This is a genomic window from Photobacterium damselae subsp. damselae (assembly GCF_038086725.1).
Classification (GTDB): domain Bacteria; phylum Pseudomonadota; class Gammaproteobacteria; order Enterobacterales; family Vibrionaceae; genus Photobacterium; species Photobacterium damselae.
Window position 1 is genome coordinate 2,998,921 of record NZ_CP146970.1, and the last position, 55,937, is coordinate 3,054,857.

Sequence of the window (55,937 nt, forward strand, 5' to 3'; positions counted from 1 at the left end):
CTCAGGATCAAGAGTACCATTAGTCTCCATATCAATTACTAGCTTGTCTAAGTCAGTACGTTGTTCAACGCGAGCTGCTTCAACAGCGTAAGAGATACGATCAACTGGGCTGAAAGTTGCATCAACTAGCAGACGGCCAATTGGACGCTCATCTTCTTCAGTGTGAATACGAGCAGATGCTGGTACATAGCCACGACCACGCTCTACCTTGATGCGCATGCTTAATTCAGCATTGTCATCAGTAATGTGGCAGATTACGTGTTCTGGGTTCGCAATCTCAACATCACCATCATGGGTGATGTCACCTGCAACAACAGGGCCTGCACCAGACTTGTTCAGAGTTAGAATTACTTCATCTTTACCCTCAACCTTAACAGCTAGGCCCTTAAGGTTTAGTAGGATTTCGAGGATATCTTCCTGAACTCCCTCTTTGGTGCTGTACTCATGTAACACACCGTCGATCTCTACTTCAGTAACAGCACAACCTGGCATTGAAGATAATAGAATGCGACGAAGAGCATTACCTAGAGTGTGGCCAAAACCACGCTCTAATGGCTCTAGAGTTACTTTTGCATGCGTTGAGTTAACTTGTTCGATGTCAACTAAACGTGGCTTAAGAAATTCTGTTACAGAACCCTGCATTGTGTCCTCTCTTAACTATAGCCTTACTTAGAGTAAAGCTCGACGATCAGGTGTTCGTTGATGTCGGCAGACAAATCAGAACGTTCTGGAAGACGCTTAAAAGTACCTTCCATTTTCTTGTTGTCTACTTCGACCCAAGTCGGTAGTTCACGCTGTGTAGCAACTTCTAGAGCTGCTTTGATGCGTGCTTGGTTCTTAGCTTTCTCGCGAATGCTAACAACGTCGTTAGCCGCTACCTTGTAAGAAGGAACGTTCACGACTTGACCGTTAACTAGGATCGCTTTGTGGCTTACCAACTGACGTGCTTCTGCGCGAGTTGCGCCAAAGCCCATGCGGTAAACTACGTTATCTAGACGACCTTCAAGAAGCTGAAGTAGGTTTTCACCAGTGTTGCCTTTTAGGCGAGCAGCTTCTTGGTAGTAGTTACGGAATTGTTTTTCTAGTACGCCGTAGATACGACGAACTTTTTGCTTCTCACGAAGCTGAACGCCGTAGTCAGATAGACGACCGCGACGCGCACCGTGTTGACCAGGTGCATTATCAATTTTACACTTGGTATCAATCGCGCGTACACCTGATTTAAGGAATAAATCAGTGCCTTCGCGACGGCTAAGCTTCAGCTTAGGACCCAAATATCTTGCCATGTTTCTTTCTCCAATATTCCTAGAAACGAAACGTTATACGCGACGTTTCTTAGGTGGACGACAACCGTTATGAGGGATCGGAGTCGCATCAACAATGTTAGTGATACGGTAACCCGCTGCGTTTAGAGCGCGGATAGTAGACTCACGACCTGGACCTGGGCCCTTAACCATAACTTCTAGGTTCTTAACGCCGTATTCTTTAGCCATTTCACCACAACGCTCAGCAGCAACCTGTGCAGCGAACGGAGTAGATTTACGAGAACCACGGAAACCAGAACCACCTGCTGTTGCCCAAGCAAGAGCATTACCTTGACGGTCAGTAATGGTTACGATTGTGTTGTTGAAAGAAGCGTGGATGTGCGCAACGCCATCAGCAACTTGCTTACGTACGCGCTTACGAGCGCGAGTTGGTTGTTTTGCCATTGTACTCTACCTTATCCGATTATTTTTTGATCGGCTTGCGCGGACCCTTACGGGTACGTGCGTTGGTCTTAGTACGCTGTCCACGTAGAGGTAGACTGCGACGGTGACGAAGACCACGGTAACAACCAAGGTCCATTAGACGCTTGATGTTCATGGAAACTTCACGACGTAGATCACCTTCTACAGTGTACTTAGCTACACCATCACGCAGTAGATCGATCTGCTCTTCAGTCAGTTCACTGATCTTAACATCTTCAGCAATACCAGTCTCAGCTAGGATAGCTTGAGAACGAGTTTTACCGATGCCGTAGATCGCAGTTAATGCGATAACAGCGTGTTTCTGATCAGGAATGTTAATGCCTGCAATACGGGCCACTATTCACTCCTAGTACTTTACAAGAATAACCGCTGCAGAGCCCGTTTAGGATACGCAGCGGTGGAACAATTCTTTTGCACACAACAAAAGATGGTTGGCTAATGTAGCCAACCTACCTTCAATTTGCAAGAAATATTTCTGCTAATTAGCCTTGGCGCTGTTTGTGCTTAGGCTCGCTGCAAATTACACGCACAACACCGTTGCGCTTGATAACTTTGCAGTTACGGCAGATTTTCTTAACGGAAGCACGAACTTTCATTGCTAAACTCCGTAAATGGATAACTGTTCTTAACGGCCGTAGCCCTTAAGGTTAGCCTTTTTCAAAACTGACTCATATTGTTGAGACATCAGGTGAGTCTGAACTTGAGCCATGAAGTCCATGATTACAACTACTACAATGAGTAGGGAAGTTCCACCGAAATAAAAGCGGACATTCCATGCAATCATCATGAACTCGGGGATCAGACAGATAAAGGTGATATACAACGCACCCGCAAGGGTTAGTCGAGTCATTACTTTATCAATGTATTTTGCGGTCTGTTCACCCGGGCGAATACCAGGTACGAATGCACCAGACTTCTTCAAGTTATCAGCTGTCTCGCGAGGGTTAAACACCAGCGCGGTATAGAAGAAACAGAAGAAAATAATCGCAGCAGCATAAAGCATTACATATAGTGGCTGTCCAGGGCTTAGTGCAAGTGAAATATCACTTAACCATCCTAGATTTTCACTCTGTCCAAACCACTGTGCAAGTGTACCTGGAAACAGAATAATACTCGATGCAAAAATTGCTGGGATAACACCCGCCATGTTTATTTTAAGCGGAAGGTGGGTGCTTTGCGCAGCAAAAACACGACGGCCTTGCTGACGTTTAGCATAGTTAACGACGATTCGACGTTGACCACGTTCCATAAACACTACGAAGTATATAACAGCAAAAGAGATTACTGCAATTAACAGTAGAAGAAGTACGTGCAATTCACCTTGACGTGCTTGCTCTACAGTCTGTCCAATAGCTGGCGGCAAACCTGCAACGATACCAGTGAAAATAATCAAAGATATACCGTTACCAATGCCACGTTCAGTAATTTGTTCACCTAACCACATTAAGAACATGGTACCGGTAACCAAACTAACTACTGCGACAAAGTAGAATCCTAGCCCTGGATTTACTACCAGTCCTGGAATCATACTTGGTAACCCCGTCGCAATACCAATTGCTTGGAAGGTTGCCAAAACAAGCGTGCCGTAACGAGTATACTGGCTTATCTTACGACGGCCAGCCTCCCCTTCTTTCTTAAGCTCTGCTAACGCTGGATGAACCACCGTTAGCAACTGGACAATAATGGACGCAGAAATATACGGCATTATGCCCAGAGCTAAGATCGAAGCACGCGAAAGTGCACCACCAGAGAACATGTTAAACAGTTCAATGATGGTACCCTTTTGCTGTTCGAACAGATCAGCAAGTACAGCAGCGTCAATACCAGGAATAGGCACAAAAGAGCCTGCACGGAAAATTAAGATCGCGCCTAATACAAAGAATAGACGGGACTTTAGTTCTGCTAGGCCACCTTTGGCACTACGAAAATCTTGTCCTGGTTGTTTAGCCATCTGTACCTCATCCTCGAGTTAATTATTCCTCGATTTTACCGCCGGCAGCTTCGATTGCAGCTTTAGCGCCTTTAGTAACGCGTAGGCCTTTAACTGTAACAGCGCGGTTGATCTCACCAGAAAGTACAACTTTCGCGAACTGGATGTTCGCAGAGATAAGATCTGCAGCTTTTAGAGTTTCTAGACTTACTACGTCACCTTCAACTTTCGCTAGCTCTGCTAGACGAATTTCAGCTGATACTAGGCCTTTACGCGAAGTAAAACCGAATTTTGGTAGACGTTGTTTCAAAGGCATTTGACCGCCTTCGAAGCCTGGACGTACAGAACCACCTGAACGTGATTTCTGACCCTTGTGACCACGGCCACAAGTTTTACCCAGACCAGAACCGATACCACGACCTACGCGCTTAGCAGAAGGCTTAGAACCCGCAGCCGGTGATAGAGTATTCAAACGCATTCTGATTACTCCTCAACTTTAACCATGTAGTAAACTTTGTTGATCATGCCGCGTACGCAAGCAGTATCTTCAAGTTCAACTGTGTGGTTGATACGACGAAGGCCTAGGCCACGCAAAGTAGCTTTATGCTTCGGTAAACGACCGATAGAGCTCTTTGTCTGTGTTACTTTAATAGTCTTAGCCATGTCGATTACTCCAGAATTTCTTTAACAGAAAGACCACGCTTCGCAGCGATCATTTCTGGAGAGTTCATGCCACTCAAACCATCAATAGTCGCGCGAACGATGTTGATTGGGTTTGTAGAGCCGTATGCTTTTGCTAGAACGTTACGAACACCCGCAACTTCTAGAACTGCACGCATCGCACCACCTGCGATGATACCTGTACCTTCTGATGCAGGCTGCATGTACACTTTAGAACCAGTGTGACGGCCTTTAACAGCGTGGTGAAGAGTACCTTCGTTTAGTGCAACATTAGTCATGTTACGGCGTGCTTTTTCCATCGCTTTCTGGATTGCAGCAGGAACTTCACGTGCCTTACCGTAACCGAAACCAACGCGACCGTTACCGTCACCAACTACTGTTAGTGCAGTAAAGCTGAAAATACGACCACCTTTAACCGTCTTAGATACACGGTTAACAGCGATCAGTTTTTCATGCAAATCTGATTGTGTTTTTTCGTTAGCCATCTTCCGCCTACCTTAGAATTTCAGACCAGCTTCACGAGCAGCTTCTGCTAGTGCAGCTACACGGCCGTGGTATTGGAAACCAGAACGATCGAATGCAACGCTAGAAACGCCTTTTTCAATCGCGCGCTCAGCAATAGCTTTACCTACAGCTGTAGCAGCGTCTTTGTTACCGGTATTCTTAACTTGCTCACGGATCGCTTTTTCTAGAGTAGAAGCGGCTGCGATAACCTCAGAGCCGTTTGCTGCGATTACTTGAGCGTACACGTGACGTGGCGTACGGTGTACAACAAGGCGAGTTGCGCCAAGTTCAGCAATCTTACGACGTGCTCGGGTCGCACGACGGATACGAGATGCTTTCTTATCCATAGTGTTACCTTACTTCTTCTTAGCTTCTTTAATACGCACAACTTCGTCTGCGTAACGAACACCCTTACCTTTATAAGGTTCTGGGCTACGGTAAGCACGGATATCCGCAGCTACCTGACCAACAACCTGCTTATCAGTACCAGTTAGTACGATTTCAGTTTGTGTTGGACACTCAGCTTTGATACCGGCTGGAAGTTCGTGCTCAACTGGGTGAGAGAAGCCAAGAGTAAGAGCTACAGCGTTGCCTTTAATAGCAGCACGGTAACCAACACCTTTAAGAGTTAGCTTCTTAGTGAAACCTTCAGTAACACCTACAACCATGTTGTTTACTAGTGCACGAGCAGTACCTGCTTGTGCCCAAGCTTTTTCGAAACCTTCACGAGGACCGAAAGTAATTGTGTTCTCTTCCTGGGAAAGAACAACTGCTTCGTTGATAACGCGAACTAGTTCGCCTTTACCACCTTTAACAGTGATTTCCTGACCGTTAAGTTTAACTTCTACGCCGGCAGGAATTACTACAGGTGCTTTTGCAACACGAGACATTTCCTACTCCTATTATGCTACGTAGCAGATAATCTCACCGCCAAGACCCGCTTTGCGAGCAGCGCGGTCGGTCATTAGACCCTTGGAAGTGGACACAACAGCAATACCTAGACCGCCCATCACTGATGGTAGAGCATCTTTTTTCTTGTAGATGCGTAGACCAGGACGTGATACACGTTGGATTTGCTCAATAACTGGGTTAGCTTCGAAGTACTTAAGAGTAACTTCTAGCTCAGGCTTAACTTCACCATTTACAGTGTAGTCAGCCACGTAACCTTCTTCTTTAAGCAGTGCAGCGATTGCAACTTTAAGCTTAGAAGATGGCATTTTAACAGCAACTTTTTTCGCTGCCTGACCGTTACGAATGCGGGTCAGCATATCCGAAATCGGATCTTGCATGCTCATAAGTCAATACTCCGTGATTCTATATTGGTACTAAATTACCAGCTAGCTTTACGCAGACCCGGAATCTCGCCTTTCATGCAAGCTTCACGAACCTTGATTCGGCTTAGACCGAACTTACGTAGGTAACCGTGTGGACGGCCAGTCTGGTTACAGCGGTTACGCTGACGAGACTTAGCGGAATCACGTGGTAGAGACTGAAGCTTAAGCACTGCATTCCAGCGATCTTCTTCAGAAGCATTCACGTTGCTAATTAGAGCTTTTAGCGCTGCACGCTTCTCAGCGTACTTAGCTACTAGCTTGGCACGTTTAGCTTCGCGTGCCTTCATTGATTCTTTAGCCATTTGTAACCCTTACTTTTACTTACGGAATGGGAAGTTAAAAGCAGATAGCAGAGCACGAGCTTCTTCGTCAGAATTAGCAGAAGTTGTGATAGTGATATCAAGACCACGTACACGATCTACTTTATCGAAATCGATTTCTGGGAAGATAATCTGCTCTCGAACGCCCATGCTGTAGTTACCACGACCGTCGAATGACTTAGGGTTTAAACCGCGGAAGTCACGAACACGTGGAATAGCAATTGAAATTAGACGCTCGAAGAAGTCCCACATACGTTCGCCACGTAGAGTTACTTTACAGCCAATAGGGTAGCCCTCACGGATCTTAAAGCCAGCAACAGACTTACGAGCTACAGTGATTAGCGGCTTCTGACCTGCGATAGCAGTCATGTCAGCAGCTGCGTTTTCAAGAAGCTTCTTGTCGTTGATCGCCTCGCCCACACCCATGTTAAGTGTGATCTTCTCGATCTTTGGGACTTGCATGATACTCTTGTATTCGAACTTTTCAGCAAGCTCTTTTACAACAGTCTCTTTGTAGTAATCATGCAGTTTCGCCATAGTACTACTCCAAAATTACTTAATAGTTTCGCCAGTCGATTTGAAGAAACGAACTTTTTTGCCGTCTTCGAATCGGAAGCCTACACGGTCTGCTTTACCTTCACCGTTAACGATTGCAACGTTAGAAGCATCAATAGCTGCTTCTTTTTCAACGATGCCACCTTGGATGCCCATAGCCGGAACAGGCTTCTGGTGCTTCTTAACAAGGTTGATACCATCAACGATAACTTTACCGGTTGCTAGGACCTTAGATACTTTACCTTTCTTACCTTTGTCTTTACCAGTAAGAACGATAACTTCGTCGTTACGACGGATTTTAGCTGCCATTTGAATTACTCCTTACAGTACTTCTGGCGCTAGTGATACGATCTTCATGAACTTTTCAGTACGTAGTTCACGTGTCACTGGGCCGAAAATACGAGTACCGATTGGTTGCTCTGTATTGTTGTTAAGCAATACGCAAGCATTACGGTCAAAACGAATGACAGAGCCGTCTGGACGACGAACGCCTTTACGAGTGCGCACAACAACCGCTTTTAGTACATCACCTTTCTTAACTTTACCGCGAGGAATTGCTTCCTTAACAGTAACTTTAATGATGTCACCAATCTGTGCATAGCGGCGGTGTGAGCCACCCAGAACCTTAATACACATTACGCTACGTGCGCCGGAGTTATCCGCAGCATCAAGCATACTTTGCATTTGGATCATGTTAGTGCTCCGCTAATTAAATACATCTAGACCCATCGCGGGTCGATTCGCCTTTTATTTCAAAGGCGGCGAATAATAACACTCTTTTCGCCCGATGGGTAGATAAAAAATAAACGGCCCGAAAAAAATTAAGGGCCGCTGACTTAACTAGTTGTTAAAACTTACGAATTAGATTCGAGCTTTTTCAACTAGGCGTACCAGAGTCCAAGACTTAGTCTTAGACATTGGACGGCACTCACGAATCTCAACAGTATCGCCTAGGCCACACTCGTTGTTTTCATCGTGTGCGTGAAGCTTAGTTGTACGCTTGATGAATTTACCGTAGATTGGGTGCTTCACCATACGTTCAATAGCAACAACGATTGTTTTGTCGCCTTTGTCGCTAACTACACGACCAAGCTGAGTACGGATTTGTTCGCTCATTATGCGCTCGCCTTCTCAGTCAGAACGGTTTTAACACGTGCGATGTCACGACGTACATTCTTCAGATTGTGAGTCTGCTGTAGCTGACCAGTTGCAGCTTGCATACGCAAGTTGAACTGCTCACGAAGAAGATTCACAAGCTCTGCATTCAGTTCTTCAACGCTTTTAGCGCGTAGATCTTGTGCATTCATCACATTACCGCCTTAGTTACGAAAGTGGTCTTGATTGGTAGCTTACGTGCAGCAAGATCGAATGCTTCACGAGCTAGAGCTTCAGGAACACCACCCATTTCATATAGAACCTTACCTGGTTGAATCTGTGCAACCCAGTACTCTACGTTACCCTTACCTTTACCTTGACGAACTTCAAGAGGCTTAGATGTGATAGGTTTGTCTGGGAATACACGAATCCAGATTTGGCCCTGACGTTTGATATGACGAGTCATAGCACGACGTGCAGCTTCGATTTGGCGAGCAGTTAGTCGACCACGACCAACAGCTTTAAGACCAAATTCGCCAAAGCTTACATCAGTACCGTTCGCTAGACCGCGGTTACGACCTTTAAAGGCCTTGCGGAATTTAGTGCGTTTTGGTTGCAGCATCAATAAACTCCTTATTTACGGCTTTTGCGCTGCTTCTTAGGCTTGTCAGCCTTTGGCTCTACTGCGTTAGCAGCTGGCATACCGCCTAGAACTTCACCTTTGAAGATCCAAACTTTAATACCAATCACACCATATTGAGTGTGAGCCGAAGAAGTTGCGTAATCAATGTCAGCACGAAGAGTGTGTAGAGGCACACGGCCTTCACGGTACCACTCAGTACGTGCAATTTCAGCGCCGCCTAGACGACCGCTTACTTCAACTTTGATACCTTTAGCGCCAAGACGCATAGCGTTCTGAACTGCACGCTTCATAGCGCGACGGAACATAACACGACGCTCTAGCTGAGATGCGATGCTATCTGCAACTAGTTGACCATCTAGTTCTGGCTTACGTACTTCAGCAATGTTGATCTGAGCTGGAACGCCCGCGATCTTTGCTACTGCTGCACGTAGTTTCTCTACGTCTTCACCTTTCTTACCGATAACAACGCCTGGACGAGCTGTGTGAATAGTCACACGGATGCTCTTTGCAGGACGCTCGATAACGATACGTGAAAGAGATGCTTTTGCTAGTTCCTTAGTAAGGAACTGACGTACCTTGAAGTCGCCGTCTAGGTTGTCAGCGAAATCTTGGCTGTTAGCAAACCAAGTGGTATTCCAAGGCTTAACGATGCCAAGACGAATACCATTAGGATGTACTTTTTGACCCATTGCTTTCTCTCCTAGTCTCTTAGCGGTCTGCTACAACAACAGTGATGTGGCTAGAACGCTTCAAGATGCGATCGGCACGGCCTTTAGCACGAGGCATAATACGCTTCATGGTAGGACCTTCATCAACGAAGATTTTTGCAACATTAAGATCATCAATGTCTGCGCCTTCATTGTGTTCTGCGTTAGCGATAGCTGACTCTAGAACTTTCTTGATTAAATCAGCAGCTTTTTTGTTGCTGAAGTTAAGAATTTCAAGAGCTTGAGCAACTGGCTTACCGCGCAGTTGATCTGCAACCAAACGAGCTTTCTGCGGTGAGATGCGAGCAAAGCGATGTTTAGCGATAGCTTCCATAACCTATACTCCTCTTAACGCTTCTTAGCTTTCTTATCCGCAGCATGGCCACGGTAAGTGCGTGTTGGTGCAAATTCGCCTAGCTTGTGACCGATCATTTCTTCAGAAACGAAAACAGGAACGTGCTGACGACCATTATGGACAGCGATGGTCAAACCGATCATCTGAGGGATGATCATTGAGCGACGGGACCAAGTCTTAACAGGCTTTTTGTCACCGCTTTCCAACGCTTTCTCTACCTTCTTCAGCAAGTGTAGGTCAATAAATGGACCTTTCTTGAGAGAACGTGGCATGGCGTATCCTCTTTATAATTACTTGTTACGACGACGTACGATGTACTTGTCGGTACGTTTGTTCTTACGAGTCTTGTAACCCTTAGTTGGAACACCCCAAGGTGTAACAGGGTGACGACCGCCAGATGTACGACCTTCACCACCACCGTGTGGGTGATCTACTGGGTTCATTACAACACCACGAACTGTTGGACGAACACCGCGCCAACGTGAAGCACCAGCTTTACCTAGTTCACGTAGCATGTGCTCATGGTTACCAACTTCGCCTAGTGTCGCACGACAATCAGCAAGAACTTTACGCATTTCACCAGAACGTAGACGTAGAGTCACATAAGTGCCTGCACGTGCAATGATCTGAGCGTATGCACCAGCTGAACGAGCTAGCTGAGCGCCTTTACCAGGCTTAAGCTCAACACAGTGTACAGTAGAACCTACTGGGATGTTGCGCATTGGTAGAGTGTTACCAACTTTGATTGCAGCATCTTCACCAGACTGGATCATATCACCAGCTTGTAGGCCTTTAGGTGCGATAATGTAGCGGCGCTCACCGTCTTTGTAAAGAACTAGAGCAATGTTTGCGCTACGGTTTGGATCGTATTCTAGACGCTCAACTTTCGCTGGGATGCCATCTTTAGTACGTTTAAAGTCGATTAGACGGTAATGTTGTTTATTACCACCACCGATGTGACGTACTGTGATACGACCGTTATTGTTACGACCACCAGTCTTAGAGTTTTTCTCTAGAAGTGGTGCGTACGGCTTACCCTTATGCAGGTCAGAGTTAACCACTTTAACTACGTGGCGACGACCTGGGGAAGTCGGCTTACATTTTACAATAGCCATTCTTCTTTGCTCCTAGCCTTACTCTGCACTACCAGCGAAGTCGATGTCTTGACCTTCTTTCAAGATAACATACGCTTTTTTCCAGTCGCTACGACGGCCTTGGCGCATACCTTGACGCTTGGTCTTACCCTTAGCAATAAGAGTATTTACAGACTTAACTTCAACCTCGAACAGTTTTTCAACTGCTGCTTTGATCTCTTTCTTAGTTGCTGTCATAGCTACTTTGAATACGATAGTGTTACCGTTTTCAGCAGCCATAGTTGCTTTTTCAGAGATGTGCGGAGCACGTAGAACTTTTAAGATACGCTCTTCAGTGATCATGCTAGCATCTCCTCAACTGCTTTAACTGCGTCTGCAGTCATAACAACTTTTTCGAAAGCGATTAAGCTAACTGGGTCGATTGCCTTAGCATCACGTACGTCTACTTTGTATAGGTTACGTGCAGCTAGGAATAGATTCTCATCTAGTTCGCCAGTTACGATCAGTGCATCAGTTAGCTCAAGCTCGTTTAGCTTAGCTACTAGTGCTTTTGTCTTTGGTGCTTCTACAGAGAAGTTCTCAACAACGATTAGACGCTCTTGACGAACTAGCTCAGAAAGAATGCTCTTCATCGCACCGCGGTACATTTTTTTGTTTACTTTCTGGCTGTGGTCCTGTGGACGAGCAGCGAATGATACGCCACCTTTACGCCAAATTGGACTACGCATAGTACCAGAACGTGCGCGACCTGTGCCCTTCTGGCGCCATGGCTTAGCACCGCCACCAGAAACATCAGAACGAGTTTTCTGAGCACGAGTACCCTGACGAGCACCTGCTGCGTATGCAACAACTACTTGGTGTACAAGCGCTTCATTGAAATCACGCCCAAAAGTAGTTTCGGAGACAGTTAGTGCGTTAGCACCTTTGACTACCAATTCCATTACTAACTCCTCGACGTTACGCTTTAACAGCTGGTTTAACGATCACGTTGCCACCTGTAGCACCTGGTACTGCACCTTTGATAAGAAGCAGATTGCGCTCAGCGTCAACACGTACGATCTCTAGGTTTTGAGTCGTTACACGCTCAGCACCCATGTGACCAGCCATTTTCTTGCCTTTAAATACGCGACCTGGAGTTTGACATTGGCCAATTGAACCAGGAGCACGGTGAGACAAGGAGTTACCGTGTGTCATATCTTGAGTACGGAAGTTCCAACGCTTAACAGCGCCCTGGAAGCCTTTACCCTTAGATGTGCCAGTAACGTCTACTTTTTTAACTTCGTTGAACAGCTCAACAGTTAGCTCAGCGCCAACAGCGAACTCTTCATTGTTCTCTAGACGGAATTCCCAAAGACCGCGACCAGCTTCAACACCAGCTTTTGCAAAGTGACCTGCTTCTGGCTTAGTAACGCGGTTAGCTTTCTTAGAACCAGTAGTGATCTGGATTGCGTTGTAGCCGTCAGTTTCAACAGTTTTAACCTGAGAAACGCGGTTAGCTTCAACTTCAACCACTGTTACTGGAATAGAAACGCCTGCTTCGGTAAAGATGCGGGTCATGCCCACTTTACGACCGATTAGACCAATCATTCTCTTATCTCCCCTTAACCTAGGCTGATCTGTACATCAACGCCAGCAGCTAGGTCTAGACGCATAAGAGCATCAACAGTTTTGTCTGTTGGCTCAACGATGTCGATAAGACGCTTGTGAGTACGGATTTCGTACTGGTCACGTGCTGTCTTATTAACGTGAGGAGAAATAAGAACAGTGAAACGCTCTTTACGAGTAGGTAGTGGGATTGGACCCTTAACCTGCGCGCCTGTACGCTTAGCTGTTTCAACGATTTCCGCAGTAGACTGGTCGATCAAACGGTGATCGAACGCCTTAAGGCGGATACGAATACGTTGGTTCTGCATGAGACAGAGCTCCAATAAAAAAATTACACAAACAATATCGCCACTCACACTCGTTAAGACGAGGGAATGTACGATTGATTTATGTGAACGTAGCATCCTAATTGGATACATTGTCAGCCAATTAAATTGACTGCGAACATAAGTCAGAGTATACATTAAACAGATCGCTTAGCGATCTCTTCCTCAACGCTCATTGGTTCACAACTGCGCTTACGAGGCATATCCTCGGGCAGTGCGGTGCATTATACAGATCACAATATTGAAAGCAAGCCCTGATCGATAAATAATCAGAAACTCTTCCCTACCCTACTTTTTAGTTATAAATAAAAATAGATAACAAGCTGATAGTACTAAAAGATGAAGCTAAAATTTATTAACGAAGATGGGTAAGATTTAGTGCTGCGAGGGGCAATATAGGTAAGTAAATTTGTATGGAATATAAAATTAATCAGCTTTAGATGCAAAAAAGGGAGCCGAAGCTCCCTTTTTCTGTACATGAGTACTAGATGTTATTAAGCAATGATAGTTGCAACAACACCAGCACCAACTGTACGGCCACCTTCACGGATAGCAAAACGTAGACCTTCGTCCATCGCGATAGGAGCGATTAGAGTAACAGTCATAGAGACGTTATCACCAGGCATTACCATTTCAACGCCTTCTGGTAGCTCGATAGTACCAGTTACGTCAGTTGTACGGAAGTAGAACTGTGGACGGTAACCTTTGAAGAATGGAGTGTGACGACCGCCTTCATCTTTAGAAAGAACATAGATTTCTGAAGTGAAAGTAGTGTGTGGAGTGATTGAACCAGGCTTAGCTAGAACTTGACCACGCTCAACTTCGTCACGCTTAGTACCACGTAGAAGAACACCAACGTTCTCACCAGCACGGCCTTCGTCTAGAAGCTTACGGAACATCTCAACGCCGGTACAAGTAGTCTTAGTAGTTGGTTTGATACCAACGATTTCTACTTCGTCACCAACAGTGATGATACCTTGCTCAACACGACCAGTTACAACAGTACCACGGCCTTGGATTGAGAATACGTCTTCGATTGGAAGAATGAACGGCTTATCGATAGCACGCTCTGGCTCTGGGATGTAGTTGTCTAGAGCTTCTGCTAGTTCAACAACTTTTGCTTCCCACTGCTCTTCGCCGTTTAGTGCGCCAAGTGCAGAACCCATGATTACTGGGCAATCATCACCTGGGAAGTCGTACTCAGATAGAAGTTCACGAACTTCCATTTCTACTAGCTCAAGTAGTTCTTCATCATCAACCATGTCACACTTGTTCATGAATACGATGATGTAAGGGATACCAACCTGGCGACCAAGTAGGATGTGCTCACGAGTCTGTGGCATAGGGCCATCAGTTGCAGCAACAACTAGGATACCACCGTCCATCTGAGCAGCACCAGTGATCATGTTTTTAACATAATCGGCGTGTCCAGGACAGTCAACGTGTGCGTAGTGACGAGTTGGAGTATCGTACTCTACGTGAGAAGTAGAGATTGTGATACCGCGCTCACGCTCTTCTGGAGCGTTATCGATTGATGCGAAGTCACGAGCAGCACCGCCGTATACTTTAGAAAGTACAGTACAGATTGCAGCAGTTAGAGTTGTTTTACCGTGGTCAACGTGGCCGATTGTACCAACGTTAACGTGCGGTTTCGTACGTTCAAATTTTTCTTTAGACACAGTCGTGTTCCTTCCTAGTTAAGATACGTCCCCTACTAGGTCGGGGACGCGTCCGAAGTTTGTATTTTATGCGCCAATTTAGCTTGACGCAAGATTCAATTAAGATCGCTCTGCAATAATTTTATCAGAGGCGTTCTTTGGCATTTCAGCGTATTCGCTAAATTCCATTGAATAAGACGCACGGCCTTGAGTTGCCGAACGCAAACTCGTTGCATACCCAAACATGGCAGATAGTGGAACTTTAGCGCGGATAATCTTAACACCCGCTAGGCCTTCGTCCATACCTTCGATCATGCCGCGACGACGGTTTAGATCGCCCACAACATCACCCATCCAATCTTCTGGGGTTGTAACTTCTACTTTCATCATTGGCTCAAGAAGAACAGGATCTGCTTGAAGCGCACCTTGTCTTAGTGCCATTGATGCAGCGATTTTAAATGCGATTTCTGTTGAATCAACATCATGGTATGAGCCATCAAATAGTGTTGCTTTCACATCAACCATTGGATAACCAGCCAGAACACCACTCTTCATTTGCTCTTCAATGCCTGTCGCTACCGCACCAATAAATTCTTTTGGTACGCTACCGTCAGCGATTTCATCAACAAATACAAAACCTTCACCTGGTTCTGATGGTTCTAGGCGTAACCATACATGACCGTATTGGTTGCGTCCGCCAGTTTCACCAGCTTGACGAATGAACTTACCTTCAACTTCTGTGGTACCACGAATGGCTTCACGGTAAGCAACCTGAGGGTTACCTACGTTACAGTCAACGCTAAATTCACGCTTCATACGATCTACGATGATGTCGAGGTGAAGCTCACCCATACCAGAAATTAATGTCTGGCCAGATTCTTCATCATTCTCAACGCGGAAAGATGGATCTTCAACCGCTAGCTTAGCTAATGCGATAGCCATCTTATCCTGATCTGCTGTTGAACGAGGTTCTACAACGATCTGAATTACTGGTTCAGGGAAGTCCATACGCTCTAGAATCACTTTATGATTCTGATCGCAAAGAGTATCACCTGTTGTTGCGAATTTAAGACCAATAGCTGCGGCAATATCGCCAGCTCGTACTTCTTTGATCTCTTCTCGTTTATTCGCGTGCATCTGCACGATACGACCTAAACGCTCGCGTTTTTCTTTAATGGTATTGAAGACAGTATCACCGGAGTTCACAACACCGGAGTAAACGCGCATGAAAGTCAATGTACCAACAAACGGGTCTGTTGCAATTTTAAATGCAAGAGCTGCAAACGGCTCTTTATCGTCTGAATGACGCTCAACAGGGTTTCCGTTTTCATCTTCACCTGTAATTGCTTTTACTTCTGTTGGTGAAGGTAGGAAATCAATAACAGCATCAAGTACAGCTTGTACACCTTTGTTCTTAAATGCAGAACCACAAGTTGCTACTACGATTTCATTGTTTAGAGTACGTTGACGAAGACCTGCCTTAATTTCTTCTTCAGACAGCTCACCTTCTTCAAGGTATTTATCCATTAGTTCGTCGTTAGCTTCTGCTGCCGACTCTACTAAGTTCATACGCCACTCTTCTGCTAACTCTTGCATGTCAGCAGGAATGTCTTCATAGGTAAAACTAGTACCTTGATCAGCTTCTGACCAGTTAATGGCCTTCATTTTGATCAAGTCAATTACACCTTTGAATTCGTCTTCAGAGCCAATATTCAGCTGAATAGGCACTGGGTTTGCGCCAAGACGGGTTTTAATTTGCTCGATGACACGAATAAAATCGGCACCGGTACGGTCCATCTTGTTAACGAAAACCATACGTGGAACTTCATAACGATCAGCTTGACGCCATACAGTCTCAGACTGAGGCTCAACACCTGAAGAACCACAGAACACAACAACAGCACCATCAAGTACGCGAAGTGAACGTTCAACCTCGATTGTGAAGTCTACGTGTCCTGGAGTATCAATGATGTTGATTCGGTGCTCGTCGAATTGACTGTCCATACCACGCCAGAAGGTGGTTGTTGCAGCAGAGGTGATCGTGATACCACGTTCTTGCTCCTGCTCCATCCAGTCCATAGTAGCAGCGCCGTCGTGTACTTCACCGATCTTGTGAGATATGCCTGTATAAAACAGGATACGCTCGGTAGTTGTAGTTTTACCAGCGTCAACGTGAGCACAGATACCAATATTTCGGTAGCGCTCGATAGGCGTTTTACGAGCCACGGTTGTATCCTCTTACTAAGGTGAACCTTAGAGTATGGTTTAGGCACAGCAAGCCAAGCTTGCTGTGCCCAATTTTTATTTACCGAGTAGGTATGATTACCAACGGTAATGTGCGAACGCTTTGTTCGCGTCTGCCATACGGTGAACGTCTTCACGTTTCTTAACAGCAGAACCTTTGTTGTCAGCCGCGTCTAGCATTTCTGCAGCTAGGCGAGCAGCCATAGATTTTTCACCACGCTTACGCGCAGCTTCAACCAACCAACGCATAGCTAGTGCGTTACGACGTACTGGACGTACTTCTACAGGCACCTGGTAAGTTGAACCACCCACACGGCGAGATTTAACTTCTACCGCTGGACGTACATTTTCAAGAGCTTTTTCGAATACAGCTAGGTGTTCTTCACCAGAACGCTCAGCCATAGTGTCTAGTGCAGTGTAAACAATTTTTTCTGCAGTAGATTTCTTACCGTCAACCATTAGGATGTTAACGAATTTTGCCAGCAATTCAGATTTGAATTTTGGATCTGGAAGGATCTTACGCTGACCGATTACGCGACGACGTGGCATGGAAATTCTCCGTTGTCTTCTTCAGGTTTTTTCCAAAACTTTTCAGTTTTTTCAAAAAATTAAAAATAATTTAGTGTTTGGCCTTACTTAACGGAATCCATTAAGACTTAGGACGCTTCACACCGTACTTAGAACGACCTTGTTTACGGTCATTAACGCCAGCACAGTCTAGTGCGCCGCGAACAGTGTGGTAACGCACACCTGGAAGGTCTTTAACACGACCACCACGGATAAGAACAACGCTGTGCTCTTGAAGGTTGTGGCCTTCACCACCGATGTATGAAGTTACTTCGAAACCGTTAGTTAGACGTACACGACATACTTTACGTAGTGCTGAGTTAGGTTTCTTAGGAGTAGTAGTGTATACACGAGTACATACACCACGCTTCTGTGGGCACGCTTCTAGTGCAGGCACGTTGCTTTTTACAACTTGCTTAGCACGTGGCTTACGTACCAACTGGTTAATAGTTGCCATTAAATAGCTCCTGAATATTACTTTCGTAAGGTGAAAAATCTGCCTCCCAACAACAGGAGGACGCGAAATTTTAGGCGTGGCACACTAGGGTGTCAAGATCTAACCAGCGATCAAATAGATGATCATTTCTTAAACAATCGCTGATAAGAGCACAATTAAGCGATATTTCACTTAATTTAATTCCAATGCAATTGACTTTCGTGACGACTGGAAATATCAACAAACCCTTGATAATCAATAACATTAATTAGATTTGATATTTTATTCATTAATCCACGAGCAATAATATCTTCATTTAAAAAATAAATTTTCGCCTGAGAATTTTTTATCTTATCCAGCCAAATATTTTCATCAACTGCTGCAATAACAGCATCCTGATACAGGATAATTTCGTCATCACAATGACTAAAGTTTAGACAATCCAGTAAAGATTGGCTGCTAAATGGTGAACTCGTAACAGTATGAAGCATGTTATTCTCAAAAAGTGAGTAAGCGCTGAACTTGATGGGCTTTTTGCATGATATCGGCTCTTGGGCATACGGTAACATCAATTAAAAGATCCGCTTCTGTTAGCCCTCTTTCTTTCAATGCTTGTTCACACACATAAACCTGCTCAATATCATAAAGGTCAAACATTTTGAAAGTTGCAATATAATCACGACTTAAGATCTGTTGTGGTTGCTGACCTGAAACTAGCTGCAACACGCCATCACCAATAAAAAAGACCTGAATATCTTCGCAATAGGCTGACGCTGCTAATACTGCATCAAGTCCTTCTCGCCCACAGCTGCTACCATGAGGACTACTGCGAAAAATAAAGCCTAATGTTTTCATCTTATCGCCCTTTAAAATTGCATCACGCGATCTGCGGTCAGTAGGGCCTCTGTTAATCCCCCTAACCCAGCTTGTTCAAAACCATCAGCAAGATTATGACCACTTAGCTGATTTTGTTGAGCTTCTTGCTGCCCGACAATACCGCGACGCAAAGCCGCTGCGACACAGGTTTGCAACTCAATTTGATGCGAAGAAGCTAACTCTTGCCAAGCTTTCACAAGGTCAAACTCATCACTGGCAGGTGCTGTGAGAGATGAGCCATTATAGACACCATCTTGATAGAAAAAGATGCGGCTAATATGATGACCTTGCTTTAATAGCGCTTGGGCAAATTGATACGCTGAACGAGCCGATTGAGTACCGTAAGCAGGCCCATTAACAACCAGCGCATAATTTAAACTCATTTTTCGCCATCCTCGGTTTTACGCTGACGAATATACAGATACACCGTATGCTTCGAGATATTAAGGCGATCAGCAACTCGGTTAATCGCATCTTTAATATCAAAAATGCCCTTATCAAACAGCTCCATTACAATCTGACGATTCTTAGCATTATTTGATACGGCTTTATCGGCGTTAATCTCTTCGATAGTACGCTCAACTGTCTGATCAACCAACTCATCCACATCACTGGCAAAATTGACTGACGATGCCGCCTGTTTTGCTTCATCGGTTGGCATAAAGGATTGTAGTATCTGTGAAAAAGGTGCGTCTAAATTAACGTTAATACACAAAAGGCCAACGATATTATTATCACCATTACGGATAGCAATGGTGATCGATTTCATTAAGGCACCGCCTTTTGCACGAGTAAAATAAGCGCGAGAAAAGTTGCGTTCAGAGCCCTCGATATCACGTAGCATACGCAGGGCTAAATCGGTGATAGGAGAACCCACTTTACGCCCGGTGTTCTCACCATTCGCAATTTTTATCGCTGAGGTATTTAAATCTGCTAATGAATGCAAAACGATTTCACAAAACGGACCAATAAGAGCCGCTAAACCATCAACAACCGCTTCATAAGAGCGCAAAATGATATAGTCATGTTCCGTAAAGGTGCGCGTTTCTATAATGTCGCTCTCAACCATTAGTTCTGTATTTAAATTTTCTGTCGACATCACGATTCTTTATCTTCCATGTAAATACCCATTCCATTCACAGCCTAAAACTGTCCACTTTGGTATAAATAGATTATCAATAGAATGGGCAACATTTAAAAACTTGTGAGTAAGTTTATCAGATTATTGATAAGAAAAGACCCAGCAAATGCCGGGTCTGAAAGGTAGTTGAATATTTTTTGCAACAAATGCGAGCTAAGTTACTGAGCTTTAGCTGCACTTTCTGCTTGAGATGCCGCTTTTGTTACTTCTTTAGCAGCTTCTGTTGCAGGTTTTTCAGTTTTACCTTTAATGCCAACAAGCTCTACTTGGAATACCAAGGTTGAGTTAGCTGGAATGCTTGGGTTAGCTTGTGAGCCGTAAGCCAATTGTGGTGGAATCACAAATTCAAACTTAGAACCCACAGGCATTAGCTGAACACCCTCAGTCCAACCAGGAATAACTTGGTTTAGAGGGAAAGTTGCTGTTTGATTACGCTTATAAGAGCTATCGAATTCAGTGCCATCAATTAGCGTACCTTTGTAATGGACTTCAACAGTATCGGTTGCAACTGGTTTTGGACCTGTACCTTCTTTTTCAATCTTGTACATTAGGCCAGATTTAGTAGTTACAACGCCCTGCTCTTTTGCAAATTTCTCACGGAACTCAGTACCCGCTTTTAAGTTTTGCTCAGATTCTTGTTTTGCTTTTTGTTGAACAATTTCAGATACACGCTTATCAAGCTCTTGTAGTGCCTGTTGAGTTTGCTCTGGAGTTAGACGGCTCTTGTCTGCAAATACATCTTCAACACCAGCAAGAACATCTTTACGATCTAGCTTAATACCAAGCTCTTGTTGTTGATCTAGATTAGCTGCCAAGTATTGAGCCAAAGAGGCACCAATCGCATATGCTGCTTTTTGGTCTTCTGTTTTAAACTCAACCGCAGTCGCTTTTTCAGCAGGTGCTGCCGCTGATACAGTTTGCTCCGCTTTTACAGGCTCAGCAGGTTTTGTATCTGCTTTATTTTCGTCCTGACAGCCTACAGCTAAAAAAATCGTTGCAGCAAGCACAGACATCTTTAGAACAGGTTTCATGTATTTCTCCATTTATGGCAGAGGAATGCCTCATTTTTTTATTAAACTTTTCGATTACAATATGAAAAGCAATTGTTACCAATATACTACTACCAGTTCATTAAGTAACTGTTTGATGACCATTATTTCAGTTAGTTAATCACTCTAGTGGTATTTCCATATAACAAAGTAAAGCGGAACCTCAGCTGAATGCGCCAAGTAACAGTTTTACTCTTCCTTATTGTGGCATGCTTTTCTCTAACAGGCTGTCTTTTTAATGAAAAAGCCGTACAAGGTTGGGATATTGATCCACAAGGGGCGACAACGCTAAGCCTTAATCCTCAAGGTCAAATCGCACTTGTTGCATCTAGCACGCAAGGATTAAGCTTGTGGGATTTACATCAATCAAAAAAGCTTGCCACACTTGGTTGGCAAGATCCTGACCACAATCTTATTTTACACTCGGCTTTTTCTAACAACTCCCGCTTCGCCATCACCGCAACAACTCAAACATTTACCGTTTGGGATCTTGGGTGGGGCAAAGCTCTTGGCTTATGGTCCATTGATGACGCAATCATTGAAGACGTCGCTATTGCCAATAATGGAGAGAAAATTGCACTCGCCCTTTCAAACAACAAGGTGTTATATCTCAACTTAGGCACAGGTCGACGATTAGAGTTCCTTGGTCATCGAGAAAAGGTGAATAGTGTGGACATGTCCGCAAATGGTAAATACGTCTTATCGGGAGGGAGCGACAATAATGCTTTTTTATGGAGCACCCAAACAGGGCAAGTGATCTATCCATTTCCCATGAAATCAAGAATTACGCAAGTTGCATTACAGCAAGATGGACGTTTTGCACTGGTTGGAGATAGCACAAAACATATCGCTATTTGGGACCTTAAAACAGGTCAACAACAGAGCAAACTAAACGTAAAACTGCGACAACAAATCATTTCGAGTGCCCGCTTCTCTCTCTCGGGGGATCACGTTATTACCGGAACCCCGGCCGGAAGAGTTGAACTTTGGAGTGCACTAACAGGAAAAAATATTAAGCGCTGGCAAATGTCTGGACGGAAAAATACCCGCCCTGCGGCAACCCTAGTGTATGATGTTGCCATATCACCCAATACAACTGCCATCGCTGGAACCTCAGCAGGTCTTATAAATGCATGGTCAACCGAGTAAAAGACAATGACAGAACAGCAACAACTACTTGCTCGTATTGATGAGCTTGAGATGAAACAAGCCTTCCAAGAGCAGACCATTGAAGAGCTTAATCAAGCCCTTACTGAGCAACAGTTTCTCATTGATAAATTAATGCTTCAGATGAAGTTTATGGTAGGAAAAGTAAAAGGCATGGAGCCAAGTAACATGGCTAGAGAATCGGAAGAAACGCCACCACCTCATTATTAATGAATAGTTAGATAAGCCCGATTTAAAGATCAAAAAAAGGAAGCCAAAGCTTCCTTTTTTATTATCTTGCGAGCAAGATTTAGTGGCTGCAGCCACAACCGCCATGGCCTTCACCGCCACAACAGCCTTCATCGTTACCATGGTCGTGATCACCACAATCACCATGGCCACCGCAACAACCGCCACCTTGGTGTAGGTGACCGTGAGCAATTTCTTCTTCAGTTGCAGGACGTAGAGCAACAACTTCTACATCAAAAGTCAGAGTTTGACCTGCTAGCATGTGGTTACCATCAACCACAACAAAGTCACCATCAACTTCAGTTACTTCAACTGGGATTGGACCTTGGTCAGTATCAGCTAGGAAACGCATACCAACAGTGATCTCATCAACACCGTGGAATACTTCAGCAGGAACGCGCTGAACCATTGCGTCTAGGTACTCACCGTATGCTTCTTCTGGAGCAACAGTTACTTCAAACTTATCACCCGCTTCGTGGTTTTCGATTGCATTTTCTAGACCAACGATTAGGTTGTTGTGGCCATGAATGTAATCTAGAGGTGCTTCAACAGTAGCCTGATCAACTACTACACCATCTTCATTTTTAACTTGATAAGCTAGGCTTACTACGACGTCTTTAGCGACTTTCATGTTTACTCCAATTTGAGCTGAGTGCCATTCGTTACCTGCATGATACAGCAATATTCCCTATCAGGAATACCTTTTACTCATCAGGGGTAAATATTCCAATGACCTGTTGTTTAGTAAAAGTAGAGAGCGAAGCATTCTGCTCTATCGCTTGCGGTACACGCTGATCTGAAAACTGACAGACAACACATTCCACTTTCTCTATCTGGTGTTCTTGCCACCAGCGTAACGTGTCTTGTTGATGACAATCAGGACACGTCGCACCTGCAATAAAACGTTTCTTCATTACCTTACTCCACCAATACCTACAACGACTGAGAGTAGATTCAATCCCAACCGTGATGACGTTCTTGCTCACCACGCATTTCTCGATCAAATAACTCTTCTAACTCTTTACGGGCCTCTTTGGCTCTCGATGTTAAATGCACATCTTCTGAATGATGCGGCAATAAATCATAAAGAGCCTGAGCATCAAGTTTTTGAAAGTGCTCTGCAGCGCGCTTGGCTTTGTAAGGATGCATGCCTAAAGATATGAGGGCTTGTCGGCCTAAATCAAGAGCACCGGCAAAAGTTTCTCGAGAAAATCCTTTCACCCCATGGCTTAATAGTTGATGGGCTTCAATTCGACTTCGAGCTCTTGCCAACACCTGTAAATGAGGGAAATACTGTTGACATAAAGTGACCACTTCCATGACCTCTGCTGGATCATCAGTACAAATAATAATGGCTTCAGCTTTCTCTGCTCCAGCAGCTCGTAACAAGTCAATTTGGGTTGCATCCCCATAATAAACCTTATAGCCAAACTTACGTAAAAATTGGATTTGGCTCGGGTCTCGCTCTAGGATGGTCACTTTAATTTTATTGGCAAACAGTAAACGTCCCACAACCTGCCCAAAGCGGCCAAAGCCAGTAATAATAACTCGGGGTTTACGATCTTCTACGGTCTCGTCCAGCTCAGGTTTCTGCTCTAATGCAAAGCTACGACGATACCAATAATTCTGCCCCATCAGTAAAAAAGGTGTCGTTACCATAGATAGGCTGACAATCACAAGCAGTAAGGAGGTTAATTCGGCACCGAGCAATCCCTGTGAAAAAGCGGCCGTAAACAACACAAAAGCAAATTCACCCCCTTGGCTCAATATTGCAGCCATTTGACTGCGAGATTTAGCACCTATACCAAATAGACGCGCTAGAATGTAAAGCAATAATCCTTTTATACTCACAAGGGCCAAGACTGCAGTCAGAATTAATATAGGATAAGTAATTAATAAACCAAGGTTTACCGCCATTCCCACGGAAATAAAAAACAAGCCAAGTAATAGACCTTTAAATGGCTCAATGGCAATTTCTAATTCATGGCGATACTCACTTTCGGCCAGTAGCACCCCCGCTAAGAAAGTGCCCAACGCCATTGAAAGCCCTAAGGATTGCATTGCCCACGCAATACCCACTACCAGCAATAACGCAGCTACGTTAAATAACTCTCGAACGCCACTTAGCACCACCCATCGAAAGAGCGGTCTTAATAAAAAATGACCACCAATAAGCAAGGTAGCGATACCACCAAACATCCATGCGAGATCAAGCCAACTTCCACCACCACCGCCGGCTAAAATAGGCAATATAGCAAGCATAGGGATCACAGCTATATCTTGAAAGAGCAACACCGCAAATCCCGCCTTGCCAGTACCACTACCTGAAAGTTGCTGCTCCTCAATCACTCGCAATGCAATGGCAGTTGAAGACAGCGCAAGTCCCATTCCCACCACGAAAGCGTCTTGCCATTGCAACTGCATTAGCCATGAGCTTGGAACCAGTAATGCCAGTAGCATCATCAATGCGGTGATCACTAAACTGGTTACTAACACTTGGCTGCCACCTAGCCCTAAAATGGGTTTTCGCATCTGCCATAATTTCTTAGGATTTAGCTCCAAACCGATAAGAAATAGCAAGAGAACAACACCAAACTCGGCAAAATGCATGACAGCATCAACATCAGAGATCAATGCCAGTCCCCAAGGGCCAATCGCGATACCTGCCAATAAATAGCCCAAAACAGACCCTAACCCCAGCCGTTGAGCTATCGGCACCGCGACGACTGCTGCCGCTAAAAAGGTCACAGAAACGGCTAAAAGATCACTGGCCATCACGATCCTCCGGCTTAATAGGAGCAATCAGTAATTCTGGATGTAACAATAACTGACGATAATACTCGCCATGCTGTTGTCGTTGCTGTTCTGGTACTTTACGAGCCCAATGCAGAACCAGCGGAGGTAACCAATACATCTGACACAAATCAGCACACAATTGAAACGGCTTTAAAATGTCATCAAGACTGCAATGGTTGTAACCTTGTGGTGTATACGCTTCTGCCGCTCCACCTGTGGTAATGACAGACAGCCAATACTTACCTTTTGTTGCTATACCATCACCATGGGCAAACCCTTTGCTGAGTACGACATCAATCCACTCTTTTAATAGTGCAGGACAAGAATACATATAGAGTGGATGTTGGAAGATAATAATATCGTGCATCTCAACTAATGCGCGTTCTTGGTGGCAATCAATAAAGAAATCAGGATAAGCAGCGTAGAGGTCATGAACGGTGACATGGGGCAGATCGGCAATATGATCAAGCATGACTTGATTGGCCACCGACTGTTGGGGATCCGGATGGGCGTAAATGACTAAAATGGTTAATTTTCCCTGATAATCCATACTATCCTTATCTGTCTTATCACGTGAACCTCTGTTTCATCATACAGAATTGTTACTAAATTTGATCAACTTATTAGCAATTAATTGGGTCTCTCACCAATAAACTTCTATTAAATTAACGAAATTAAGCCAGAACAAGAGGGAAATTTCGCCTGTTGCGGCGGTTTACGGTAGACTGCGAACAGTTTGTGTAAATTTCAGTGGAGCGGGTCTCTCCGGCACTATTCATGATTACCTTTTCAGATATGCAATTGCTGCGTGGCGGCAAAATTCTATTAGATAATGCAACAGCCACCATTCACCCAGGCGATAAAGTCGGCCTTGTGGGTAAAAATGGCTGCGGTAAATCTACCCTATTTGCGTTATTAAAAGATGAGCTGACACTCGATGCAGGCAACTGCCAATTTCCAAATAACTGGGAAATGGCATGGGTTGCTCAGGAAACACCAGCACTTGAACGCGCTGCGATTGAATACGTTATTGATGGCGATCGTGAATATCGAGATCTTGAGCGTCAACTGCAACACGCAGAAGAAGCTGGCAATGGTACTAAAGTCGCAGAACTCCACGGTAAACTCGACGCCATTGGTGGTTACAGTATTCGAGCACGAGCGGCAGAGCTTCTTGATGGCTTGGGCTTCTCTCAACAGCAGATGGAGTGGAACCTAACTCAGTTTAGTGGTGGTTGGCGTATGCGCTTAAACCTAGCCCAAGCACTGATCTGTCGCTCTGATCTTTTGCTACTTGATGAACCGACCAACCACTTAGACTTAGATGCAGTCATGTGGTTAGAAAAGTGGCTGCAAAGCTATCGTGGCACACTAGTACTGATTTCCCATGACCGTGACTTTTTAGACCCAATTGTTAACCGTATTATTCATATTGAAAATCAAACCATGAATCCTTATACGGGTAACTACTCTTCGTTTGAAAACCAGCGCGCCGAAAAGCTAGTTTTGCAACAAGCGATGTTCCAGCGTCAACAGAAACAAATGGCGCACATGCAGTCATACATCGACCGCTTCCGCTATAAAGCCAGTAAAGCGCGTCAAGCTCAGAGTCGAATTAAAGCTCTTGAACGAATGGAAAAGGTTTTACCGGCGCAATTTGATAACCCATTTACTTTTGAGTTTAGAGAGCCGGCATCACTACCTAACCCTATCTTAATGATGGATCATGTTTGTGCTGGTTATGGTGATAATGTCATTCTAGATAAAATTCGCCTTAACTTAGTCCCTGGTAGTCGTATTGGTCTGCTAGGTCGTAATGGCGCGGGTAAATCAACTTTAATTAAGATGCTAGCAGGAGAGCTCCCAGCCCTTGCCGGTGAAATGCGCTATTCACAAGGGGTTAAAATTGGTTACTTTGCCCAGCACCAACTTGAAACCCTCTATCTAGATGATAGTCCACTCCAGCACATGGTACGTTTAGCGCCCGAAGCAACCGAGCAACAACTGCGTGATTATCTAGGTAGCTTTGGTTTTAACGGGGATAAGGCACTGGAAAAAGTGGGGCCATTCTCTGGTGGTGAAAAAGCACGTTTGGTACTTGCGCTTATCGTGTGGCAAAAACCAAACTTATTGCTACTCGATGAACCGACTAACCACTTAGATTTAGATATGCGACAAGCTTTGACCATGGCGCTACAAACCTTTGAAGGTGCAATGGTTATTGTCAGTCACGACCGCTATCTACTGCGAGCCACAACTGATGACCTGTATCTGGTACATGATCATCAAGTGGTGCCTTTTGATGGTGACCTACACGATTACCATAAGTGGTTAACTGAACAACAACGTATTGAGCGTCGTGAGCTTCAAGGTAATAAGGAAGGCGATGAAGTTAAAGAACACAGCGCCGCTAACCGTAAAGAGCAAAAACGTCTTGAAGCAGAGTTCCGCAAACAAACGGCACCACTGCGTAAAGAAATTGAGAAGCTAGATAAAAAAATAGAAAAACTGTCGCAAATTATCAGTGAGGCAGAAGCCGAACTTTCTGATCCAAGTATCTATAATGCGGAAAACAAAGTGCGTTTAGCCGAACAATTGAAGCGTCAAGGCGATGCCAAAAGTGAGCTAGATGATGTGGAAATGGATTGGATGGATCGCCAAGAACAACTCGAAGCGATGGAAGCTGAATTTCGTGGTGAAAGTTAGACCATAACATCTACCAACAAAACAACATCATGCCCAGGATACTTTCTTGGGCATTTTTATGCCAATCTGACAATACCTTTGTGCAATAGATTAAGCTGTGAGTCATCTTCACGTGCTATCATTAGCTCGTCGAAATCAAGGATAAGATTTTATGATGACATTTACACCCGCCTTTGGCCTTGCTAATCCACACCTGCAAACCTTATTGCCACGGTTTATCCATCGCAACCCCCAATTCACACCAGAGATGGAACGTATTGAGACTCCTGATGAGGATTTTCTGGATATCGCATGGACAGAGTCGCCCCATAATATAGCTCCCGATAAGCCCATTTTAGTGTTATTTCATGGTTTAGAAGGCAGTATTCGCAGCCCATACGCCCATGGTTTATTGCATGCAGCGAAACGCCATGGTTGGCTTGGGGTGATGATGCATTTTCGCGGCTGCAGCCATGAACTTAATCGCCAAGACCGTTTTTACCACTCAGGGGAAACGGAAGACGCCCACTTTTTTATTCAACATCTAAAGCGCCGTTTTCCAAACCAACCTCTGCTTGCTGTTGGCATTTCTCTGGGCGGAAATATGCTAGTAAATTATCTGGCTCAAACCGGGGAAAATAGTGGTATTACCGCCGCTCAGGTAGTCTCCGCACCTCTGCAATTACAAGCATGCGCTGGCAGAATTGAGCAAGGTTTTTCTAAGGTCTATCGCAGCTATTTGTTAGGATCATTAAAAAAGCGTCTTATCGGAAAAATTGAACGTGGTGGCAATACAATGCCAGTTACTAAGCAGCAAGCCGAACAGATAACGTCACTGCGCCAATTTGATGATTTGGTCACAGCCCCCCTTCATGGGTTCCAGAATGCAGATGATTACTACCAACAGTGCAGTGGCATGCAATATCTTGCTCAAGTATCGACACCTCTGAGACTCATCCATGCGAAAGACGATCCCTTTATGACCGATGAGGTGATTCCAACCATGTCATTACCACCGCATATTGAATACACCTTATATCAACACGGTGGTCATGTTGGTTTTGTTACAGGCAGTCTCTTAAAACCTAAAATGTGGTTAGAAAAAACAATTCCAGTCTGGTTTACGGAGCAATTAGCCTTAAACAAACAATCATCGCATGGTAGTCAGGTTTAATACTATAATCTGCTAATGTTTTCTTTAGTGGCAAGTTGTAATGATTATTCCTTGGCAACAAATTGATAGTGAGACACTCACCAACTTGATTGAACATTTTGTTCTGCGAGAAGGAACCGACTATGGCGAACAAGAGTTAAGCCTTGCAGATAAAGTGGCTCATGTTCGTCAACAATTAGAACATGGTGAAGCGGTCATTGTTTTTTCTGAGCTTCATGAGACTGTTGATATTAAATTGCGCTCTCAACTTTGCTGATAGCGAAAATAAATTTCTTCTGTTATATGCGTGCTGTGGCAAATCACAGCGAAAAAAAGCCCCTCTCCTTGCATATTCCTTAACATGTTGTTAATAAATAGCCAACTATAGCAAAAGGATATGCAGGGAACTTATGTCAGCCAAACATCCCATTATCGCTGTCACTGGTTCATCAGGAGCCGGTACGACAACGACTTCAGAAGCGTTTCGTAAAATGTTTAATATGATGAACATTAAAGCGGCATGGCTTGAGGGTGATAGCTTTCACCGTTTCACCCGTCCTGAAATGGATGTCGAAATCCGTAAAGCAAAAGAACAAGGTCGACATATCAGTTATTTTGGGCCTCAAGCCAACGACTTTCCCCTACTTGAACAATTTTTTAAGCAGTATGGCGAAGATGGCTCTGGGGAGTATCGTCGTTATCTTCATACCTTTGATGAGGCGGTTCCTTATAATCAAATGCCTGGAACGTTCACCCCTAAACAACAACTGGCAGAGAACACAGATCTCCTGTTTTACGAAGGGTTACATGGCGGTGTGGTTGATGGTGATATCAATGTTGCTCAGCATGTGGATCTACTGATCGGCATGGTGCCCATTGTAAATTTAGAGTGGATTCAAAAAATAGTCCGTGACACCCGAGATCGCGGCCATTCACGAGAAGCAGTCACAGAATCTATCGTTCGCTCGATGGATGATTACCTCAATTATATCACCCCTCAGTTTTCTCGAACCCATATCAACTTTCAGCGAGTCCCCACGGTTGATACCTCAAACCCTATTAGCGCCAAAGGCATACCAACACTCGATGAAAGCTTTGTTGTAATCCGTTTCCGTGGGCTGAAAAATGTCGATTTCCCCTATTTATTGGCAATGATCCAAGGTGCCTTTATGTCTCGCCATAACACCTTAGTTGTACCTGGCGGTAAAATGGGATTTGCGATGGAATTGATCATGCGACCACTATTACAGCAGTTGATCGAAAAAGGAAAAATAGGCTAAAGAAAACCGTATGGCGAGATAAAGATTCTCGCCATAGTTATAACAAAGCTTATGCAGCAACCACTTGGTAGGAGTGAGTCAACTCAACGCCTTTACCTAGCATCAAGCAGACAGAGCAGTATTTTTCTAGAGAATTAGCTACAGTTTGAGCGACTAATGCTTCATCAAGATCAACGCCTGTCACCACAAAATGTAAGTTAGCTTGTGTAAAAAGACGAGGCGCTTGTTCACGACGAGTCGCTGAAATTTGAGCCTCACAAGCTGTAATTTTTTGTCCTGCTGATTTTAATCCTTCAACCACATCAACAGAACTGCAACCACCTGCTGCCATTAAGACTAATTCCATTGGACTTGGCGCTTTATCACCACCATTACCATCCATCACAACACTATGGCCTGAGCTTGATTGACCTAAGAACGTCATCCCTTCAACCCATTTCACTCGTGACTGCATCTTTGACTCCATTTTCAGACAGAATATACGTTTTAAACCTCATTCTTGATGATAAAACAGCAGGTGTAAACCTCTAAATTTAAGCCAGCGTCGCAAAATGAAGTATGACTTGTAGCACACTTTCAACCAAAGTTTTGTGATGAAATATTAAGCAATTTATAATTAACTGCTAACGGTGTGATCATGTGCACACTTATGAGTACAAAATGAGCGACTCCGTTAGATTAATATCAAGAAAAACCCAAAGAAAAAGGATACACTCTGTAACTATTCAAAGAAGCTTGCAAATTGCAGCGATATGAATACCCTGTCAACGAGTAGTCCTTTGGCCCTTAGACTTAAAAGGAATGCGTTGTTAGGCAACAAATGCAGAGGAAGTTATAAATATGGTTCCAGGTAAACCTCAAACAGATCCAACTCTTGAGTGGTTTCTTTCCCATTGCCACATTCACAAGTACCCGTCAAAGAGCACTTTGATTCACGCGGGTGAGAAAGCAGAAACTCTCTACTACATTGTGAAAGGTTCTGTTGCGGTGTTAATCAAGGATGAAGAAGGCAAGGAGATGATCCTGTCTTACCTAAACCAAGGTGACTTTATTGGTGAGCTAGGCTTATTTGAAGAAGGTCAAGAGCGTACTGCATGGGTTCGTGCTAAAACCCCATGTGAAGTTGCTGAGATCTCTTTCAAAAAGTTCCGCCAACTAATTCAAGTGAACCCAGATATCTTAATGCGTCTTTCAGCGCAAATGGCTCGTCGTCTACAAGTGACTAGCCAAAAAGTGGGTGACCTTGCATTCCTTGACGTAACAGGTCGCATCGCTCAGACATTGCTAAACTTGGCTAAACAGCCAGATGCAATGACTCACCCAGACGGTATGCAGATTAAGATCACTCGTCAAGAAATCGGCCAAATCGTTGGTTGTTCTCGTGAAACAGTGGGTCGTATTCTGAAAATGCTAGAAGAGCAGAATCTAATCTCTGCTCACGGTAAGACCATCGTTGTATACGGTACTCGTTAAGCTTTATAGCTCACGAGATACAAAAAAAACCGCATATTCTACTATGCGGTTTTTTTGTGCCTAAATAGCCACCACTGTCACAGACTCTTCACTTGCAGCAAAGAAAAGTTTTGCTACAGTTAATGCGAACCAATAATTTAAGCATTGAGTGTGATATATGGATATTGAACGCTTCACCGACCATGGACAGAGTCCGGCAACCGCCATCATTATGGATCTTCCTGCTACTGTAGAAATGACAGGATTTACTTCCCGTCGCTATCTTCTCTCTCAGCAACCGCCGCAAGCTCGATCATTTAGCGAAGAAACGCCTTATTGGGCAACCCCTCTTGAACGCTAATATTAATTAACTTCAGTCCAAATGATTTAGGTACGGAAAACGCCACCGCACCTAAATCATACTCAGTCGTCCAAATACTACCAACCTAAGCTAATACCTCATCAATTCTCATTACTTTGGTAAGTGCTTTCAAAAATACGATTGGCTGAAGCTTCTACAAATCCAGAAAAGAGATCGCCATTTGCCATCGGATATCGTTTAGCAAACTCATAAAAACCACCCGGTATTAGCTGCTTCCCATCGCTAAACTCCACCATAACTTTATCTGCCATGGTTGAAGATTGCTCCAACATTAATGCAGCACTACCTTTTACTGCGCCACCAGCTTGGTTAATCGCAAAACCATTGTGAGTCAGATAATGATTCACTTCCGCCACTTCAGTAAATTGCTCCAGTGGATTAATACTGACGGTAAAATGATTAGCGCCAAAACCATGGGCCGCTACCCAAGCTGCATATTCACTCTCTTGAGCTAACATTTGATATTCTTGATAACTCAACGTCCACGGTCTTCCTTGGGATAAAAACATTGAGTTAGAAAAATAGCCATGGGGAACTTGGTCTAACAGTTTGCGTACCAACAGTTGTAATTGGCTAGAACACTGCCCTAACTGGAGCTCACTAATAAAAACCTTGGGCAAAACTGGATTTGGATGTTCAAAGTGCTCAGCATACAGTTTCTTTTCCTCAAACTTATACTGACCTTTTGGCTCATATCCTACCGCGATAAAAGCTGCAGCTACCCGATCTAACCCGCAACGAGGCAAGTTATAGGTGCGCAAAGCAATATGATCGTTCATCAGAGGATCATCTTCTGTCAGCAACTGCTGAACTTTCTCAGCAGAAGGACATAACCGGGTAATGTAATCTTGCCACAACTGGGAAAATAACAATTGGGCTCGCTCCATATCGACTCCTTGATATCACTTGGATTCTATTTAAGGTAGCACAATTCCGGGAAGTAACTGCTCAGGCAATTCGACATCATCCCCTTCAACGGAGGCCATCGGGTAGGCGCAATAATCCGCGGCATAATATGCACTCGGACGTAAATTGCCAGAGGCACCAAGCCCACCAAATGGAGCACTGCCACTGGCTCCGGTTAATGGTCGATTACGATTAACAATACCGGCTCGAATATTGGCAACAAAGTAGTCCCACTGCCCATCATCCAGTGAAATCAATCCAGCAGATAAGCCATATCGAGTTTGATTGGCCAATTCGACCGCTTGCTCAAAACTGCTGTAGCGAATCACTTGCAGTAAAGGGCCAAAGTACTCTTCATCTGGAAGCGTAACTAACTTAGTTACATCCAAAATAGCAGGGGTAATAATGGCCCCTTTTCCTCGCTTAGCCGCTAGGAGTACCTCAGCACCTAACGTGGCTAAATATGCTTGAGCCGATAGTATTTTATCTGCAGCCCCACTTGATATTTGCGGCCCCATAAAAGGTTGCTCAGCGGAAAATGGGTCACCAACATGCAGTTGTTGGGTCACATTAACCAGTTGTTCAAGTAAAGCATCACCTTTATCACCAATAGGGAGATACAGTCGACGGGCACAAGTACAGCGCTGACCTGCACTCAAAAATGCTGACTGCACTATGGTATAAACGGTTGCATTAATATCATCACTGCACAAGTCAGTTACAATCAGTGGGTTATTACCTCCCATCTCCAACGCGAGCATTTTCTCTGGTTGTCCCGCTAATTGCTGATGAAGTAAATGGCCAGTTTGCGCACTACCCGTAAAAAGTAACCCATCAATCAGTGGAGATTGGGCTAGAGCTTCTCCAGTTGCTCGGCCACCTTGAACTAAGTTAATTACGCCATCAGGTAATCCAGCTTGCTGCCATAATTTCATTGTGACTTCTGCGGTTTTTGGCGTCAGATCTGAAGGTTTAAACACCACCGTATTGCCAGCTAAAAGTGCTGGAATAATATGACCATTTGGCAGATGACCGGGAAAGTTATAAGGCCCAAACACGGCCATTACACCAAGAGGTCGGTGGCGTAACACCATAGTGTTGTTCCCTTGTTGTTGTCGAGAAAGCCCAGTTCTCTCTTGATAAGCTCGTACCGAAATGGCCGCCTTCCCCACCATTGCACTGACTTCAGTTTTGGTTTCCCATAACGGCTTACCAGTTTCTTCAGCGATGGTGTAAGCGAGCTGCTCTTGATGTTCGGTAATCAATTGAGCAAAGCGTTCAACATAAGCTCGTCGCTCAGAAAAGTCTCGGTTACGCCATGTTAACCAAGCAACCCTTGCCGCTTCAATGGCTTGATGAACTTGCTCGTAAGTGGCTTCATTTCCTTGCCATATTGCTTGTTCAGTATAAGGATTGAGAGAAATATGAGTCTCTCCCTGCCCTGCTATCCATTGTCCTGCAATCCATTGACTCATTGTCGCCTCCTTAAGTTAGCGCAACAAAGCGAATACTGTTTCCTGTCGTAACCCGCAAAGCGTCAGCAACTTGCTGAGATAACACCACGGTTTGGTTTTCCTCATCAAATGATAGAGGTGCGGCAACGGCTCGGAAATCTTTACATGAGGTATTACTGATAAGATACTGGCGGCGCAAACTAGGCTCACCAATTTTCACTTTTGCCCGTTGCGAGTGACGTACCGATTCAATATTACGAACATCACATTCAACGGTAGGTCCTGCATCAAAAATATCGACATAACCTCGATTACAAAACCCCTCTTGTTCTAAAAGTTTTAAGGCTGGAAGCGTTTGAGGATGAACTTGGCCTATCACCGCTTGGGCCTCAGGGCTAAGTAAATTGACATAAATAGGCAGTTTGGGCATCAGATCGGCAATAAACCCTTTCTTACCAATCCCCGTTAAATAATCAGCTTGAGTAAAATCTATTGAAAAAAAGTGTTCTTTAAGCCAGTGCCAAAATGGTGAGTTCCCATGCTCATCAGAAACACCTCGCATCTCAGCAAATACCACCTCAGAAAACCGTTCAGGATATTCTGCCATCAACATAAAACGCGCTTTTGATAACAGCCGACCATTCAAACCTTGGCGCCACTCATTACGCAAAAAGAGCGTACAAAGCTCGCTGTTTCCTGTGTAGTTATTACCAAAAGTCAGTACTTTCACCACATTGTGCACATTGAGTTTACGCGATGAATGCACCACTTTGCTGATGTGATAAGAATAGAACGGAACGTCTAAACCAATGGCCGCCTCAATCCCTGTTGTCCCAGCGATTTCTCCCGTTTCACTGTCTTCTGCCACCATCAAATAACCTTCACTACAAGGTTGGGTGACTCTCTTATTGAAACTGCGTACTGAATTATCAATTCGACGTTGCAACAGCTCATCATTAACAGGTAGAGAAGTAAACCCATGACCAGACTCTTGTGCACATAATTTTAGTGCCTCAAAATCTTGAACCGATATAGGACGAACAACCAGCATAATATTCCCTCCTATGCTCATTGATGTATGCAGAGATGACGCTCTTTAGCAAAGCATGGTCAATGCCAACCATGCTTATATGAGCCGTTCAAATTATGGCTAAGCTAGTGATTTTGATAAAGCTGAGCAATGGCTTGTTCGAGTCGAGCCAATCCTTGTTCAACCTCTAATTTGCTGATCACTAAAGAGGGAGTAAAGCGCACCACATTAGGACCTGCCACTAAAACCAGTAGCCCTTGCTCACCGGCTGCCAATAAGATATCTCGAGCTCGGCCATGCCATTCAGGGACTAATTCAGCGCCAAGCAGTAAGCCATGTCCTCGAATATCTTGAAAGATAGGATAACGTTGATTGATATCTGCGAGCCCCTTTTTAAACCATGACTCACGCTCTTTCACGCCAGCTAACAATTCAGGTTTAATAATTTCACTGATCGCAGCTTTAGCAACGGCACAAGCTAGAGGATTACCACCATATGTCGAACCGTGAGTGCCAACCTTCATTGACTGGGCGATAGCTTCGGTTGTTAACATCGCACCGATAGGAAAACCACCTCCTAATGATTTTGCAGTGGCCAAAATATCTGGCGTAACCCCCAGTTGTTGATAAGCATATAAAGAACCAGTACGACCGTTACCCGTTTGCACTTCATCAAAGATAAGTAAGGCTTGGTGTTTATCACACAGCTCACGTACACCTTGAATAAATTCAGCATCTGGTGAAATGATCCCACCTTCGCCTTGTAGAGGTTCCATCATAACGGCACAGGTTTTATCGGAGATAACTTGCGATAGAGCATCTAGATTATTATAAGGAAGATGGATTACCGCTTGCGGTTTGGGGCCAAAGCCATCGGAGTAACTGCTCTGCCCACCGACGGTCACAGTGAAGAAGGTTCGACCATGAAACCCCTGTTTAAATGCGATGATTTGGTCTTTATCAGTATTAAAATGATCCACAGCATAGCGTCTTGCTAATTTGAGCGCAGCTTCATTCGCCTCCGCTCCAGAGTTAGCAAAAAACACTTTATCGGCAAACGTGTTAGCAACCAATAATTGAGCCAACTCTAAAGCGGGCTCATTTGTCATCACATTACTTAAATGCCACAGTTTTTGCGCTTGTTCGGTCAGAGCCTGAACTAAAGAAGGATGACAGTGACCAAGACAACTCACGGCAATACCACCGGCAAAATCAATATATTCTTTATCGTCTTGATCCCATACTCGGGAACCTTCACCACGAACAGGGATCATCGCCATCGGTGAGTAACAAGGCACCATCACCTGGTCGAACACATTACGTTGTACTTTGTTTTCAGCCATCATCACACCTTCCTTTTGTGATTAAGGGGTTAACCTTAGTATTTACATTTTTTTAACCATTTCCAAGCGCAGAATATTCTTTTTATCTCAATAACGTTTCTTTAATCGCAAACGTTATGCTTAGTTATGCATCAAAACAGTGAAACAATGAAGTATTTTTATTCAAATTTATACTAAATCAAATAAATAGGCAGATATTATTGATGGGTTTGCATAGAAAGATGAGAGGTTATGCAGAAAGGAAAATGCAGCAAATGTGATGTTGATCCGAGCTCAAAAAGACTGAGCCCCTTATTTTCTCAGTCTCTACCCTAGATGAGTGAAAGCAGTATCACTCAGTATTGTTGTTACGCCTTACGACGAAGAAAATTGGCGAGCAGTTGATGGCCTTGTTGTGTCAAAATACTTTCCGGGTGAAATTGAACCCCTTCTAAAGCCAGCTCTTTGTGGCAAATCCCCATAATTTCATCCCGCTTACCATCTGAGGTAGTGGTCCATGCTGTTACCATAAACTCACTTGGAAGCGTATCGGCTTGCACCACTAACGAGTGATAACGGGTGACGGTTAGAGGGTTATTTAAGCCATGAAACACACTTTGGTCGGTATGAGTTATAGGTGAGGTTTTACCATGCATCGCCTGTTTAGCCCGAACAATCGTAGCACCAAATGCTTGTGCCATCGCTTGATGACCTAAACACACACCGAGTATCGGTAACTTTCCGGCAAAATGTTGGATAGCAGCCAATGATATTCCAGCCTCATTAGGAGTACAAGGGCCGGGAGAGATCACCAAATGAGTGGGATTTAAGGCTTCAATACCCGCTATATCGATCTCATCGTTTCTTACCACTTTGACTTCTGCACCCAATTGGCAAAAGTATTGGTACAAATTATAAGTAAACGAATCGTAGTTATCGATAATCAGTAGCATGGTTATAGGCTCTTACAACAAAGTCGACTTATTGTGCCTTTGCAAATAAGAAAGGCAAGCCCAATTGAACTTGCCTCATGTTTTTACTGTCTTTTTTATCTATTTAATTCGGCAATGATCGCCGTTATACACTGCGGTTAACTTACCAGTCAGTTTTAATGGACTATAACCGCATGGGACTTCATACACACCGTATGCCAGCACACTTAAGCGCACCTTATCACCCGTTGAGATCCCCATCCATGTTAAGAAACTGTCTTGTTCGTCATAGTGACGCGAGTCTCCTCCGAATAACCATGGCTTAGTGCTATCCCAATACCAGCGGTCAAATACCGGATAAATCGGCTGCTCGCTGCGATTGTGAATAGTGAGATTAAAGCCGGGTTGTTTCATTTTATAACGCAGACTGATAATAACGGGATCGTGGTCAGACGCTGAGTATGGGCCTTCTGATTTAGCCAATTCACCACTGTATTTGCGAGAATACTCAAACAAAGCATTTTCTACTGAGTTAATGTGCCAATCTTCAATACCCACCACTTTTTTGGCCAGTGATTTATTGGCTAAAGCGTGATCTAAACTCCCTAGCTCGCCACCAAAGCTATAAGAGTAACTGTCTTTACCATGCCATTGGGTCGCCAAGTTTTTCAGCCCTAACCCCTTACCTACTTCTTGTCCGACAGCTTGATACGGAACACCCGCAATTGAGGTACCTGAGGCGGTCATGATCTTACGCTGTGCTTGATTTGGCTTATAATTGGTAAGAACTCGGATAGGATCTTCCATACCATAAGAGTTCATATCACCAATCACAAGCAAGTCACCTTTTACTTTCTTTAGCGAATTAGCCAGTACTTGAGCGGCTGAGACTCGAAATGCATTACAACGCCCTTGTAGATCAGCAGGATCAGAATCAAACTCGCCATTAACCCAATCTTCATAACAACCTGAGCCTTTAGACTTCAGATGGTTTACCACTATAGTTAACGTTTTTTGCTTCTGTTTAGCATGATTTACAGTAAAGCTTTGTAATAAACTATCTCGCTGATACTTATCTAACTGCTTCTCTTCTCCCTCAGGGCTTGTTCCAACAATGTGCTGCTCTGGCATCCGAATAACTTCAGCATTGCCCTTTGGCGTTACCTTGGCTGGACGATACAACATCGCCACCATAATCGCATCGGAACCGAAATATTGACCTTGGTTTTTATCTTTGGCGGCAATTTCAATAAAGCGGTAGTGTTGCGAGGTATCACTCCATTGCGCGTTGAGATGTTCAACTAAGTTAGCGATAGCACTGTTATCACCAAACCCGTTATTTTCCATCTCCATAATACCGACAATATCGGCATCCATTGCGGTTAATGCATTTACAATTTTGGTGCGTTGCAGTACAAAATCAGCTTCCGTTTTTGCTCCGCGGTTACACCCTTTACTTGCATCTGCATCCGCCTGGTCTTGGCAAGTCACATTGAGATCGCCGCCGATACTACTGGCACTAGTAAAGAAATTTAAGACATTAAAACTGGCCACTTTAAGATTGCTGTCGGTGACGATTTCAGGTGCAACGGTACGGTCTTGATAATGAATAAAGTCTGCACTTGTTACGCTGTTGGTTGGTAAAAGACGATAGTTATTGTAACTAAAGCCAATAACCCCTTCCAGATTGATGAGACCATCGCCGACTCGAATATAACCCTGCTCAGGATCGAAATCTGGAAAATATGGGATCACGCCATTTGCGGGCTTTTGATCGGTATCGATATAGAGTTGATTGCTGCTGTTGGCGTTTGCCAGTGCTTGAGCTTGCTCACTCCCAGCAATATAGATTTGGGTCGGTTTGAGCAGTGGCGCTTGATGAGAAAGCACCATATTATTTCGATATGAGCTGTAATCAAAACCAAAGTTTCGTGTTACCGTTAACTGGCTTTGTTTGGTCAACTTAACCCACATACCTTCATAGCGCTCCATAGCCTGAGCTAATGTTTCGTCCGTTTCGATAACAACTGGAGTTGGCGCTAAAGGTTGTGTCATCGCCCCCAATTCAATCTGATCTGGGTGAGCTACCAATTGAGTCTGCTGGTAATGCTCTTTAACCGGGGCTAGCAAACAGACCTGCATACCGGGTTTCACATCAACGTTTAACTTTGAGCCAGTATAAACAAAGATCCCATCTGAGGTTTGAGGGTTGTTATCACCTTGCGCATCTTGGATAAAGAAGCCCTGATAAAGCCCTGTTACCTTCTTTGTAACCACGCCTTGCACAAAATAACTTTCATTACTTTGGTACTGACCCTCAGGAACTAATGGACTACGTTCACCATCACCTTGCAATTGATAGATAGGCGTTAATACTTGGTCTTGGCAGGTAAATGTATCTGCCAGAGAAGGGAGAGAAGTAACCGCTAGAGCCAAAGCGATTGGGCTATAACAGAGCTTGTTCATATTGCAATCCTTTACATTTGTGGACAATGTCAAAATGGAGAGCAATTATTAAGCAAAGCAGCATCACCTTAATGTGATAGACGCAACAAAACGCCATTAGATTATATAACTAAAAAGCATTTTTTTGACTCTGCTTCAGAAAGAACAAAAACAGACTGTATTGACTAGACACTCAATAATAACGAGCTGCAATAAAAAAGCTGCCCGTAAATGAGCAGCTTTTTCAGTAAGATGTACCAGCAATCAAATGGGTAAAATTACTCGGGACGAGTCACAAAACCTACTGCTTGATATGCTTTTTTCAATACCTCTGCCGCACGAGCAGATGCTTTTTCTGCGCCCTGCTTCATCACGCTATCTAGATAAGCGCGATCGCTACGAATACGGTGGTACTCAGCTTGTACTGGTTCTAACATAGCAACCAGAGCTTCACCAACATCTTTCTTAAATGGGCCGTACATTTCAACGCCAGCATATTGCGCTTCGATTTCAGCAAAAGTCTTACCTGTTGCTGCCGAATACAGACCCATAAGGTTAGAAATACCCGCTTTGTTTTCGATATCAAAAGCGATACGAGGCGGTGTTTCTGCATCCGTTTGCGCCTTATTGATCTTCTTGATGATAGATTTAGGCTCTTCTAGCAAGGTGATCACGTTCTTACGGTTGTCATCAGATTTCGACATTTTCTTAGTCGCATCTTGTAGACTCATCACGCGAGCACCTACCGTTGGAATATACGGTTCAGGGATTTGGAAAATTGGGCTCTCTTCGCTACCGTAGATGTTGTTAAAGCGAGTTGCGATATCACGAGCAAGCTCTAAGTGTTGCTTCTGATCGCTACCTACAGGTACTTGATGTGCGCCATACAATAAGATATCAGCTGCCATCAATACAGGGTAATCAAACAGACCCACATTAACATCATTGGCATGACGTGCTGATTTATCTTTAAACTGCGTCATACGGCTCAACTCACCCATTTGGGTATAACAGTTAAGCAACCAGCCAAGTTGAGCGTGCTCAGGTACGTGAGATTGAACAAACAGGGTACTTTTCTGAGGATCAACACCTACCGCCAAACAAATCGCTAACGCATCCAGTGTCGCTTCGTGCAAGGCTTTTGGATCTTGACGTACAGTAATTGCGTGCAAATCTACTACACAGTACTGACAGTCATAGTCATCTTGCATCTGTTCCCACTGACGCAGCGCACCTAGGTAGTTACCGATACTTAATTCACCAGAAGGCTGCACGCCACTTAGTACAATGGGTTTACTCATGAGGGATAATCCTGTTCTTTAAGTAAAATTTATTCAAACAATAACGGCACTGTTAGACAGCACCGTTGTAATGGAATTCAGTTTACACCGAAATGTACTAGTTACCTAGTCTAAGCACATCAGTGAGTTGGTTAAAGTGATCCAGTACGATGGTTGGCTCACTGGTGCTAATTGGCACACCATAGTTATAACCATAGGTTAAGCCCACGCTTGGTGATGTCGCCGCTTTAGCAGCCAAGATATCATTACGTGAATCACCCACCATCAGCAATTCGTTGGCAGCAAGTTGATGTTTTTCCATCAACCAATGTAGCGCAAAAGGATCAGGCTTTTTCAACTCAAAGGTATCACCACCAATCACATCAACAAAAAATGGAGCAATGCCATATTCTTGTAAAATGCCAGGGACAAACTGCGACGGCTTATTGGTAACCACGGCCATTGGCATACCCGCTTGATGTAACTTCTCAAGTGTTGCCACAACATCAGGGTAAAGCTTCGTTAGCTTATGACCGCCATCATGATAAAACTGATCAAACAGCTGTCGAGCCTGACGATGCAATTCTGGGTCTAAATTCGGATCAATGTCTGAATTCATCGATAAACAGCGACCAATTAAGATATCCGCGCCATTACCAATCCAAGTGGTGACTTGTTCTAAAGAGACACTAGGACGACCCAATGCTTTCATGGTTTGATCGGCTGCCAATGCCAAATCAGGTACGCTATCAAGCAGCGTACCGTCTAAATCAAAAGCAATAAATTTAATGCCTTCAAGCTGTTTCATTAACGCTTAACCTTAGCCAGTTCCGCACGCATTTGATCAATCACTTCTTTGTAGTCGGGTTGACCAAAGATTGCAGAGCCTGCGACAAACATGTCTGCACCAGCTTCTGCAATTTCGCGAATATTATCAACTTTCACGCCACCATCAATTTCAAGACGAATATCATAACCTGACTCATCAATACGGCGACGCACTTCACGTAACTTATCCAGTGTTGCTGGAATAAAGGACTGACCACCAAAACCTGGGTTTACTGACATCAATAAGATCATATCAATCTTATCCATGATGTAGTCTAAGTGATGGAGTGGTGTTGCAGGATTAAAAACCACACCCGCTTTACAGCCATGCTCTTTAATTAGCTGTAAGGTGCGATCTAGATGTTCCGTTGCTTCAACATGAAACGTGATCATACTCGCACCCGCTTTAGCAAAGTCAGGAATAATACGATCAACAGGCTTAACCATTAGATGAACATCGATAGGTGCATCAATGCCATAATTGCGAAGAGCCTGACAGATAGGGGCACCAAAAGTCAAATTCGGCACATAGTGGTTATCCATGACATCAAAGTGAACCACATCAGCGCCTGATGCTAACACCTTTTCAACGTCTTCCCCTAAACGCGCAAAATCTGCAGATAAAATCGATGGAGCGATCAAAAAGTCCTTCATGTTCAGCCTCTATACCAAAGATACGAAATTTGGCGCTCATTCTACCTGATTGGGGATATCTTGTCTTAATGGTTTTAATGATTGCTCTGGTTGACAAAGGCGATGGTCAACTACACTAAGATGAAAGTGGGTATGGGGGGAAAGATGAAGAAGAGGAAACCACTCAAGCAAACCATACTCAGTGTGGCAGCCGCACTCATTGGCGTGCAATCAAGGCATAACCAACACAAAGATTTTGCTCAGTTAACGCCTTGGCAAGTAATTATAGTCGCCATTGTGATGATCGCAGTATTGGTTATCCTGCTGATCACCTTAAGCTATGTACTCAGTCAGAGATTGTAGTGTCACTGTTTGTTGGACGAAATAGTGCTAACAACTCATCGACTTTATTGCGTCCATTACCATTGCGACTGATGGTGCGTTTTACTTTGACAACCGACAACTCGGCACCGATATATAAACGGCGAGTTAATGTTGTATCGTGGTTTGAAATCAAAACCGCAATATCTCGTTCTCGCGCTGCACGTTCAGCCACATCAGCCAATGCGGCTTGATCGTCTAAACTAAAGCCATTTCCCGCATAAGAGGTAAAATTAGCCGTTGTTGATAACGGAGCATACGGTGGATCGCAGTAAATAACACTGCCTTTTCGAGCTCGAGAAAAAGTCTGCTGATAACCTTCACACACAAATGTGGCACGTTTGGCTTTTTCTGCGAAATAATACATTTCTTGCTCAGGGAAATACGGTTTTTTATAAGAGCCAAATGGCACATTAAAACCGCCCTTTTTATTGTATCGACACAAACCATTAAAGCCGTGACGATTCATATAAAGGAAGTACAGTGAGCGTTGATATGGGTCATGACTTTTATTGAATTCAGAACGAATACGCAAATACTCTTCCTTACAGTTAAATTCAGGCGTAAACAATCGCTTCGCATCTGCAATAAACTGTTCAGGACGATCTTTGAGAATATTGTATAAATTGATAAGGTCAGGATTGATATCGGCCAACAAGTAGTGCTCAAAATCTGTATTTAAAAACACAGAGCCAGCCCCTACAAACGGCTCGACCAACTTGCGCGCAGGTGGCAAATGACGCTCGATATCCTCAACCAGAGAATATTTACCTCCAGCCCATTTTAGGAATGCACGATGCTTTTTCATTCAGCTAACCTACCACCAATACCACGTTTGTCATGAAAGGTGGCGGATTGTACCTCATTTCCCCCCGCCTCTGATACCTATTGCGCTAAATATCTCACCCAATGGTCTTATTTTACTCGATTCATTTCTTTTTGAATTTGCGCATAAGATTTTGGCCAAGGTTTTAGGGCTTGAACCTCATGAGATAACTGATTTTTTGCCCGTTTTGCTTGTGTTGCCGAAGAGTAATCTCCGGTTACGACAATAAACCATGCTTTTCCCTGACGCTCAGTTTGGTAAATATGGGCCGAGTCCGTGACTCCATACTTAACCGCGAATTGCTTCGCTTGTTGCCATGAATGTACCGCGGCTAATTGCAATGCATAATGACGAGAGTTGACCTGCTGTAAGATCTGCTTATCACTATGCTGATTATCATGAGATATAGGCTGAGGTGCATCGAGCTGCTTGAGTGGTTTATCCAAACTCTCTACTGGCGGTTGTTCCGGCTTAGGCTTAACACTTTCAGATACAGGTTTTGACTCACTTAACGGCGTTGTTGTTGCCTTAGGTGAAGTTGCAGGAGATGGATGAACGTTAGCTGGATCTAAAGCATTAATCTCAGCATCACTAAATTGGGTTTGTGCACCTACTAATCCAAGAGCCTGATCGCCCATCATGGCATCGACAACTTGAGCCGGTACCACAACACGCTTATCACTGTCAGTTCGACCTACCGTTAACCCTTCTTGAGTCACATCAGGTGGTAAAGCGGCCGTATCCTCAGTTGGCTCACCAGAACCTATTAGCTCTGTTCCCTCTACCACTTGGCTTGCTGATGAATCGATGGCTAAATCTTCCGATGGTTTTGATTCGGGCCATAACCACAATAGTGCAACCACTAACGCAAGCAAAAGCCCTATCAATAGCCCTGATTGTGGCGATAATTTATGTGATGTTGTCATACTAACCTCCTCCCCTGGTGGTTGAGTATCATCGTCGAGTTGACCGGGAAATGCGAAACTGTGCTGATAGCGTAACTTAAGCTCGCGCCGCTTTTGCAGGTCCTGCTCATAGCAATGTTCGATCAGTTGTGAAACTTCATTAGCGGGCAAAGGGGCAATTTCAAGCTCTAACGGTACTTCGCTCTGCCCATGGGTCATTTTAGCAAGAGGCTGAGCAATCACATCAGGTTCTGTAAATAATAGAACATTGAGCTGCCAGTCTGCCTGTTGATTAGCATGACAAACCAGTTCCCATAATTCTGCCAAAATAGGAATAGAAAGATGATGGGCATCATCAACCACCAGCAAGCAACGTAATCGATCACGGCTTAACATGTGACTGACGCTTTGCAACAAAGAATCTTGCTCATTAAAAGGCTTGGTCGGTACCAACTGTTGCAGTAATTGCGTTCGAACGCTGGTAAGAGACATATCAGGCTCAGCACTCAATAATACTTGATGCTGCTCTGGCGAGAAATGTTCAAGATAATAATGAAGTAATTCAGTTTTCCCCGCACCAAATGGACCAGAAATTTGAATTAGATGAGAACTAAACTGAGTAACGAACTGTAAGCGAGATAGGAATTGGATCTGGCTATCCAGATCCAACCGAGTTGTTGCATCGTAACCAATCATAACGACTGTTCACACTAAGCTTCAATGACACGACGCAAAACATCGTGAGGTACATCCGACACCACTTCAGCCGAGCCAATGGCTGTTGGTAACACTAAACGTAACTGACCTGATAGCACTTTCTTATCACGCATCATATGCTGCATAAAACTATCATAGGTCATTGATTCCGGAGCTTTTACCGGAAGGTTAGCACGCTCGTGTAGTCGAATGATACGAGTAACATCCTGTTGAGTTAACATACCTTGTGCTAAAGCTGTATTTGCTGCCAAAACTGTTCCTGCCGATACCGCTTCACCGTGCAGCCAGTTTCCGTAGCCCATTTCAGCTTCAATTGCATGACCAAAAGTATGGCCTAAATTCAACAATGCACGAACACCTGACTCTTTCTCATCTGCCGCCACAACATCCGCTTTGATCTGACAACAACGGGCGATGGCATAAGATAAAGCTTGATTATCCAGTGCTTGTAATGCAGCTAAATTCTCTTCAAGCCAACAAAAGAAATCGTAATCGGCAATGATGCCATATTTGATCACTTCAGCCATTCCTGCCGCAAATTCACGAGCAGGTAAGGTTTGTAAGCAATGATTATCGATCACTACTGCCTTTGGCTGATAAAAAGCACCAATCATATTTTTGCCTAAAGGGTGATTCACAGCGGTTTTACCACCAACAGAAGAATCCACTTGAGCCAACAATGTGGTTGGTACCTGTATAAAATCGACCCCACGTTGGTAGGTAGCTGCAGCAAATCCGACGATATCGCCGATCACACCGCCACCTAACGCAACTAATACGACATCGCGACCATAATTTCCTTGTAACAGGAATGTCATGATCTGATTAAACGTATCAAGGGTTTTGTATTGTTCACCATCAGAGAGAGACAGCAGAGCAACATCAGAACTTATTTGGCGTAGCGTCGCTATTACCTGCTCTGCATACAAAGGCGCCACGGTGTCATTACTGATCACCACAACTCGTTGTTTTGCAGTAATTGAAGATTCAAATAAAGCGGCAGTTGCAAACAACTTCGCTCCAATTGAAATCGGATAGCTTCTCTCACCTAAGTTGACGTCGATCCTTTCCATGGTCTGTCTCTCTTTAAATCTGGTGGCTATTAACGCTCTTCTAGCATTTTGATGATCTGGTTAGCTACGACTTTCGCGCTTTGATCATCAGTACGAACCACATAATCTGACACTTCTGTGTACAGAGGGTTACGTTCTTCAGCTAGAGCTTCTAGTACTTCACGAGGCGTATCTGTTTGAAGAAGAGGACGCTTTTTATCACGTTGAGTACGAGCTAACTGCTTCTCGATGGTCGTTTCAAGATAAACAACAACACCTCGAGCAGACAGACGGTTACGGTTTTCTTTGCTCATAACCGAGCCACCACCTGTCGCAAGAACAATGCCTTGCTCTTGCGTTAAATCGTCAATGACTTTTTCTTCGCGAACACGAAAGCCTTCTTCACCTTCAACGTCAAAAACCCAGCTAATATCAGCGCCAGTACGCTCTTCAATCTCAGTGTCTGAGTCAAAGAATTCCATATGTAGCTGTTGAGCTAGATGTCTACCAATTGTGCTTTTGCCGGCACCCATAGGACCGACTAAGAAAATATTTCGTTTTTCAGCCATTTTTAGCAATTTACGCGCGGTTAGTAAAACGACACTGCCCCGCAAGCTTGTTCAAAAAGCTCGAGGCACCGAGTTCCTCACATATAATTCGTGATAAGACAGAAAATTATCTCAGGACTGGCCGTCATTTGGCAATAGTTAACACCGAGCAAAGCGCATTTAATTATCACAGAGACTAACTTTCAGCAGCTTATCACCATGTTTCAGCTAATCAATCATGCGAAAGTTCACGTATTTTCAGTTCAATAGCGACAGACTCATACCAAATAACAAAATAGCCGAATTATCATAACACGATAATTCGGCTATTAATTAAACAATAATCGTGATTACTGGGTGATAATTTTTGGTGTGACGAAAATCAACAGTTCACGCTTGCCCATCTCTTGCAGCTTATGACGGAACAATACGCCCAATCCTGGAATATCACCCAACAAAGGGACTTTACGGACAGAATTATTCACCTGATGCTGGTAGATACCACCTAAGACCACAGTCTCGCCGTTATTGACCAGAACTTGCGTGCCAATTCGTTGAGTATCAATAGCGACCGCTTCTCCGGTTCCGGTCACAACTGTTTCCCCTACTTTATCTTGCGTGACCAGCAGATCGAGCACCAATTTATCATCTGGGGTAATTTGTGGTGTGACCATCAAACTCAATACGGCCTTTTTAAAGTCTACCGATACCGCACCACTGGACGCCGCTTCTAAATAAGGGATTTCAGTACCTTGTTCGATGTAGGCCGCTTTTTTATTGGTAGTCACTAATCGAGGACTAGAAATAATCTCTGCTTTTGATTCTGCCTGTAGAGCGGATAATTCAAGATCGAGCAAAATATCGCCCAGTTTTGCCACCTGAAATGCAATACTCGATGCCCCAGGAGTAATTGCACCTAAATTTACATTTAAGAAATCATCAACAGTTGCGTCATCACCCAATAAGCCCGAACTGGCCAAGTTACCTTCAATTGAGCCACCAATGGTTGTACTACCGTTTTGATTAACGACACCCCAACGTACCCCTAACTCGTCAATATCCCCTTCATCAACAGTAACAATACGAGCTTCTATCTGAACCTGTTTAACGGGAATATCTAATGCCGTGATAATCTCTTCAATGCTATCAATACTCTCAGGGATATCTTTGATGATAATGGCATTAGTACGCTCATCAACATGCAAAGACCCGCGTTGAGATAGCATACTGACTCCATCTTTCGTTCCGAGTAAAAGGTCTGCAATATCTCCTGCTTTAGCGTAATTAATTTGAATCAGCTCCGAACGAAGCGAAGCTAACTCATCTTCTTTACGTTTGGCTTCCATCTCTTGACGCTCATTGGTTGCCAACTCAGATTTTGGCGCAATCAGTACCACAGAACCTTGAACTCGTTTATCCAAGCCTTTTGATTGCAAAATAATATCGAGCACTTGTGGCCAAGGCACATCATCAAGACGTAAGGTCACATTACCCTGCACAGTATCGGAAACCACGAGATTAAAATCATTATATTCGGCAACTAACTGCAATACGTTACGCACAGGAACATCTTGGAAGTTAATGGAGATGGGCTTACCTTTATAATCAATTTTGCCTTGCTTAGCCTTGGCTGTACTGCTGGCTTTCTTTTTCTGGGCGTTCAAAACAACTTCAAGACGAGAGCCTTTTAATTGGTAATCATAATCAAATACGCCAGCCATATTGAGAATAAGCTTGCTGCCTTTCTCAGTGCGAAATGTTTCAATCGAACGGACAACCGTTGCAAAGTCAACCACATCGAGTACATACAACATGTCATCTTTAATCGCGGTATCAAAGATATCGATGTGTAATTGCTTCCCTGAACGGCGCATATCAACCAGAGATTGAGGTTTGGCTAACTGAACAGTGAGCACGCCTCGTCCACGGTTATCACGCTTAAAATCTAAGTCAGTGATTTGGTTATTCACAAGATTCATGCCAGCAGCAATGGCAGCTTGGGAGAGACCAAGCCAACAGCACAACATAACTACCCAACAACGTTGCCAACCCAAGCTGACCGATAACATCCTTTTCATGCGTAAATTTGCCTCTTCCATCATTACTGCTGCGCCAACATTAACGGCACAGTTCGCTTAATCCAGCATCCTGTACCATCTGGCAAAATTTCTTCTACACTGACTTTACGAGAAGTCACTTCAACAATTCGACCATGGTTCAATCCCATATATGAATCTGTGGTGACCTTCATTAACTTGCCTTCTGGGGTATAAATTAATGCCCAAAGCTGAGACCCATCGCCTAACACACCCTTCATGGCTAACTGCTCTAAGGGGAAAGTTTCTAGTGGCGTTTTAATCCGAGCTAAATTAGGTTGCCAGCACGCTTTATTGCCACCATCACCACTTTCTTGATGCTCAGGTAATGGACGTAAGAACGGCACGCGATCTCGCGTCATCACAAAATCATCAGCGACAAAATCATCGACTTGAGGAAGCGGTTCCACTTTTGCTCGCGCAGTTTGATGCGCATCTTGGATAAATTGCGTTAACGAATCATCATTTGCTCGACAGCCCATCAGCCCCAACATCAGTACCCAAACAATAGATTGCTTCATCATGTACCTCATTGCGTTTTGGGTGCTTTAAAGCGATAAGTGCTCGCAGAAACCTTCATGGCTAGTGTCTCTTGCAATCCCTTTTGCTCTATCATCTTTAGATCAATATCTTTAAGATTGACGATTCGGGACAGCCGAGCGACGGATGCTGCAAAATGGCCCATCTGTTTGTAACTGCCCGTTAACTGCATGTTGATTGGCAATTCGTAATACCACTCTTGTTCCCGAATAGGTGCCCACTCAATCGACTGAAACTCCAAACCACTACGCACACCAATATCATTTATCCCAGCCAGTAGCGTGGCGAGTTCTTTCTCTACCGGTAGCTGCTTCATCACTTTGTCGTAACGTCGATTAAGTTCTTCAATCTGCTCTTTCATAATCGGCAGAGCAGCAACTTGGGACGCACGGTTAGTCAAACGCATTTTAAGCTCAACCTCTTGCTGTTTAATCTGAGCAAGCTGCTCACTTTTAGGGGTCAACCAATACCAATACCCAACGGCAATTAATAACCCAGTGAGCAGTAATGCCACCAAGCATTGAGGCAGCAAAGGCCAATCAGCCATTTCATCAAGCTCTAAATCCTGCCACTCTTTCATTGCGTAACTTCCTTTAACTCCTGATGCTGCGATGCAGTGGCGGCCTTTTTATTTGCTTCTATGTGTTGCGCTATTTTTAAGGCACGTTCGTGAGGCTTTAACATGGAAAACGAAGCACTAAATTTAGTGATATCTTCTGCATTTACCCCTTTAGTTGCTAAAATTGAGTGCATAGAAACATCTTTAAGCCACAATGACTGTTCCGCATTGGATAAAAGATTCGCTAAACGACCATTTGAATCGCCATGCCCAGTTACTGAAACATTACCGGCTGTCAAACTCAGATCATTTAAATACACCCCATGCGGTACGAGTTCTGGTAATACACTAAATAAGTTGGTGACTCGATTACGCTCGGTCTGAATTTCAGTGATCACCGCAAGACGCTTATTTAATTCCGCACGCTGCTTATCCAATTTGGGCAGCAGAGCCAAACGTTGTTCTAACTTTTGAATCTCTTGCGAAATGATGGCATTACGCTGTTGTTGAATCTGCTGTTGTTGCTCTAGATAGCTTCCAGCCATAAACACGCCACCTAAACTCAACAGGACCGAGCCCAGCAGAATGGCGTAGAATCGTTGTTGATGCTGTTTACGTTTTTGTTCTCGCCATGGTAGGAGGTTAAGCTTCTGAATCATGCTTCAAACCCTCTCAGAGCTAGACCCATTGCCACCGCATACTGACTAGTCATCACGGTCGTAGGTAGGTGGTCGACATCCTTTCCCACTGGCAAATAGGAAAATGGCTGTACCCATTCCACCTGGATCTTGAGGGCATCTTGCAACATCTGCTCAATCACTAAGGCTTGGTTACCCCCACACAGCCATACCCCTTGTAACGGCGAACGAGGTTGGGTTGAGTTATAGAGTTGAATTTGCCGTTTTAGATGTTCAATAAGCTGACGGGTAAAAGTCTCTTCTTCATCAGCCAGCAGCAATGTCGATGTTTGTTGATCTAGGTGTTTTACATGTCTTGCACCAAAAGCGATTTCACGACGATATGCCCCTCCCATTGCAGGTTTCACACAAAATTCAGTGTGACGTTTACCGATATCAATTACGCCCCACTGCTCTTGCAATCCCGACATTTCCGTTAAATGCTCAGCAAGCCATAACAGGCCATTAGTTTGCAATTCCATCACCTGCGTTTTAAATCCTGCTTTTTTTGCCACCTCTAATCGAGTAGAAATGGTGTCACGACGGGCAGCAAATATTTGAAATGGAACGGTACTTCCCATGTCTTGAAAGCGATCGCTATGGTTAAGCGGATAAAAATCTAGCCATAACTCATCAAGAGGGAATGGTGATGAAGCCCCTAATGCTTGGCTAATAGCAAATTCAGTTTCATCTTCACTAAGCGATGTATCCAGTTGGATAATTTTACTTATCACTGCACTATCTGGTAATGCCAAAACCACATGTTTTGCAGCTCTTGGTAGGTGCTTTTTTAATTTACGCATAGCTGACAACAACACTGTACTATTTACGCTATGCTGCTCGTTTACTGCTGGGGTCGGTAGTACGATTTCGGCAAAAGCTGCAAGTTCTAACTGTTCTTTTTTTTGCTGCACAACAACAGCTTTTACGCTGTGGCTACCAATATCTATCCCAACACTTAATGGGTTTCGAAACATACCGTGCTATGCTCCCTCAATCACGGAAAAGCAAACTAGTTCAAATAAACGCCAGTTAAGACATTAATTTTCTTTTCGTTATCTTTATACTAATGTGTGAAAGATAATGGATAATGCCCAGTTGAACGATGGCGTAACGGGAAAACTCAAGTGAAGTTCATAAAGCGATTAGTAATATTTGCATTTATTTGCATAATTCTTGGAGTCGGTACAATTTTTGGTCTGTACCTTTACGTAAAACCTGAACTCCCAGATGTTGCAACCTTAAAGAATGTTGAGCTCCAAACCCCAATGATGGTTTACAGCTCAGACGGTAAGTTGATTTCGCAATTTGGTGAAAAACGACGTATCCCGTTGTCAATTAAAGAGATGCCACCTTTGCTGGTTGATGCTTTCATTGCCACCGAAGACAGTCGTTTCTATGAACACCATGGTGTAGATCCCATTGGTATTGCTCGTGCAGCCTTTGTGGTTTTAACCTCAGGTTCTGCTCGTCAAGGTGCCAGTACGATTACCCAGCAGTTAGCTCGAAACTTCTTTTTGTCTAACGAAAAAACCCTAATGCGTAAGATCAAGGAAGTCTTTATTGCCGTTCATATCGAGCAATTGCTAACAAAAGATGAAATTCTTGAACTTTACTTAAATAAGATTTACCTCGGTTACCGTGCTTACGGTGTGGGTGCTGCGGCACAAGTCTATTTTGGGAAAACAGTCGACCAACTTACGCTCAGTGAAATGGCCGTTATTGCAGGTCTACCAAAAGCACCGTCAACCATGAACCCGATTTACTCTCTTGATCGTGCAACCACACGTCGTAATGTGGTATTGGGTCGAATGCTTGATGAAGGCTACATCACCAAAGCACAAATGGACCAAGCACGTTCTGAGCCAATTATTGCTCGTTACCATGGTGCTGAAATTGAGTTATACGCCCCTTACTTTGCCGAACGAGCTCGTGCTTGGGCTGTAAACCGTTATGGTGAAGATGCTTATACTTCTGGGCTAAAAGTCTTTACTACAGTAAGTTCTAAGCTACAACTTGATGCGCAAAATGCTGCGATTGATAACCTAATCAATTACGACCATCGTCACGGTTACCGCGGTGCAACTGCAACGGTCTGGAAATCAGGTGAAGCGGCATGGAACATCAATGAACTGGTCAACTATCTGGCGAAACAACCACAATATGGCAAGCTTATTCCAGCCGTTGTGACTAAAGTTCACGCTAAGTCTGCAGATGTTGTCGTTAAAGGTGGAATTCAAGCGACGATTGATTGGTCTGGCATGAACTGGGCTCGTAAATACATTTCAGATACTCGTCAAGGTTCTGCACCGAAAAGTGCTGGCGCTATCTTAACCGCAGGTCAAGAGATTTGGGTCCAAGAAAAAACCACAACAACAGCGGCTACCGATACGAAAGCGGCAGTGACTCACACAAGCTGGATGCTAAGCCAGATCCCAAGTGCAAATACAGCATTTGTTGCCATCTCACCTGAAAATGGTGCAGTACTTGCGATGGTGGGTGGCTTTAACTACGCTCACAGCAAGTTTAACCGTGCAACCCAGTCTATTCGCCAAGTAGGTTCAAGTATCAAGCCATTTATTTATTCAGCGGCAATTGATAAAGGACTGACTCTAGGCACGCTAATTAATGATGCTCCGATTACGAAGTGGGATAAGTGGCAAGGCACGGTTTGGCGTCCAAAGAATGCCAACAACCGTTACGGTGGCCCAACTCGTGCTCGTATTGGTCTAGCTCGTTCAATTAACGTTATGGCAATTCGTGCTCTTCGTATTGCAGGGCTTGATTTTACAATTGATTATCTAACTCGCTTTGGCTTTAAGCGTTCAGACTTACCCCGTGCCGAACCTCTAGCGCTGGGTGCTGGTAGTTTAACTCCATTAGAAGTGGCACAAGGTTTTGCCGTGTTTGCTAATGGTGGTTACTTGGTTAAGCCTTTCTTTATCGACCATGTGGAAGATGCTTATAACCATGTCATTTACCAAGCAAATCCTGCCATTGCCTGCGATCAAAGTTGTCAGAAGAAGAATCTGCATCCAATTACGGTCGATCCTAATATTGATGACCCACAAGTTGTTGCAAAGATCACTCAAGCAAGTGATAGCGATCACGACGTGACAACCGACTCAACCACAGATCACCCAGTCAAATACGCACCGCAAGTTATTACGGAGCAGAATGCTTTCTTAGTCCGTGAAATGTTGGCAAGTAACATCTGGGGTGGGCAAGGTTGGAATGGTACTGGTTGGCGAGCTAAAGTACTAAAGCGCCACGATATCGGTGGTAAAACAGGTACTACCAACAATGCAAAAGACGCATGGTATTCAGGCTTTGGACCTGGAATTGTCGCAACAACTTGGGTTGGTTTTGATGATCATCGTCGAAATTTAGGCCGCACCAGTTGGAACAATAACTTAGGTAAAGGTCAAACCATGGGGGGCGAATTTGGTGGTAATGCAGCACAACCTGGTTGGATTGCCTTTATGAAACAGGCATTACAAGGTACACCAGAGCAAGAAAAGCAAATTCCAGATGGTATTATTAGCGTTCGTATTGATCGTTCAACAGGTCAATTATCAAATGCTAATAACTCAAGCTCTATGTATGAGTATTTCATTGAAGGTACCGAACCTAAACATACGGTTATTCAAGTGAAAAAAGAGACCAGTTTTGATACTGATACCGCTGAAGAGCTATTCTAATATCAAAGCTATTGCAGCTTCCTAAATAGCAAAGAGCGCTAAATTAGCGCTCTTTTTTTGTCTTAAAACCAGAAGATATAACACAGATTATTTAACTAATACCTCTGGCATTCGCTCTCGAATTACATCGGCTAATTTTTCATAACGTGCTTTTAGTGGTGAACCAGGTCGATAAGCTAATGTTATCAGACGAGTCGGTACTGGTTGTTTAGCTTTAATATAGCAAACCCCATCACGACAATGCTCTTTCGGTGTCGCAAGTTGAGGCAGTAACGTAATACCACTACCAGCAGCGACCATATTACGTAGTGTCTCTAAGCTAGTTGCCTTAAAACGACCATCATCATGCGCACCTGCGGCTAAACAAAATCCCATCGCATGGTTACGTAAGCAGTGTCCATCTTCTAGCATCAGCAAGCTTTCACCATGCAACTGAGCCATATCTACTTCATCTTTATCAGCCCATGGATGCGTTTCAGGAACAGCAATCACCATCGGCTCATCATACAAAGGTAACTCAATAAACGGCTCTGTCTCTTTGACCGCAGCTAGAATAATACAGTCTAGTTTGCCATCTTCCAGCTGTTGTACCAGTTGATGGGTCTGAGCTTCATGTAAAAACAGCTCAAGATCAGGAAAGGCTTCTTTTAAGGTTGGAATAATGTGCGGCAATAAATAAGGGCCAACAGTTGGAATAAATCCAATATGAAGAGGTCCTGTCATTGACTCCCCTTGCATACTAGCAAGCTCAGTCAAAATCTTTACTTCAAGCAGTACTTTTTGCGCTTGGGCGACCAAACTAAGTCCGGCATCGGTGAACAGAACTCGACGACTGGTTCGCTCTAATAAAGAAACTCCCAACTCATCTTCCAACTTACGAATCTGTCCACTTAAGGTAGGTTGGCTAACATAACAAGCTTCAGCGGCTTTACGAAAGTGCTTATGCTCAGCAAGGGCTACAAGGTATTCTAAATCGCGAATGTTCATTGTGATGACTTCTTCTGATAGAAATTAACTATCAAAACCATAGCAGTAAACGATTGGAACTATCAAGTGAAAAATCACATACTGGTCACATCAAAACGGAGTACAGT

General features: G+C 44.1%; 70 protein-coding genes (1 of these 70 running past the window's edge). 10 read left to right on the forward strand and 60 right to left on the reverse strand.

All coding sequences use genetic code 11. The annotated features are described in order from the left end of the window. The 36 genes from WAX86_RS13695 to fkpA all read right to left on the reverse strand — a co-directional run. Window positions 1–642: the 5' portion of a DNA-directed RNA polymerase subunit alpha gene (locus tag WAX86_RS13695; RefSeq protein WP_005303523.1), read on the reverse strand. It extends 348 nt beyond the left edge of the window; only the first 642 of its 990 coding nucleotides appear in the window; it begins with the start codon at window positions 640–642; its stop codon lies beyond the left edge, outside the window. Window positions 643–665: 23 nt separating this feature from the next. Further along, window positions 666–1,286 carry a 30S ribosomal protein S4 gene (rpsD, locus tag WAX86_RS13700; RefSeq protein WP_005303520.1) on the reverse strand — a complete coding sequence of 207 codons (621 nt, stop codon included), beginning with the start codon at window positions 1,284–1,286 and terminating at the stop codon, window positions 666–668. A gap of 33 nt (window positions 1,287–1,319) precedes the next feature. Beyond that, window positions 1,320–1,709, reverse strand: coding sequence for a 30S ribosomal protein S11 (gene rpsK, locus WAX86_RS13705; RefSeq protein ID WP_005303517.1), 390 nt, complete (start codon window positions 1,707–1,709; stop codon window positions 1,320–1,322). A gap of 19 nt (window positions 1,710–1,728) precedes the next feature. Beyond that, entirely contained in the window at window positions 1,729–2,085 is a 357-nt protein-coding gene (gene rpsM / locus WAX86_RS13710) for a 30S ribosomal protein S13 (RefSeq protein ID WP_005303495.1), read from the reverse strand. Between the two features lie 145 nt (window positions 2,086–2,230). Further along, window positions 2,231–2,344 carry a 50S ribosomal protein L36 gene (gene rpmJ, locus WAX86_RS13715; protein WP_000868186.1) on the reverse strand — a complete coding sequence of 38 codons (114 nt, stop codon included), beginning with the start codon at window positions 2,342–2,344 and terminating at the stop codon, window positions 2,231–2,233. A gap of 29 nt (window positions 2,345–2,373) precedes the next feature. After that, complete coding sequence (gene secY / locus WAX86_RS13720; protein WP_005302827.1) at window positions 2,374–3,699, reverse strand: preprotein translocase subunit SecY; 1,326 nt, start codon at window positions 3,697–3,699, stop codon at window positions 2,374–2,376. A 22-nt stretch (window positions 3,700–3,721) separates the two neighbouring features. Beyond that, window positions 3,722–4,156: a 50S ribosomal protein L15 gene (rplO, locus tag WAX86_RS13725; protein WP_005302825.1), complete on the reverse strand. Its 435-nt coding sequence runs from the start codon at window positions 4,154–4,156 to the stop codon at window positions 3,722–3,724. A gap of 5 nt (window positions 4,157–4,161) precedes the next feature. Continuing rightward, window positions 4,162–4,341, reverse strand: coding sequence for a 50S ribosomal protein L30 (gene rpmD, locus WAX86_RS13730; RefSeq protein WP_005302823.1), 180 nt, complete (start codon window positions 4,339–4,341; stop codon window positions 4,162–4,164). A 5-nt stretch (window positions 4,342–4,346) separates the two neighbouring features. Then, window positions 4,347–4,844 carry a 30S ribosomal protein S5 gene (gene rpsE, locus WAX86_RS13735; RefSeq protein ID WP_005302820.1) on the reverse strand — a complete coding sequence of 166 codons (498 nt, stop codon included), beginning with the start codon at window positions 4,842–4,844 and terminating at the stop codon, window positions 4,347–4,349. 12 nt (window positions 4,845–4,856) lie between these two features. Next, window positions 4,857–5,210, reverse strand: coding sequence for a 50S ribosomal protein L18 (rplR, locus tag WAX86_RS13740; RefSeq protein ID WP_044174166.1), 354 nt, complete (start codon window positions 5,208–5,210; stop codon window positions 4,857–4,859). A 9-nt stretch (window positions 5,211–5,219) separates the two neighbouring features. Continuing rightward, window positions 5,220–5,753, reverse strand: a complete 534-nt coding sequence (gene rplF / locus WAX86_RS13745) for a 50S ribosomal protein L6 (RefSeq protein WP_005302817.1) — start codon at window positions 5,751–5,753, stop codon at window positions 5,220–5,222. 12 nt (window positions 5,754–5,765) lie between these two features. Beyond that, complete coding sequence (rpsH, locus tag WAX86_RS13750) at window positions 5,766–6,158, reverse strand: 30S ribosomal protein S8 (RefSeq protein WP_044174161.1); 393 nt, start codon at window positions 6,156–6,158, stop codon at window positions 5,766–5,768. 35 nt (window positions 6,159–6,193) lie between these two features. Beyond that, complete coding sequence (gene rpsN, locus WAX86_RS13755; protein ID WP_005302811.1) at window positions 6,194–6,499, reverse strand: 30S ribosomal protein S14; 306 nt, start codon at window positions 6,497–6,499, stop codon at window positions 6,194–6,196. A 15-nt stretch (window positions 6,500–6,514) separates the two neighbouring features. Next, complete coding sequence (gene rplE, locus WAX86_RS13760) at window positions 6,515–7,054, reverse strand: 50S ribosomal protein L5 (RefSeq protein ID WP_005302809.1); 540 nt, start codon at window positions 7,052–7,054, stop codon at window positions 6,515–6,517. A gap of 15 nt (window positions 7,055–7,069) precedes the next feature. Further along, entirely contained in the window at window positions 7,070–7,381 is a 312-nt protein-coding gene (gene rplX, locus WAX86_RS13765) for a 50S ribosomal protein L24 (protein WP_005302806.1), read from the reverse strand. Between the two features lie 12 nt (window positions 7,382–7,393). Further along, window positions 7,394–7,765: a 50S ribosomal protein L14 gene (rplN, locus tag WAX86_RS13770; protein WP_044174159.1), complete on the reverse strand. Its 372-nt coding sequence runs from the start codon at window positions 7,763–7,765 to the stop codon at window positions 7,394–7,396. Between the two features lie 168 nt (window positions 7,766–7,933). Next, window positions 7,934–8,188, reverse strand: coding sequence for a 30S ribosomal protein S17 (gene rpsQ, locus WAX86_RS13775; protein ID WP_005302801.1), 255 nt, complete (start codon window positions 8,186–8,188; stop codon window positions 7,934–7,936). Then, a complete protein-coding gene (gene rpmC / locus WAX86_RS13780) occupies window positions 8,188–8,379 on the reverse strand; it encodes a 50S ribosomal protein L29 (RefSeq protein WP_005302800.1) in 192 nt (63 codons plus the stop codon). Before rpmC ends, rpsQ begins: the two co-directional genes overlap by 1 nt. Then, window positions 8,379–8,789 (reverse strand): 50S ribosomal protein L16, encoded by a 411-nt coding sequence (gene rplP / locus WAX86_RS13785; protein WP_005302799.1) that lies wholly within the window; start codon window positions 8,787–8,789, stop codon window positions 8,379–8,381. The genes rpmC and rplP overlap by 1 nt, the downstream gene beginning before the upstream one ends. 11 nt (window positions 8,790–8,800) lie before the next feature. Beyond that, a complete protein-coding gene (gene rpsC / locus WAX86_RS13790; RefSeq protein ID WP_005302798.1) occupies window positions 8,801–9,499 on the reverse strand; it encodes a 30S ribosomal protein S3 in 699 nt (232 codons plus the stop codon). Window positions 9,500–9,518: 19 nt separating this feature from the next. Beyond that, the gene (gene rplV, locus WAX86_RS13795; protein ID WP_005302797.1) at window positions 9,519–9,851 is read right to left on the reverse strand and encodes a 50S ribosomal protein L22; all 333 of its coding nucleotides are present in this window, start codon (window positions 9,849–9,851) and stop codon (window positions 9,519–9,521) included. A gap of 14 nt (window positions 9,852–9,865) precedes the next feature. Continuing rightward, window positions 9,866–10,144 carry a 30S ribosomal protein S19 gene (rpsS, locus tag WAX86_RS13800; RefSeq protein WP_005302795.1) on the reverse strand — a complete coding sequence of 93 codons (279 nt, stop codon included), beginning with the start codon at window positions 10,142–10,144 and terminating at the stop codon, window positions 9,866–9,868. 18 nt (window positions 10,145–10,162) lie between these two features. Then, window positions 10,163–10,987, reverse strand: a complete 825-nt coding sequence (rplB, locus tag WAX86_RS13805; RefSeq protein WP_044174151.1) for a 50S ribosomal protein L2 — start codon at window positions 10,985–10,987, stop codon at window positions 10,163–10,165. An 18-nt stretch (window positions 10,988–11,005) separates the two neighbouring features. After that, window positions 11,006–11,308, reverse strand: a complete 303-nt coding sequence (gene rplW, locus WAX86_RS13810) for a 50S ribosomal protein L23 (RefSeq protein ID WP_005302786.1) — start codon at window positions 11,306–11,308, stop codon at window positions 11,006–11,008. After that, a complete protein-coding gene (rplD, locus tag WAX86_RS13815; RefSeq protein WP_005302784.1) occupies window positions 11,305–11,907 on the reverse strand; it encodes a 50S ribosomal protein L4 in 603 nt (200 codons plus the stop codon). The genes rplW and rplD overlap by 4 nt, the downstream gene beginning before the upstream one ends. A 16-nt stretch (window positions 11,908–11,923) precedes the next feature. Next, a complete protein-coding gene (rplC, locus tag WAX86_RS13820) occupies window positions 11,924–12,553 on the reverse strand; it encodes a 50S ribosomal protein L3 (protein WP_005302783.1) in 630 nt (209 codons plus the stop codon). 14 nt (window positions 12,554–12,567) lie between these two features. Next, window positions 12,568–12,879 (reverse strand): 30S ribosomal protein S10, encoded by a 312-nt coding sequence (rpsJ, locus tag WAX86_RS13825; protein WP_005302781.1) that lies wholly within the window; start codon window positions 12,877–12,879, stop codon window positions 12,568–12,570. Window positions 12,880–13,391: 512 nt separating this feature from the next. After that, a complete protein-coding gene (gene tuf / locus WAX86_RS13830; protein WP_237033314.1) occupies window positions 13,392–14,576 on the reverse strand; it encodes an elongation factor Tu in 1,185 nt (394 codons plus the stop codon). Window positions 14,577–14,675: 99 nt separating this feature from the next. Continuing rightward, window positions 14,676–16,781 (reverse strand): elongation factor G, encoded by a 2,106-nt coding sequence (fusA, locus tag WAX86_RS13835; protein ID WP_065172404.1) that lies wholly within the window; start codon window positions 16,779–16,781, stop codon window positions 14,676–14,678. 96 nt (window positions 16,782–16,877) lie between these two features. Further along, window positions 16,878–17,348: a 30S ribosomal protein S7 gene (gene rpsG, locus WAX86_RS13840; RefSeq protein ID WP_005302777.1), complete on the reverse strand. Its 471-nt coding sequence runs from the start codon at window positions 17,346–17,348 to the stop codon at window positions 16,878–16,880. 100 nt (window positions 17,349–17,448) lie between these two features. Continuing rightward, complete coding sequence (gene rpsL / locus WAX86_RS13845) at window positions 17,449–17,823, reverse strand: 30S ribosomal protein S12 (protein ID WP_004399892.1); 375 nt, start codon at window positions 17,821–17,823, stop codon at window positions 17,449–17,451. A 176-nt stretch (window positions 17,824–17,999) separates the two neighbouring features. Continuing rightward, on the reverse strand, window positions 18,000–18,293 hold the full coding sequence (gene tusB, locus WAX86_RS13850; protein ID WP_068945305.1) for a sulfurtransferase complex subunit TusB: 294 nt from the start codon (window positions 18,291–18,293) through the stop codon (window positions 18,000–18,002). 7 nt (window positions 18,294–18,300) lie between these two features. Further along, window positions 18,301–18,657 (reverse strand): sulfurtransferase complex subunit TusC, encoded by a 357-nt coding sequence (gene tusC / locus WAX86_RS13855; RefSeq protein ID WP_036764716.1) that lies wholly within the window; start codon window positions 18,655–18,657, stop codon window positions 18,301–18,303. 11 nt (window positions 18,658–18,668) lie between these two features. Next, window positions 18,669–19,061 (reverse strand): sulfurtransferase complex subunit TusD, encoded by a 393-nt coding sequence (gene tusD / locus WAX86_RS13860; protein WP_341488920.1) that lies wholly within the window; start codon window positions 19,059–19,061, stop codon window positions 18,669–18,671. Then, entirely contained in the window at window positions 19,058–19,780 is a 723-nt protein-coding gene (locus tag WAX86_RS13865; protein ID WP_036764714.1) for a transcriptional regulator, read from the reverse strand. The genes tusD and WAX86_RS13865 overlap by 4 nt, the downstream gene beginning before the upstream one ends. Before the next feature lie 197 nt (window positions 19,781–19,977). Next, window positions 19,978–20,850: an FKBP-type peptidyl-prolyl cis-trans isomerase gene (fkpA, locus tag WAX86_RS13870; protein ID WP_065172406.1), complete on the reverse strand. Its 873-nt coding sequence runs from the start codon at window positions 20,848–20,850 to the stop codon at window positions 19,978–19,980. Window positions 20,851–21,039: 189 nt separating this feature from the next. On the opposite strand from fkpA, the gene WAX86_RS13875 reads away from it, so the two are divergent. Beyond that, on the forward strand, window positions 21,040–22,017 hold the full coding sequence (locus tag WAX86_RS13875) for a WD40 repeat domain-containing protein (RefSeq protein ID WP_044174134.1): 978 nt from the start codon (window positions 21,040–21,042) through the stop codon (window positions 22,015–22,017). 6 nt (window positions 22,018–22,023) lie between these two features. Next, window positions 22,024–22,245 (forward strand): SlyX family protein, encoded by a 222-nt coding sequence (locus WAX86_RS13880; RefSeq protein WP_044174132.1) that lies wholly within the window; start codon window positions 22,024–22,026, stop codon window positions 22,243–22,245. A 79-nt stretch (window positions 22,246–22,324) separates the two neighbouring features. Here the strand turns inward: WAX86_RS13880 and slyD are convergent, their stop codons facing one another. The 4 genes from slyD to kefG form a co-directional block, all read right to left on the reverse strand. After that, window positions 22,325–22,894, reverse strand: coding sequence for a peptidylprolyl isomerase (gene slyD / locus WAX86_RS13885; protein WP_005302695.1), 570 nt, complete (start codon window positions 22,892–22,894; stop codon window positions 22,325–22,327). 73 nt (window positions 22,895–22,967) lie between these two features. After that, complete coding sequence (locus WAX86_RS13890) at window positions 22,968–23,177, reverse strand: YheV family putative zinc ribbon protein (protein ID WP_044174126.1); 210 nt, start codon at window positions 23,175–23,177, stop codon at window positions 22,968–22,970. 40 nt (window positions 23,178–23,217) lie between these two features. Continuing rightward, on the reverse strand, window positions 23,218–25,038 hold the full coding sequence (gene kefB / locus WAX86_RS13895) for a glutathione-regulated potassium-efflux system protein KefB (protein ID WP_341488921.1): 1,821 nt from the start codon (window positions 25,036–25,038) through the stop codon (window positions 23,218–23,220). Continuing rightward, window positions 25,028–25,609, reverse strand: a complete 582-nt coding sequence (gene kefG / locus WAX86_RS13900) for a glutathione-regulated potassium-efflux system ancillary protein KefG (RefSeq protein WP_237033313.1) — start codon at window positions 25,607–25,609, stop codon at window positions 25,028–25,030. The genes kefB and kefG overlap by 11 nt, the downstream gene beginning before the upstream one ends. Window positions 25,610–25,836: 227 nt before the next feature. Between kefG and WAX86_RS13905 the strand changes: the two genes are divergently transcribed. From WAX86_RS13905 to WAX86_RS13920, 4 genes are all read left to right on the forward strand, one after another. Beyond that, window positions 25,837–27,765: an ABC transporter ATP-binding protein gene (locus WAX86_RS13905; RefSeq protein ID WP_065172408.1), complete on the forward strand. Its 1,929-nt coding sequence runs from the start codon at window positions 25,837–25,839 to the stop codon at window positions 27,763–27,765. Between the two features lie 151 nt (window positions 27,766–27,916). Continuing rightward, entirely contained in the window at window positions 27,917–28,918 is a 1,002-nt protein-coding gene (locus WAX86_RS13910) for a hydrolase (protein ID WP_341488922.1), read from the forward strand. Between the two features lie 40 nt (window positions 28,919–28,958). After that, window positions 28,959–29,174 (forward strand): YheU family protein, encoded by a 216-nt coding sequence (locus WAX86_RS13915; protein WP_036764712.1) that lies wholly within the window; start codon window positions 28,959–28,961, stop codon window positions 29,172–29,174. A 133-nt stretch (window positions 29,175–29,307) separates the two neighbouring features. Beyond that, complete coding sequence (locus WAX86_RS13920) at window positions 29,308–30,177, forward strand: phosphoribulokinase (protein ID WP_005302684.1); 870 nt, start codon at window positions 29,308–29,310, stop codon at window positions 30,175–30,177. A 49-nt stretch (window positions 30,178–30,226) separates the two neighbouring features. Here the strand turns inward: WAX86_RS13920 and WAX86_RS13925 are convergent, their stop codons facing one another. Then, on the reverse strand, window positions 30,227–30,631 hold the full coding sequence (locus WAX86_RS13925) for an OsmC family protein (protein ID WP_044174114.1): 405 nt from the start codon (window positions 30,629–30,631) through the stop codon (window positions 30,227–30,229). A 386-nt stretch (window positions 30,632–31,017) separates the two neighbouring features. Between WAX86_RS13925 and crp the strand changes: the two genes are divergently transcribed. Beyond that, the gene (gene crp, locus WAX86_RS13930; RefSeq protein ID WP_027250650.1) at window positions 31,018–31,650 is read left to right on the forward strand and encodes a cAMP-activated global transcriptional regulator CRP; all 633 of its coding nucleotides are present in this window, start codon (window positions 31,018–31,020) and stop codon (window positions 31,648–31,650) included. Between the two features lie 157 nt (window positions 31,651–31,807). After that, complete coding sequence (locus tag WAX86_RS13935; RefSeq protein WP_036764709.1) at window positions 31,808–31,990, forward strand: hypothetical protein; 183 nt, start codon at window positions 31,808–31,810, stop codon at window positions 31,988–31,990. A gap of 101 nt (window positions 31,991–32,091) precedes the next feature. Here WAX86_RS13935 and WAX86_RS13940 read toward each other — a convergent pair whose 3' ends face one another. From WAX86_RS13940 to rpe, 9 genes are all read right to left on the reverse strand, one after another. Beyond that, window positions 32,092–32,898 carry a DUF1338 domain-containing protein gene (locus WAX86_RS13940; RefSeq protein WP_341488923.1) on the reverse strand — a complete coding sequence of 269 codons (807 nt, stop codon included), beginning with the start codon at window positions 32,896–32,898 and terminating at the stop codon, window positions 32,092–32,094. A gap of 30 nt (window positions 32,899–32,928) precedes the next feature. Beyond that, complete coding sequence (gene astD, locus WAX86_RS13945; RefSeq protein ID WP_005302676.1) at window positions 32,929–34,392, reverse strand: succinylglutamate-semialdehyde dehydrogenase; 1,464 nt, start codon at window positions 34,390–34,392, stop codon at window positions 32,929–32,931. Window positions 34,393–34,402: 10 nt separating this feature from the next. Further along, window positions 34,403–35,422, reverse strand: a complete 1,020-nt coding sequence (gene astA, locus WAX86_RS13950; RefSeq protein WP_341488924.1) for an arginine N-succinyltransferase — start codon at window positions 35,420–35,422, stop codon at window positions 34,403–34,405. A gap of 104 nt (window positions 35,423–35,526) precedes the next feature. Then, complete coding sequence (locus tag WAX86_RS13955) at window positions 35,527–36,747, reverse strand: aspartate aminotransferase family protein (protein WP_341488925.1); 1,221 nt, start codon at window positions 36,745–36,747, stop codon at window positions 35,527–35,529. A gap of 344 nt (window positions 36,748–37,091) precedes the next feature. Further along, window positions 37,092–37,676 (reverse strand): aminodeoxychorismate/anthranilate synthase component II, encoded by a 585-nt coding sequence (locus tag WAX86_RS13960; protein WP_188007654.1) that lies wholly within the window; start codon window positions 37,674–37,676, stop codon window positions 37,092–37,094. Between the two features lie 99 nt (window positions 37,677–37,775). Continuing rightward, window positions 37,776–40,121, reverse strand: a complete 2,346-nt coding sequence (locus WAX86_RS13965) for an ExeM/NucH family extracellular endonuclease (protein ID WP_341488926.1) — start codon at window positions 40,119–40,121, stop codon at window positions 37,776–37,778. Window positions 40,122–40,378: 257 nt separating this feature from the next. Next, window positions 40,379–41,401 carry a tryptophan--tRNA ligase gene (trpS, locus tag WAX86_RS13970; RefSeq protein ID WP_005302669.1) on the reverse strand — a complete coding sequence of 341 codons (1,023 nt, stop codon included), beginning with the start codon at window positions 41,399–41,401 and terminating at the stop codon, window positions 40,379–40,381. A gap of 97 nt (window positions 41,402–41,498) precedes the next feature. After that, window positions 41,499–42,188: a phosphoglycolate phosphatase gene (locus WAX86_RS13975; protein WP_068945315.1), complete on the reverse strand. Its 690-nt coding sequence runs from the start codon at window positions 42,186–42,188 to the stop codon at window positions 41,499–41,501. After that, the gene (gene rpe, locus WAX86_RS13980) at window positions 42,188–42,862 is read right to left on the reverse strand and encodes a ribulose-phosphate 3-epimerase (protein ID WP_005302667.1); all 675 of its coding nucleotides are present in this window, start codon (window positions 42,860–42,862) and stop codon (window positions 42,188–42,190) included. The genes WAX86_RS13975 and rpe overlap by 1 nt, the downstream gene beginning before the upstream one ends. 144 nt (window positions 42,863–43,006) lie before the next feature. On the opposite strand from rpe, the gene WAX86_RS13985 reads away from it, so the two are divergent. Then, the gene (locus tag WAX86_RS13985) at window positions 43,007–43,204 is read left to right on the forward strand and encodes a DUF2970 domain-containing protein (protein WP_341488927.1); all 198 of its coding nucleotides are present in this window, start codon (window positions 43,007–43,009) and stop codon (window positions 43,202–43,204) included. Here the strand turns inward: WAX86_RS13985 and dam are convergent. From dam to pilM, 9 genes are all read right to left on the reverse strand, one after another. After that, window positions 43,188–44,030 (reverse strand): adenine-specific DNA-methyltransferase, encoded by an 843-nt coding sequence (dam, locus tag WAX86_RS13990; RefSeq protein WP_005302664.1) that lies wholly within the window; start codon window positions 44,028–44,030, stop codon window positions 43,188–43,190. The genes WAX86_RS13985 and dam overlap by 17 nt on opposite strands. Window positions 44,031–44,137: 107 nt before the next feature. Beyond that, window positions 44,138–45,649, reverse strand: a complete 1,512-nt coding sequence (locus WAX86_RS13995) for an AAA family ATPase (protein WP_341488928.1) — start codon at window positions 45,647–45,649, stop codon at window positions 44,138–44,140. Window positions 45,650–45,663: 14 nt separating this feature from the next. Then, a complete protein-coding gene (aroB, locus tag WAX86_RS14000) occupies window positions 45,664–46,743 on the reverse strand; it encodes a 3-dehydroquinate synthase (RefSeq protein WP_044174096.1) in 1,080 nt (359 codons plus the stop codon). A gap of 29 nt (window positions 46,744–46,772) precedes the next feature. After that, window positions 46,773–47,291, reverse strand: a complete 519-nt coding sequence (gene aroK, locus WAX86_RS14005; protein ID WP_036765246.1) for a shikimate kinase AroK — start codon at window positions 47,289–47,291, stop codon at window positions 46,773–46,775. 329 nt (window positions 47,292–47,620) lie between these two features. Next, window positions 47,621–49,348 (reverse strand): type IV pilus secretin PilQ, encoded by a 1,728-nt coding sequence (locus tag WAX86_RS14010; RefSeq protein WP_376788105.1) that lies wholly within the window; start codon window positions 49,346–49,348, stop codon window positions 47,621–47,623. 23 nt (window positions 49,349–49,371) lie between these two features. Next, a complete protein-coding gene (locus tag WAX86_RS14015) occupies window positions 49,372–49,890 on the reverse strand; it encodes a pilus assembly protein PilP (protein WP_232092150.1) in 519 nt (172 codons plus the stop codon). A gap of 5 nt (window positions 49,891–49,895) precedes the next feature. Next, window positions 49,896–50,486 (reverse strand): type 4a pilus biogenesis protein PilO, encoded by a 591-nt coding sequence (locus tag WAX86_RS14020; protein WP_068945317.1) that lies wholly within the window; start codon window positions 50,484–50,486, stop codon window positions 49,896–49,898. Further along, a complete protein-coding gene (locus WAX86_RS14025; protein ID WP_237035002.1) occupies window positions 50,483–51,124 on the reverse strand; it encodes a PilN domain-containing protein in 642 nt (213 codons plus the stop codon). Before WAX86_RS14025 ends, WAX86_RS14020 begins: the two co-directional genes overlap by 4 nt. Continuing rightward, on the reverse strand, window positions 51,121–52,119 hold the full coding sequence (pilM, locus tag WAX86_RS14030; RefSeq protein WP_044174102.1) for a type IV pilus biogenesis protein PilM: 999 nt from the start codon (window positions 52,117–52,119) through the stop codon (window positions 51,121–51,123). Before pilM ends, WAX86_RS14025 begins: the two co-directional genes overlap by 4 nt. A gap of 150 nt (window positions 52,120–52,269) precedes the next feature. Here pilM and WAX86_RS14035 point away from each other — a divergent pair, with 150 nt between their 5' ends. Continuing rightward, the gene (locus WAX86_RS14035) at window positions 52,270–54,843 is read left to right on the forward strand and encodes a penicillin-binding protein 1A (protein ID WP_068969668.1); all 2,574 of its coding nucleotides are present in this window, start codon (window positions 52,270–52,272) and stop codon (window positions 54,841–54,843) included. A gap of 87 nt (window positions 54,844–54,930) precedes the next feature. Here WAX86_RS14035 and oxyR read toward each other — a convergent pair whose 3' ends face one another. Beyond that, the gene (oxyR, locus tag WAX86_RS14040) at window positions 54,931–55,830 is read right to left on the reverse strand and encodes a DNA-binding transcriptional regulator OxyR (protein ID WP_065172424.1); all 900 of its coding nucleotides are present in this window, start codon (window positions 55,828–55,830) and stop codon (window positions 54,931–54,933) included. Window positions 55,831–55,937 lie beyond the last annotated feature (107 nt).

Coding starts and splice junctions, on each gene's coding strand:
- tusC (WP_036764716.1), bottom strand. CDS start 18,657: ATGAAAACATTAGGCTTTATTTTTCGCAGTAGTCCTCATGGTAGCAGC.
- aroB (WP_044174096.1), bottom strand. CDS start 46,743: ATGGAAAGGATCGACGTCAACTTAGGTGAGAGAAGCTATCCGATTTCA.
- WAX86_RS13920 (WP_005302684.1), top strand. CDS start 29,308: ATGTCAGCCAAACATCCCATTATCGCTGTCACTGGTTCATCAGGAGCC.
- astA (WP_341488924.1), bottom strand. CDS start 35,422: ATGCTGGTTGTTCGTCCTATATCGGTTCAAGATTTTGAGGCACTAAAA.
- WAX86_RS14025 (WP_237035002.1), bottom strand. CDS start 51,124: ATGATTCAGAAGCTTAACCTCCTACCATGGCGAGAACAAAAACGTAAA.
- rpsN (WP_005302811.1), bottom strand. CDS start 6,499: ATGGCTAAAGAATCAATGAAGGCACGCGAAGCTAAACGTGCCAAGCTA.
- kefB (WP_341488921.1), bottom strand. CDS start 25,038: ATGGCCAGTGATCTTTTAGCCGTTTCTGTGACCTTTTTAGCGGCAGCA.
- rpsQ (WP_005302801.1), bottom strand. CDS start 8,188: ATGAGCGAACAAATCCGTACTCAGCTTGGTCGTGTAGTTAGCGACAAA.
- rpsH (WP_044174161.1), bottom strand. CDS start 6,158: ATGAGCATGCAAGATCCGATTTCGGATATGCTGACCCGCATTCGTAAC.
- rpsC (WP_005302798.1), bottom strand. CDS start 9,499: ATGGGTCAAAAAGTACATCCTAATGGTATTCGTCTTGGCATCGTTAAG.
- rpsD (WP_005303520.1), bottom strand. CDS start 1,286: ATGGCAAGATATTTGGGTCCTAAGCTGAAGCTTAGCCGTCGCGAAGGC.
- WAX86_RS13965 (WP_341488926.1), bottom strand. CDS start 40,121: ATGAACAAGCTCTGTTATAGCCCAATCGCTTTGGCTCTAGCGGTTACT.
- rpmC (WP_005302800.1), bottom strand. CDS start 8,379: ATGAATGCACAAGATCTACGCGCTAAAAGCGTTGAAGAACTGAATGCA.
- rplD (WP_005302784.1), bottom strand. CDS start 11,907: ATGGAATTGGTAGTCAAAGGTGCTAACGCACTAACTGTCTCCGAAACT.
- rplP (WP_005302799.1), bottom strand. CDS start 8,789: ATGCTGCAACCAAAACGCACTAAATTCCGCAAGGCCTTTAAAGGTCGT.
- kefG (WP_237033313.1), bottom strand. CDS start 25,609: ATGGATTATCAGGGAAAATTAACCATTTTAGTCATTTACGCCCATCCG.
- rpmD (WP_005302823.1), bottom strand. CDS start 4,341: ATGGCTAAGACTATTAAAGTAACACAGACAAAGAGCTCTATCGGTCGT.
- rpsG (WP_005302777.1), bottom strand. CDS start 17,348: ATGCCACGTCGTCGCGTAATCGGTCAGCGTAAGATCCTTCCAGATCCA.
- astD (WP_005302676.1), bottom strand. CDS start 34,392: ATGAGTCAATGGATTGCAGGACAATGGATAGCAGGGCAGGGAGAGACT.
- WAX86_RS14010 (WP_376788105.1), bottom strand. CDS start 49,348: ATGAAAAGGATGTTATCGGTCAGCTTGGGTTGGCAACGTTGTTGGGTA.
- rplV (WP_005302797.1), bottom strand. CDS start 9,851: ATGGAAGCTATCGCTAAACATCGCTTTGCTCGCATCTCACCGCAGAAA.
- WAX86_RS13925 (WP_044174114.1), bottom strand. CDS start 30,631: ATGCAGTCACGAGTGAAATGGGTTGAAGGGATGACGTTCTTAGGTCAA.
- WAX86_RS13940 (WP_341488923.1), bottom strand. CDS start 32,898: ATGGAGCGAGCCCAATTGTTATTTTCCCAGTTGTGGCAAGATTACATT.
- rpsK (WP_005303517.1), bottom strand. CDS start 1,709: ATGGCAAAACAACCAACTCGCGCTCGTAAGCGCGTACGTAAGCAAGTT.
- fkpA (WP_065172406.1), bottom strand. CDS start 20,850: ATGAAACCTGTTCTAAAGATGTCTGTGCTTGCTGCAACGATTTTTTTA.
- rplB (WP_044174151.1), bottom strand. CDS start 10,987: ATGGCTATTGTAAAATGTAAGCCGACTTCCCCAGGTCGTCGCCACGTA.
- rplE (WP_005302809.1), bottom strand. CDS start 7,054: ATGGCGAAACTGCATGATTACTACAAAGAGACTGTTGTAAAAGAGCTT.
- WAX86_RS13875 (WP_044174134.1), top strand. CDS start 21,040: ATGCGCCAAGTAACAGTTTTACTCTTCCTTATTGTGGCATGCTTTTCT.
- WAX86_RS13935 (WP_036764709.1), top strand. CDS start 31,808: ATGGATATTGAACGCTTCACCGACCATGGACAGAGTCCGGCAACCGCC.
- WAX86_RS13985 (WP_341488927.1), top strand. CDS start 43,007: ATGAAGAAGAGGAAACCACTCAAGCAAACCATACTCAGTGTGGCAGCC.
- rplR (WP_044174166.1), bottom strand. CDS start 5,210: ATGGATAAGAAAGCATCTCGTATCCGTCGTGCGACCCGAGCACGTCGT.
- WAX86_RS13910 (WP_341488922.1), top strand. CDS start 27,917: ATGATGACATTTACACCCGCCTTTGGCCTTGCTAATCCACACCTGCAA.
- rplO (WP_005302825.1), bottom strand. CDS start 4,156: ATGCGTTTGAATACTCTATCACCGGCTGCGGGTTCTAAGCCTTCTGCT.
- slyD (WP_005302695.1), bottom strand. CDS start 22,894: ATGAAAGTCGCTAAAGACGTCGTAGTAAGCCTAGCTTATCAAGTTAAA.
- rpsL (WP_004399892.1), bottom strand. CDS start 17,823: ATGGCAACTATTAACCAGTTGGTACGTAAGCCACGTGCTAAGCAAGTT.
- WAX86_RS14020 (WP_068945317.1), bottom strand. CDS start 50,486: ATGAAAGAGTGGCAGGATTTAGAGCTTGATGAAATGGCTGATTGGCCT.
- tusD (WP_341488920.1), bottom strand. CDS start 19,061: ATGAGTTTAAATTATGCGCTGGTTGTTAATGGGCCTGCTTACGGTACT.
- WAX86_RS13960 (WP_188007654.1), bottom strand. CDS start 37,676: ATGCTACTGATTATCGATAACTACGATTCGTTTACTTATAATTTGTAC.
- WAX86_RS13890 (WP_044174126.1), bottom strand. CDS start 23,177: ATGAAGAAACGTTTTATTGCAGGTGCGACGTGTCCTGATTGTCATCAA.
- trpS (WP_005302669.1), bottom strand. CDS start 41,401: ATGAGTAAACCCATTGTACTAAGTGGCGTGCAGCCTTCTGGTGAATTA.
- rplC (WP_005302783.1), bottom strand. CDS start 12,553: ATGATTGGTCTAATCGGTCGTAAAGTGGGCATGACCCGCATCTTTACC.
- WAX86_RS13905 (WP_065172408.1), top strand. CDS start 25,837: ATGATTACCTTTTCAGATATGCAATTGCTGCGTGGCGGCAAAATTCTA.
- rpmJ (WP_000868186.1), bottom strand. CDS start 2,344: ATGAAAGTTCGTGCTTCCGTTAAGAAAATCTGCCGTAACTGCAAAGTT.
- WAX86_RS13880 (WP_044174132.1), top strand. CDS start 22,024: ATGACAGAACAGCAACAACTACTTGCTCGTATTGATGAGCTTGAGATG.
- rpsJ (WP_005302781.1), bottom strand. CDS start 12,879: ATGCAGAACCAACGTATTCGTATCCGCCTTAAGGCGTTCGATCACCGT.
- WAX86_RS13975 (WP_068945315.1), bottom strand. CDS start 42,188: ATGAAACAGCTTGAAGGCATTAAATTTATTGCTTTTGATTTAGACGGT.
- WAX86_RS14015 (WP_232092150.1), bottom strand. CDS start 49,890: ATGATGAAGCAATCTATTGTTTGGGTACTGATGTTGGGGCTGATGGGC.
- rplX (WP_005302806.1), bottom strand. CDS start 7,381: ATGGCAGCTAAAATCCGTCGTAACGACGAAGTTATCGTTCTTACTGGT.
- crp (WP_027250650.1), top strand. CDS start 31,018: ATGGTTCCAGGTAAACCTCAAACAGATCCAACTCTTGAGTGGTTTCTT.
- dam (WP_005302664.1), bottom strand. CDS start 44,030: ATGAAAAAGCATCGTGCATTCCTAAAATGGGCTGGAGGTAAATATTCT.
- tusB (WP_068945305.1), bottom strand. CDS start 18,293: ATGCTTCATACTGTTACGAGTTCACCATTTAGCAGCCAATCTTTACTG.
- rpe (WP_005302667.1), bottom strand. CDS start 42,862: ATGAAGGACTTTTTGATCGCTCCATCGATTTTATCTGCAGATTTTGCG.
- oxyR (WP_065172424.1), bottom strand. CDS start 55,830: ATGAACATTCGCGATTTAGAATACCTTGTAGCCCTTGCTGAGCATAAG.
- rpsS (WP_005302795.1), bottom strand. CDS start 10,144: ATGCCACGTTCTCTCAAGAAAGGTCCATTTATTGACCTACACTTGCTG.
- rplN (WP_044174159.1), bottom strand. CDS start 7,765: ATGATCCAAATGCAAAGTATGCTTGATGCTGCGGATAACTCCGGCGCA.
- WAX86_RS13915 (WP_036764712.1), top strand. CDS start 28,959: ATGATTATTCCTTGGCAACAAATTGATAGTGAGACACTCACCAACTTG.
- rpsE (WP_005302820.1), bottom strand. CDS start 4,844: ATGGCTAACGAAAAAACACAATCAGATTTGCATGAAAAACTGATCGCT.
- secY (WP_005302827.1), bottom strand. CDS start 3,699: ATGGCTAAACAACCAGGACAAGATTTTCGTAGTGCCAAAGGTGGCCTA.
- rplW (WP_005302786.1), bottom strand. CDS start 11,308: ATGATCACTGAAGAGCGTATCTTAAAAGTTCTACGTGCTCCGCACATC.
- aroK (WP_036765246.1), bottom strand. CDS start 47,291: ATGGCTGAAAAACGAAATATTTTCTTAGTCGGTCCTATGGGTGCCGGC.
- rplF (WP_005302817.1), bottom strand. CDS start 5,753: ATGTCTCGTGTTGCAAAAGCACCTGTAGTAATTCCTGCCGGCGTAGAA.
- WAX86_RS13955 (WP_341488925.1), bottom strand. CDS start 36,747: ATGATGGCTGAAAACAAAGTACAACGTAATGTGTTCGACCAGGTGATG.
- WAX86_RS13995 (WP_341488928.1), bottom strand. CDS start 45,649: ATGATTGGTTACGATGCAACAACTCGGTTGGATCTGGATAGCCAGATC.
- pilM (WP_044174102.1), bottom strand. CDS start 52,119: ATGTTTCGAAACCCATTAAGTGTTGGGATAGATATTGGTAGCCACAGC.